The organism is Enterobacter sp. 940_PEND (assembly GCF_001059415.1).
GTDB classification, from domain to species: Bacteria; Pseudomonadota; Gammaproteobacteria; order Enterobacterales; family Enterobacteriaceae; genus Enterobacter; species Enterobacter cloacae_M.
Map to the genome: position 1 here is coordinate 1 of NZ_JUMS01000132.1, position 56,761 is coordinate 56,761.

The following is a 56,761-nucleotide window of genomic DNA, read 5'->3' on the forward strand; positions in this document are numbered from 1 at the left end:
GAATAACCGCGATCAACAACCTGTTTGACTGCTTCAATTTTAAACTCTTCAGGATAACGCTTACCGCTCATGGGCACCTCTCTTTAAGTCATCTTAAATGACTCTGAGGTGTCTGTTAAACCTGTGGCGATTCACCTCGCGTCCTTCCGTTCAGTATAGCCTCAGTCCCTGACACCACCCGAGAACGGAATGACGTCCCCTTTCTCCCTCCCGGTGTTGCGTTCAAGCTCCCTGACATACTGCTGTAAAAGTATAAGGTTATGTAACAGCTCTACATTTTCAGCCATCATCTTTTTGATTTCTTCCCTCAGCTCATTTCTCTGACGGCGATACTTTTCTTTCAGCTTGATCTGCTGCTCAATGCCCTGCTCATCAACCGGCGCGGTGCCCTGGCACGTTTTTTTCAGACTGCGGATAGCCTCCCTGACCTGCCTGTACTCAGGACAGTTATAATTCAGGGTGCCGTTTGCCAGCCCCGCTCGTTTTTCCACAGCATACTGGCTGATACGCTCCCCTGATAACATCAGTTCCCTCAGGGCCTGCTCTGCTCTTGCCTGTGTTTTTTTAACCCCCGACTGTTCGTTCGTCATGCTCTATTCATCCTTTTCAAAAAAACGGACAGCATCTGCATAAAAATCTCTCTCAAGCATCAGAAAATCCCTGTCAGCCTGAGGAGCATTATTTCGCACGGCAATCTCCAGAAGGTTGTCATAATGAGCCATCCTGCGTTTCCACACGGGAACAGAATCAGCTCCGGCCAGCATGTTCTCACATCCCGGATTGCAGGACGCTGACTGAACAACCGCCTTAAACTCGCAGTCATGGCCATTCATGCAATAAAAACCGTTTCCAAGAGATACCAGTTTTTGCCCGCCTCGTTTAGCCATGCTCATCGCTTTTTTCAGTGTAGGAAACGTCATCTGATGTAAGTGCCCACCTCTCTGGGACATCAGTAACTTCCCGCCTTCGCCATAAAGCAGGCCTTCATGCTGATAAGAAACAGCCCTGGAAGCTGAGAGTTCGGTATCAACCCTCTCAATCTCGGCAGCGAATGCCTGAGGGATCGCCCGGCTAAAATGCGAAGCGTTGAGTGCACCGGACATATACCACTCCGTCATGCCTCTGATTAAGTGCTTAAACTGCCGGATAAGATCATTAGTAGAAATCAGATCAAGACGCCTGAGGTGTACAGCAAGTGAACGGCGAAACTGATGGGTTCGCAATGGCCAGAAAGCCCCCTCCCGAATCTCCATCGCAACGCGTTCATCATCACGTATGTTTGGATTTAAAAGCCTGAACTCATCAATATGGTCACGTCGGATGAACAGATGGTGTCTTTTCACAAATTTCTTTGCCCACTCAGTCTGGCGCTGCGTCCCCATAAAAGAGAGTTTTTGCTCCGAGAACCACGACCTGATATTTAAAGACAATGGAACATTGTCCAGCGTCTTCCCGTCCAGGCCTGTCATGATTTGATTAATTCTGCGTAAATGCTGAAAAGGCTTTTCCACATAGCGACAAACAACCCAGTCTTCGTGACTTCCACCTTCCGGGGCGAACTTATGCAACACCGAACGAAGTCCCAGGATATCACCATCATAAATCAGTGAACCGTGCATCACGCCAAGCACTTCGCTGTGTCTCATCCCCGACATGGCCTGTATCACATTCATGACTTTTAACGTCAGCTCAAAATGCCAGGTGTTCAGCTTTATGTGATCAACGCCAATAAAATCAGATCTCCAGCGCTTATTTTTATGTACCGAGAACCAGCCCTGCATCCCGGGGCCAAGTGTCGCGAAAAGCGCCCGAATTTCCCCGGCAACAATATTGTAGTAATACGCGGCCCGGTAATCCGGTATGCTTTTTGCTGTCCCTCTTTTACGGGCTTCCAGCATCGACGTATAGTAAGGCGAATCATAAAAACCGTTTATGATAGCGCACAGCCGGGAAAACCCGTCAAAATCGAAATCACTGATTTCAGCATCCAGTTCAGTAATCAGCCCTTCCCAGACAGACATCATAAGACTGAAAGGCATACAATATGTCTGGTTTGAATCATCCACACTGTTGTAACTGTCGAAGCTAATATCAGGAAAGTAACCGTATTTTCGAAGACGGGTATGACCTGTCAGCGAGATATCCGCCAGGTCCATAAAGTAATTACGTAATGTTCTTTCAGAACGCTTCCTGCCGTGCTCATCCTCCTCCTTCATCTTTACAATGAAAGCATTCCGGACAAGCGGAAAACGAAGCTGAAACAGACTGCGATACCCCATAGACTCAATAATACGGGCTCCCGCCACAATGTTTGCACATTTCCGGATCAGGGACTGCGTCTTCGCGGTCCTGCCGACAATCCAGAGCAGGCTGGCTGAGATGATTTTGGCTTCAAGACGCAGTTCAGGATCCCGTATGCCTGAAAAATTAACGGTTCTTAACGTTTCACCAATATGGGTTCTGACATAGCGATTGGTCCAGACATCATCCCTGAAATAAATATTCAGCGTCTCCTCATTGATAAAACGCATATCATGTTCATCTGAGCTGGCGATAACCAGGCAGTTATTCAGACGTTCAAAGCTTTTGTTTTCTAGTGCCTCACAGATGATATCCTCAGTCGGAAACTCATCCCCTGAACGAAGCGGCGTTCCGGCAGGAAACTCCGCCATTCGACTACGGCTTACCTCTTTTTTCTTCAAATCTGCCATACCGGAGCCACACCTTCTCGCTGAAGTTTAACGCGCGCTTTTTTCAGGGTCGCCTCATCTACCAGCCCAAGCCGTAAATCAATCTTCAGGAGTAACGTTTCATAACGCTCCACAGCATTGACCGAACCGATGTACAACGGTTTTCCATACTCGATAGCATGCCTGAATGACAGCAGGAGCCATACAGACTCCAGCGTTTCCACAACGCAACTTTTTGAACATTCGACACAATGAGAAAAATCCGCACAAGCCTTTGGTGTCCGGCCAAATCGTTTTTGCTTTTTTATAAAGCGCAATTCAATATCTGTAGGCGGCTCCTGCGATCGACATCCCAGGCCATTCAATAAAAGATCCACACCCTCATCGCTTCCACGCAGATCGATCCCCAGCTCATCAGCAACTTTTACCCGCTCGGATAACGCACGTGTCGCAATCCCCTGATTCATAAGCGTATCAAGTGCAGCACTGAAGTTTTCCTTCGCCCCCTGTGGGTTACCTGCAGCATAATTCCGCCTGTAAGTGCCCCAGTTATGCTGTGCTTTTTCCGCCGTAATCAGACCATTCTTTAATGTTCTGTCCGTATACTGCTCAGACGTTTTGCGCAAGCCAGAAACGGTAATTGATGGAAGCGAGGGATTAAGCTGCCGCATCGTGGCCCACGCCCCCTCAGAGTTAGAAAATTTAGTCAGATGACTGGGATTAAGAGAATAAAGCTTACGGAATTTCACCTGCGGCTCACTCAGAAACAGCGCCTGTACCGGAGGGAAGTTATCTGCGGAAACCAGATAGTTAACGATGTCGTCCCTGAGCCTGATAAAAGACAGAAACCAGTAATAGCCCGCACGTTTGGTCACATACTCCGATTTACCTATCGTCAGACGTATATACTTATTCGCTCTCCCCTTATAAACATAATCAGTGCTGATACCCTTTTCATCCAGATGTATATCATCCCGCGTCAGACCCAGAACCTGAGAGGTGTTTCCCCATGTGTGGTAACAGAACAGAAAAAAAGAAGTAAGAAAGTAATTTTCCAGAACGTCCCTGATGATGATCTCTGCCCTGCTGACCCCGTTCTCTCCCGGATACCGGAAATACGCTTCATAAACAGGTGCCAGCAAAGACGGTGAGAAATGCCGCACCCCTTTTTCCGATTTAGCGATATGCTCCCGGATACATCCCGCAAGGAACTCATTCATGGATGACAACTGCCTCAGGATCTCGGAAAGTTCATTCCTGGTATAGCTATCCCTTCCCTGCTGCTGATACGTTCCTTTCGGTAAGAATTCATATTCATACCGCCTCTGAATCTGCCCGCCCGTAAGCAAAAACCGGTTGACCACGGACAAGTAGTGTCTTGCCATCCTGACTGAAATTTTTCGCCGACGAATATCGTTCATGAGATGTTTAATATACATTTCAACGCCTTCAGCCGTGCCATAGTCATACTGATTGACTGACTGCCATATAAAAAACATATTGAGATAACGGAAAATGGTTAACCTTCCGGCGGGACGGTAAGACAGAAGAAATCGTTTCAGAGAGGCAATAAAATCGCGTTTTTCAGGGCGGGCAAGATGCGAATGTTCACTAAACCATCCGGGGAGCAACACATAATCTGAAAAATGAGCCTGAAGATAAACGTCAAGTAAATAATATCGGTTCAGATCCCGCTGAGTGATGTGTCCGCTGACCGTCTCCCATGACAGCACATTTTCGGCCATCCACGTTATCTGCGTTTCACTCCGGCTCATATATGGCTCCATCGCGACCTGCAGCACCGTCAATCAATGCGTCCATGACCCCGGCGACTGCATCAGAAATCTGGTTTTGCTGAAGAAAGACGATGTATTTCATCGTCGTATTTTCGCTTTTATGGCCCATCCAGTATTTTACTGTACCCAGCGCATTTGCGGCCTGATCGGGATAGCAACTCAGTGCCGAGCGTAAAAAATGGGTCGCAAACGTTGCCCGCAAATCATGGGGTTTATGTCTGAACACATTTCCCGGAGCAGACCGGGCCAGGCGATGGCGAAAACTGTACCAGCGGGAGTAAAAGGCTTTTTCAGACATCCGTTTCCCGTTTGCCATTAAAAATAAAGGCTCGTGCCGCCCTTCCCCACCCTGTCGTGCACGCCATTTTTGGATCTTCTTTTCATACTCCTCATCCGCCAGATAATCCAGAACCTGCTCGTACAATCGTCTGGTGATGAAGAGTTCTCGCGTCATCCCAAACTTCGTATGAACTCCGCATCTCGGACCAATATGAAGCCCCCTGATGGTCAACTCAGATACAGGGACACTGGCAAGGTACTCTTCAGTAAAGAGTGACGACGGCAGGGTCAGCATTTCATCCAGCCGTAACCCACAATTTTTCATCAGCACAATCATTAAACTGAACAACCCGGACTCAGATTTCAGTGCCTCATCCAGGATATGAACCTCTGCATCATTCAGTGGGTTGATTGTCCTTTTTGTTGTGCTGGTTATCCTGATGGCAAGATCCGAACTTATCACCTTGCGTCGCCCGTCAACGACTTTTTCGACCAACGTAAAAAATGAGCTGGCAGCCAGCTCACCACACTTGCCCAGAAATACGTAAAACCGTCGGATAACGCTGATGTACACCGCCGCGGTGGATGAGGCGATGCGCCCCTGCCTTACGGCCCCCAGAAGATACTCCCTGAAGCCATATGTAGGGCTTTGGTATTTCAACGTTCCCGGGGTGAAAGGGTCAAGTCCGTTATCCTCCAGCCACCTTATCCAGCGTAAAAATGCCCGGGCTAAAGGCTTTAAATCCCTGGCCTGCAGGATAGCTTTATCCATAAGATAAAAGTGTACATATCGGCTCAGTTTTCGATTCTGGATGCCGCTAATATAAGGTATTTCAGCATACAGAAATCCGGGTTCAAATTTCAGTTTCGGCTCTGTTGCATCCAGTTTGCTGACACGCCCATAACGCGCATGAATGTTAGTGATTATCCTCACAGTCTGTCGCCCTGAAACGCCACCTCATGCCTACACTATAAATCCGGAAGAAGAAAAAACAAACAACCAGGTTGCCGGGAGTGAATATGCAAATCAGGAGGAAAGTAAAAGATGTAACGACACCATCACGATGCAATACATTGACCTCAACACGTTACCCGGACCATACGTGATAAACATCACAAATCCTTTGAGTGAAGAACTTAAGATGTGATTTTCATTTCCCGGCACAAACCGTGCCCTTAAAAAACAGGCAACGGATACATCTTAATGCCAGAAGTAAACCTTAATTGATTGAATACAGCCTGAGTCCATTGCAAAAATAACACACAGGGTAAATTCGCATATACAGAACCCAACGAAAAGCAAAAGAAACCTGTAACACATTTCGTTTACCTGTCACTTTCAATTGTAAAAGCCAGCAGAAAAAGCGCATATAACTATATTTATCCCTGCGGGGACTTTTGTTTGTGCTATATATTTTTTACAGAGAACCGCAACGCGTCCAAACACAAGAATATATTTACCTCTGGAAAATGGTCTGACTCCCTTTCACGTGGTTGTAGTGACCTGTTCTGTGATTCATGTAATGTCTTTTCTGGATGAGGAAAATATGTCATCACTGATATTTTATACAGACGAAGCACAAGCACTGATTGTAACAGATACCCTTGCCGTCACCGATAATGGGGAGCCGTTATCTTTTGTTTCCAAAGCAGGTTACATCCCCCAGCTAAGAACCATCATAGCAGGTACGGGGGCAGGTGGATTTTCTAACACCTGGTTGCTTGAAGCATCAACCAGAATGGTCGTATCAGGTATACAAAATCTCAATTATCATACATCGGCCTGTCTAAGGAGGCTGTGGAAACAATACAAGCATGACCATGCAATTCCCTCTTCTTCAACGGTGACAACCAGTGTTTATCAGTTCGCAATTTGCGAGGAAACAGGAAATATCGTTTCGTTCGCCTATCGCTCAGTCCATGATTTCGAATCAGAGCAATTACAATACGGAACAGGAGTAAAACCTGAGTGCCAAATCCTGGATGGGGATTTGTTGCAGACAATTCCTGTAATGATGAATGAACAAAGGGCTATACAGGCGACATACTCACACCCGGAACGGATCCATATTGGCGGTGAGATGATTGCGCATTATCTGACATCATCTATGTATCAATGCTTTAAGATTGGGGAATTTGAGGATTTCAGAACTCAGGGAGAGTATATATTGAGCAGGATTTAGGCAAAACGCGGTTCAGATAAAGTGCTTTTAACAGGCTTGCTGAACATTAAAAGGATATCTCTCAATTACGATGAATAGCTTGAATTCTAAAAATAGAAAAGTAGAGTTTAACTCTAAATACATAAAAACAAGAGTAAACGAACAGCCGCCGAAGCAGCCGCGCATGATGTTGATCGAGAAGCGGATCATCTCATACGCCGGGATACGGGCGTTGCCGTACGCCGGGTGCGGAACGCGTTTGTACGGCAGCGCAAAGACGCTGTCCATCTCTTCGGTGGAGAGCGGGATCGCCGGCGGGTTGATCCAGATAAAGCGCTCGCCGTGCTTCTGCATCAGCGCGCGGGCGCAGCCAGGGTTGGTTTCATGGTGCAGAATACGGGACGCGTGCGCGTAGAGCACCTTGTCGGCTTTCACCTTCTCGTAGGACGGCAGCAGCACGTAGGTCTTTTCCCACGGTTTCGGGCGCGGCGGCTGCACAACGATAGCCTTCGCTTCCGCTTTTTTCGGCTCAACCGGCTTGTTATCGGCACACGGCAGATCTTCGCCGTACGGGTGCGGGATCGGGTCGATTTTGCCCGGCATATCAATGATGCGGGAATCCACCCCGCTCCAGCCCGGCAGCGCCTCTTTCACCATAATGGCGGTATTGCGCACGTCGCGGATGCTGCTAACCGGCTCACCCTGCGACAGACGGTGCGCCACTTCCACCAGCGGACGCTCGCCGTTACCGTAAATCAGCATATCGGCTTTGGAATCCACCAGCACCGAGCGGCGTACGGTATCTGACCAGTAGTCGTAGTGGGCGGTGCGGCGCAGGCTCGCCTCGATGCCGCCCAGGATCACCGGCACGTCTTTCCAGGCTTCTTTACAGCGCTGGGTATAGACCAGGGTTGCGCGGTCGGGGCGTTTGCCCGCCACGTTATCCGGCGTGTAGGCATCGTCATGGCGCAGCTTACGGTCGGCGGTGTAGCGGTTGATCATCGAATCCATGTTGCCTGCGGTCACGCCGAAGAACAGGTTCGGTTTACCCAGACGCATAAAGTCGTCTTTGCTGTTCCAGTCAGGCTGGGAGATGATCCCCACGCGGAAGCCCTGCGCCTCAAGCATACGGCCACAGATGGCCATACCGAAGCTCGGATGGTCAACGTAGGCATCGCCCGTGACCAGAATGATGTCGCAGCTGTCCCAGCCCAGTTGGTCCATCTCTTCCCGGGACATCGGCAGGAATGGCGCCGGTCCAAAGCAGGCCGCCCAGTACTGGGGCCAGGAGAAGAGGTCACGATCCGGCTGGATCAGGGAAATTGCGCTCATAATGCTTCCGAAGAAAAAATAGACAAAAGGAGCGGGATTATACGCTGTTCATCCGCCAGATTTGAAGAAAAGGATGCATGAAGCAGGCAGATATTCGGGGAAGTCGTTAAAATACGGCGCCCTGATAATTTTGAATCATAATATTCACTATATTTTCCGGTGATTTGCCCCGGAACGTGTTATTGCGCGGAGCTCTGTCGTGAAGCCCAACGATTCGTTACATGTATCCCAGCTGCGGGTTGTCCTTCACCTCTGCGGTTTTCTGGTTCTGCTGTACAGCCTTTCCATGCTGCCGCCGATGGTTATCGCCCTGCTGAATAAAGAGCGGACCTACTTTGCCTTTCTGACCACCTTTTTAACCTTTTTTACTCTCGGAGGGTTAACCTGGCGGGCAACCCGTCACGCCGGCATACAGCTGCGCACCCGCGACGGGTTTGTGATTATCGTGCTGTTCTGGCTGCTGTTCTCATTCATTAGCGCCATGCCGCTCTGGATGGATGACGGGCTACGGCTCTCCTTTGCCGACGCGCTCTTTGAAGGGGTTTCCGGGATCACCACCACCGGGGCAACGGTGATCGGGGACGTCAGCGCCCTGCCTAAGTCGTACCTTTATTACCGCGCACAGCTGAATTTCATTGGCGGGTTAGGCGTCATCGTGCTGGCCGTCGCGGTCCTGCCGCTGCTGGGCATTGGTGGCATGAAGCTCTATCAGTCAGAGATGCCGGGGCCGTTCAAGGAGGAGCGTCTGACTCCCCGCCTTGCCGATACCGCGCGCACGCTGTGGGTGACCTACTTCGCGCTGGGCGTGGCCTGCACCCTGGCCTACTGGCTGGCGGGAATGTCATTTTTTGACGCCCTCTGTCACGGGCTGTCGACCGTGTCGCTGGGCGGGTTCTCCACCCGCAGCGAGAGCATTGGGTTTTATGACAGCCACGCGATTGAGCTGGTCGCCGGGGCGTTTTCACTGCTCTCCGCGTTCAACTTCACCCTCTGGTACGTCGCCATTGTCAGACGCACCCTGAAACCGATTCGCCGCAGCCCGGAGGTTAAATTCTTTCTGAGCGCCGCCGCGGTGATTATTGTCATCACCGCCTGGCAGGTCTGGCATGCCGGGATGTACAACGCCACGGATAGCCTGGTGCACGCCTTCTTCCTTGCCAGTTCGATGATGACCGATAACGGCCTTTCGACCGCCGACTATGCCCAATGGCCCGCACACACCATTTTCCTGCTGTTGAGCGCCAGCTTTTTTGGCGGCTGCGTAGGCTCGACCTGCGGCGGAATCAAAGCCCTGCGTTTTCTCATTATGTTCAAGCAGAGTATTCAGGAGATGAACCAGCTGGCGCATCCGAGAGCGCTGCTGAGCATTAAGGTGGGCAAAAGCGTGGTGAATGAACGCGTCCTGCGCTCGGTATGGAGCTTCTTTTTTCTCTACGTCATGATCACGGGCTTTTTTGTCTGGTCGCTCAATCTGATGGGCTACGACCTGTTCACCGCATTCGCAACGGTCGCCGCCTGCATCAACAACATGGGGCTGGGGTTTGGGGAGACGGCGTCGACGTTTGGCACGTTAACAGAGGGGGCAAAACTACTGATGTGCGCGGCGATGATCTTAGGGCGTCTGGAAATTTACCCGGTGCTGATTCTGTTCTCGCGCTTTTTCTGGCGGGCATAAACCATTCCCGGCGAACCGGGAATGTCAGGATTATGGCGCAGGGTTGATCAGCATCTGCCCCACGGAGCCCCTGTCCATCATCTCCAGCGTCTGGCTGTGGAACAGGAACGGGAAGTGCGGCCACGAAGGCTGACCATAGTAGACAAGCAGCTCAACCTGGCCGTCCACCCAGACGGTATCTTTCCAGCCGCGGTCTTCCGGGAACGGCATCGCACCGTTGACGTTGCGGATCAGGAATGCCACCCCTTCAATATGGAACGACTGCGGCATATCTGAACGGACCGTCCAGCGCTCCCAGGTGCCCTGCTGCGCGGTAATGTCGATGCGGTTGACGTCCCACAGCGCGCCGTTGATGCCCGGGTCATCGCCCAGGCTGATATCACGGCTGCGCACCGGCGAGCCGCTCATGATCTCCTGCGGCAGCAGGCGCATTGGCAGGCTATCAGTCACCAGCGGCAGCAGACCGGTCGGGCGCAGGGTCAGCACCAGGGTCGAGACAAGAATGCTCGACGGTTCAAAGAACCCGCGAATGCGGTCCACAATGCTGGCCGCTTCACCGCAGGTGACAGACACTTCATCCCCGTTGGTCATATCAATGAGAACTTCACGACGTTCTCCCGGCGAGAGCGCCAGCTGTTTGACGGACACCGGGGCCGGTAAAAAGCCCTGGTCGCCGGAAATCACGTGCAGCGGACGGCCATCGCTCATTTGCAGCTGATAGCGGCGCGAGTTGGACGCGTTGAGCAGGCGCAGGCGCACCCAGCCGCGCGAGACCTCGACATACGGGCTTTGCGCGCCGTTGACCAACAGCGTATCGCCGACGAAGCCACCGCTGCCCGGCTCGCTATATTCCGGCGTACCGAAATTATCCAGACGCTTGTCCTGGATGATAATCGGGAAGTCATCCACGCCGTAGTGGTTCGGGATCGGCAGGGATTTGCTGACCTCATCTTCCACCAGCCACATTCCTGCCAGGCCGTTATAAACCTGCTGCGCCGTACGGTTAGGCGTGTTGGCATGATACCACAGGGTGGCCGCGCTCTGGCGAATCGGCAGAACCGGCGCCCAGTCGGCGCTGGGTGACATCATTCGCGCCGCGCCGCCAATCAACGGGCCGGGCACCTGTAGGCCGCTGATGGTCATGGCAACATTTTCAGGGGTACGGTTACTGTAGATGAGCTTTACGTCATCGCCATTCCACACGCGTATGGTCGGCCCAAGGTAACGTCCGTTAATGCCCCAGACCGGCGCGCGCGTCCCCTGGGTGAAGGACCAGTGGCTGCGCTGCAGCGTCAGGAAAAGCGGCTGACCGCGACGAGATTCAATTAATGGCGGAATAGGCAGCGGCTGTTGCTGCCCGGCGGCGCTGGCTGTCAGCGGCATCGCACCCGCACAAAGGGCGATCCCGGAAGCCTGAATAAACTGACGCCGACTGAGTGACATATAAGCTCCATCTGAAACGACTAACAACGCGGGAATTCGTTTTCCCTTCAACGCCGGATTAAATCTTACCGGCGGCTTCTCTCTCTGCGACTTCTTTGTCGAGCTGCGCAATATGCTGAGCCATCAGCTCACGACAGTGCGCTGCCAGCTCGCGCACCTGGTCTTTACCGTATTTGCTGGTATCGACGGGTGGAAGCATTTCGACAATCACCAGCCCGTTATTCAGGCGGTTAAGATTAATCTTATTCGAAGTATTGGAAACGCACACAGGAATAATTGGAACACCTGCCGCAATTGCGGCATGAAACGCCCCGGTTTTAAACGGCAGCAGGCCGCGGCCGCGGCTGCGCGTTCCTTCCGGGAACATCCAGATTGAGATTTTGCGCTTTTTAAAATGATTCACCACTTCCGCAATGGTGCTGTGCGCTTTCGCGCGGTTGTTACGGTCGATCAGCAGGTTCCCGGTCAGCCAGTACAGCTGGCCAAAAAACGGGATCCACAGCAGGCTTTTTTTTCCCACCGTCACGGTCGGTGGAAGCACGATATTTGCGGCGGTCACCATATCGTAATTGTTCTGATGGTTGGCGATATAGATGGCGTTACCGAAATTCTCCGCCCCTTCAGGCAGACGTTTTTCAACCTTCAGACCAAACAGCGGCGCAAGACGACCGAACATATGGCCAAAGGTGGCGACATGCTTCGGATTACGCGGGCTGAACAGGCAATAAATAGAGCCGAAAATACAGACCAGAATGCAGTAGATAACGGTAAGAATAAGACGAACAATATATAGCATAGCGACCTCTGAAGCCCCAACAGCTGACAATTATACTTCACCTGTGGCCAGGTAAGGACTTTATTACGAGCGCGTATTGTTAATCGCAACGCACGAATTAACAACGATTTTACGGGAAATTTTATTGAAACTCCCCCTCCGGGCAGAGGGGGATATCACGACATTACTCTTCGCTGTCACCCGCGGTGCTGCGTGCAGGAGAGTCAATCTCCACGCGGTCGATGCGCTGCAGGCCGCGCATCAGCGAGCCGCGGCGACCGCGCTCACCCACCACTTTCTGCAGCTCTTCCGGACGCAGCTTGATCTTACGCTTGCCGACGTGAATGGTCAGCGTGCTCTGCGGCGGCAGTAGGAAGAGGTGCGCCAGGCCATCTTCGCCTTTCGCGGCTTCCGCCGACGGGATGTTGATGATCTTGTTGCCCTTGCCTTTCGACAGCTCCGGCAGATCGCTGACCGGGAACATCAGCATACGTCCGGCGGTGGTGATCGCCAGCAGCATGTCGCTTTCGTTCTCGATCACCAGCGGCGCCATCACGTGGGCGTTGTCCGGCAGGCTAATCAGCGCCTTACCGGCACGGTTACGGGAGACCAGATCGTTGAAGGTACAGATAAAGCCGTAGCCCGCATCGGACGCCATGAGCAGCTTCTGGTCATCGGCTTCCATCAGCATATGGTCAACCGTCGCACCCGGCGGCAGCGTCAGCTTGCCGGTGAGCGGCTCGCCCTGCCCGCGCGCGGAAGGCAGCGTAATCGGGTCGATGGCGTAGCTGCGGCCGGTGGAGTCGATAAACGCCACCGGCTGGTTGCTCTTGCCTTTCACCGCCGCTTTGAAGCTGTCGCCCGCTTTGTAGCTCAGCCCCGGCGCGTCGATATCGTGGCCTTTGGCGCTACGCACCCAGCCGCTCTGCGACAGCACAATGGTGACCGGCTCGGACGGCTGCATGTCATGCTCGTTCATCGCCTTCGCTTCTTCGCGCTCGTGCAGCGGAGAACGACGGTCGTCGCCGAAGGCGTCTGCATCGGCCTGCAGCTCTTTCTTCAGCAGGGTGTTCATCTTGCGCTCGGACGCGAGGATCGCCTGCAGCTGATCGCGCTCTTTTTCCAGCTCGTTCTGCTCGCCGCGGATCTTCATCTCTTCCAGTTTGGCGAGATGGCGCAGCTTCAGTTCAAGGATCGCTTCGGCCTGGGTTTCGCTGATGCCAAAGCGCGACATCAGCGCCGGCTTCGGCTCGTCCTCGGTACGGATGATCTCAATCACTTCATCGATATTGAGGAACGCCACCAGCAAACCTTCGAGGATATGCAGGCGCTTAAGCACTTTCTCCAGACGATGGTTCAGACGACGACGGACAGTATCGCGGCGGAAGGTCAGCCATTCGGTGAGGATCTCCAGCAGGTTTTTCACCGCCGGGCGTCCGTCGAGGCCAATCATGTTCAGGTTGATGCGGTAGCTTTTTTCCAGATCGGTGGTGGCGAACAGGTGGTTCATCACCTGCTCCATGTCCACGCGGTTGGAGCGCGGCACGATCACCAGACGGGTCGGGTTCTCATGATCCGATTCGTCGCGCAGGTCGTCCACCATCGGCAGCTTTTTATTGCGCATCTGGGAGGCGATCTGCTCCAGCACTTTAGCTCCGGAAACCTGATGCGGCAGCGCGGTGATCACCACGGCGCCGTCCTCTTTATTCCACACCGCGCGCATGCGCACGGAGCCGCGACCGTTCTGGTAGATTTTGCGGATTTCCGCGCGTGAGGTGATGATCTCAGCTTCGGTCGGGAAATCTGGCCCCTGCACGATATCTAGCAGCTCGTCGAGCGTCGCTTTCGGCTGCTCGATGAGGGTAATAGCGGCTTTCGCCACTTCACGCAGGTTGTGCGGCGGAATGTCCGTCGCCATACCGACCGCAATACCGGTGGTACCGTTCAGCAGGATGTTCGGCAGACGCGCGGGCAGCATCTTCGGCTCCTGCATCGTACCGTCGAAGTTTGGCACCCAGTCAACGGTTCCCTGACCCAGCTCGCCCAGCAGCACTTCGGCATATTTAGAGAGACGGGATTCGGTATAACGCATCGCCGCGAAGGATTTCGGATCGTCCGGCGCACCCCAGTTCCCCTGCCCGTCCACCAGCGGGTAGCGGTAAGAGAACGGCTGCGCCATCAGCACCATCGCTTCATAACAGGCGCTGTCGCCGTGCGGATGGTATTTACCCAGTACGTCACCGACGGTACGGGCGGATTTCTTGAACTTGGCGGTGGCGTTCAGCCCCAGTTCGGACATCGCATAGACGATGCGGCGCTGAACGGGCTTCAGGCCATCCCCGATAAACGGCAACGCCCTGTCCATGATGACGTACATGGAGTAGTTCAGGTAGGCGTTTTCCGTGAATTCATGTAGCGCGAGGCGCTCTGCCATATCGCTCATTACGTGTGATTCCTCAACTCAGAAACCGAAGGGTTTCAGGCAATATTGCCGCAGATACTACCTCATCTGATGAATTGAGTCACAAAGAAAAAGGGCCGCACAGGCGGCCCTTTTCGGGTTATTTGTTCAGCTTAATCACCTGCTTCACGTCAATTTCAAACTCGTTCCAGTCTTTATCGACTTTACCCTGCAGTTCAACTTTATCCTGCGGAGTGACGGTCACGCCGTTCCAGCGCTTGTGGTCAATCTCAACTACGACCGTGCCGGACTCATCGCGGAAGGTGTAGCGGTCATCGGACAGGCGCTCGGTAATGTTCCCGCGCAGCTTCACCCAGGCATCGTCCTTCAGGTCTTTCACTTTTGCCGCGGTGGTGAGGTTAGCGTTGTTATCGACAAAACCGCCCTGCTGAGTTTGCGTCTGGGTCTGTGTGGCCGATGGGCCAGTAAAACCGCCCTGAGCAGCAAAGACCGGCGCGGTGGTCATCATCATGATGGCAGCAATTGCAGCGAATTTTTTCATTTTCATCTCTCCCTTTAATGTCGTTTCGCAATCCATTTAACAGGGTAATCCTTAACAACTTCTTAAGGGAAAAATTTATTTATTATTGCTGTACAGCAGGCGCTTACAGAGGGTTTACTGACGGCATCAAGGAGGGAACATGCGTATTTTACTGGTAGAAGACGACAGGTTAATCGGCGACGGTATCAAGGCGGGGCTAAGCAAAATGGGCTTTAGCGTGGACTGGTTTACCGACGGTAAAACCGGCCAGGCCGCGCTCTCCTCTGCGCCCTATGATGCCGTGGTGCTGGATCTGACGCTGCCGGAAATTGACGGTCTGGACATTCTGCGCGCATGGCGCGAAAGCGGGCGCAGCGAGCCGGTATTAATTCTGACGGCGCGGGATGCGCTTAACCAGCGCGTCGAGGGGCTGCGTCTTGGGGCGGATGATTATCTCTGTAAGCCGTTCGCGCTGATCGAAGTGGGTGCCCGCCTCGAAGCGCTGGTCCGCCGCAGCCACGGCCAGGCGCGTAGCGAGCTGCGTCACGGGAAGGTCACGCTCGATCCGACCCGTCTCATCGCCACGCTGGACGGTGAGCCGTTGACGCTCAAGCCGAAAGAGTTCGCGCTGCTGGAGCTGTTAATGCGTAACTCCGGTCGGGTGCTGCCGCGAAAGCTGATCGAGGAAAAACTCTATACCTGGGACGACGACGTCTCCAGCAACGCCATCGAGGTTCACGTCCATCATTTGCGCCGCAAGCTTGGGAGCGAGTTTATCCGCACCGTGCACGGCATCGGCTACACCCTGGGTAACGCATGAAACTGACGCAACGCCTTAGCCTTAAGCTGCGCCTGACGCTTCTCTTCCTGCTGCTCTCTCTGACGGCCTGGTTTGCTGCCAGCCTGGTCGCCTGGCAGCAGACGACCCACAAGCTCGACAAGCTGTTCGATACCCAGCAGATGCTGTTTGCTAAACGGCTGCTGACGATGGATCTGGACGAGATCCGCGCCCCCGAACGCATGCGCGAGATCCCGAAAAAAGTGAAGCACGGTCGTCTGGACGACGACGCGCTGGCTTTCGCCATTTACGCCGTCGACGGCAAAATGCTCCTCAACGACGGTGAAAACGGACGCGATATTCCGTACCACTATCGCCGCGACGGGTTCGATAACGGGCAGCTACAGGGCGACAACGACGAGTGGCGTTTTTTATGGCTGACTTCACCTGACGGAAAATACCGCGTGGTGGTCGGCCAGGAGTGGGAGTACCGCGAGGAGATGGCGCTGGACGTGGTCAGCTCGCAGCTGACCCCCTGGCTGGTGGCGCTGCCCGTGATGTTGCTGCTGCTGATCGTCCTCCTGAGTCGGGAGCTGAAGCCGCTGAAAAAGCTGGCGCAGACCCTGCGCTCCCGCTCGCCGGATGCCACCGATAAACTGCCGACGGAGGGCCTTCCTACGGAAGTGCGCCCCCTGCTCGACGCGCTGAATCATCTCTTCGCGCGCACCCAGGAGATGATGACCCGCGAGCGCCGCTTTACGTCCGATGCCGCCCACGAGCTACGCAGCCCGCTGGCGGCACTGAAGGTGCAAACTGACGTGGCGCAGCTGTATCAGGACGATCCCGAGGCGCAGTCCAAAGCCCTTTCGCAGCTACATGCGGGTATCGACCGCGCTTCCCGGCTGGTGGATCAACTCCTCACGCTGTCGCGCCTGGACTCGCTGGATAACCTTGACGATGTCGAACCGATTCCCCTGGCCGACTTGCTGCAGTCAGCCGTGCTGGATATCTGGCATCCGGCGCAGCAGGCGGGCATTGATCTTCGCCTGAACATCCATGCACCAGAGGTTACACGCACGGGCCAGCAGCTCCTCATGAGCCTGCTGGTGCGCAACCTGCTGGATAACGCGATTCGCTACAGTCCGCGCGGCAGCGTGGTGGACGTGACGCTGGACGCGCGTGGCTTTACCGTGCGCGACAACGGCCCAGGCATTTCACCTGACGCGCTGGCGCGTGTCGGCGAGCGCTTTTATCGTCCGCCGGGTCAGGATGCCACGGGCAGCGGGCTGGGGTTATCCATTGTAAAACGCATCGCCACCCTGCACGGGATGCGCGTTTCGCTGAGCAATGCGCCTGAAGGCGGTTTTGAAGTGAAGGTCAGCTGGTAGGGATTATTGCGTTTAACGCAAAAGACTTTGCACATTTTGCTCATTTTACCGCACCGTCCTCGCGCGTAGAATACTGGCCATACTCTCATCATCGAGGACAAATAATGAGCAACATCCTGATTATCAACGGTGCAAAAGAATTTGCGCATTCTAAAGGCCAGCTGAATGACACCCTGACCGAGGTCGCGGACGGTTTCCTGCGCGACGCCGGGCATGATGTTAAGGTCGTGCGCGCGGACAGCAATTATGATGTGAAGGCCGAAGTGCAGAACTTCCTGTGGGCTGACGTGGTGATCTGGCAGATGCCAGGCTGGTGGATGGGCGCGCCGTGGACCGTAAAAAAATACATGGACGACGTGTTCACCGAAGGTCACGGTTCACTGTATGCCAGCGATGGCCGCACCCGCTCTGACGCCTCCAAAAAATACGGCTCGGGCGGCCTGATTCAGGGCAAAAAATATATGCTCTCGCTGACCTGGAACGCCCCGCTGGAAGCCTTCACCGATAAAGATCAGTTCTTCGAAGGCGTGGGCGTCGACGGCGCGTACCTGCCGTTCCACAAGGCTAACCAGTTCCTGGGCATGGATCCGCTGCCGACCTTTATCGTCAACGACGTGATTAAAATGCCTGACGTCCCGAGCTATATCGCAGAATATCGCAAGCATCTCGCGAAAATTTTTGCTTAACTGGTAGCCTGGAATTAAAGGAGTAGTAAACATGCTTACCGTAATCGCAGAAATCCGTACTCGTCCAGGTCAACATCACCGTCAGGCGGTGCTGGATCAGTTCGTGAAAATTATCCCGACCGTACTGAAAGAAGAAGGCTGCCACGGCTACGCGCCGATGGTGGATGCCGCCACTGACGCCAGCTTCCAGGCGACCGCGCCAGACTCAATCATCATGGTTGAGCAGTGGGAAACCGTCGCGCACCTTGAAGCGCACCTGCAGACCCCTCACATGAAAGCGTGGAGCGATGCGGTGAAGGGTGACGTGCTGGAGACCCACATCCGCATTCTGGAGCAAGGGGTTTAAGTTCCCCCCCACCCCGCCCTCTCCCACAGGGAGAGGGAGAACAGAACCAGGCCCGGTGAGCGTCAGCGCTACCGGGTTTTTTATCAGCTTAAAACTCAACTGCTATGCTTATTCTGACTTCATGATTAACAGGAGGATGGAATGGGTCTTTTTAACTTCGTGAAAGAAGCAGGCGAAAAGCTATGGGATAACCTGACCGATCATAAAGGCCAGAGTGACAAAATCACCGAGCATCTCAAAAAACTCAATATTCCCGGTTCAGATAAGGTTCAGGTTAACGTTACCGACGGCAAAGCCAGCGTGACGGGTGACGGGCTGACCCAGGAGCAGAAAGAAAAAATCCAGGTCGCCGTCGGGAACATCGCGGGCGTCAGCGAGGTGGAGAACAACATCACCGCGACCGATGCCAAAGATGAAGCCACCTACTATACGGTGAAATCAGGCGATACCCTGAGCGCTATCTCCAAAACCGTCTACGGCGATGCCAACAAGTACAATAAGATTTTTGAGGCTAACCGCCCGATGCTCTCCAGCCCGGATAAAATCTATCCTGGCCAGACGCTGCGTATTCCTAAGGCGTGATCCGCGAGCCGGGGAAATCAGCTGCTTTTCTTCCCCGGTTTTAACCCACGATGTAACTCGTTGATGCGCTTCATCGACTTGATGGTGCGCTGTGGCTCGGTGGAGGCCACGGATAAAATAATCATCTCCAGACACAGCAGCACCGTGCCGTGGAGCGGAATTTTGCCTTTTTCGCCGCCGCGCGGAACGTGAATCACCACGCTGGCCTCCTTGCTGAAGCGTGAGTCGAGGGCGTTGGTCAGCAGGATGGTTGGAATGCCCAGACGCTTCGCTTCACGCAGCGTGGTTTGCCCCTCCCGGTGCGCGGATTTCTGCGCCATCATCACCAGCACGTCGCCGCGCTGAAGCGCAATCAGCTGCTCGGCAAGCCCTATTCCGGTACGGTTAAGCGGCGTGGCGGGTAACCCCATTCGGCTGAACAGCCTGGCGGTGTACTCGGCCAGAATGCCGGAGGCGCCAATGCCAAATATGGCGACCTGCCTCGCCTGCGCCAGCAGAGAGACGGCCTGGGCCATCGCGTAGCGGTTGTGGGGCTCGGATAACACTTCGCAGGTGTGCTGATGCCCCTCCAGCACGAAATCAATGCTCGCGTTGACGTCGCTGGCGAGCGTATTCACCGTGGTGGACATCTTTTCGCTGGAGGTGACCACCGGACCAAACCACTGCTCCAGCGTTTGCTTGAGATCGCGCAGCCCGGCGAAACCCAGCGCCTGAATGGCGCGGACCACCGTGGCATCTGAGGTTTTCAACAGCGTCGCGATCTCCATTGCGGTCTGTTCCATCACCGCTTCTCGGTTGTCATGAATATAGCGTGCAACCTGCAGCAGACGCGGCGTCAGCTGATGCGCACGCGCGCGAAAGCGGTCGCCATAGACATCCACGCGCCCTTTCTCTTTGCGGATCACCGTGACGCCTCCGGCAGCGGACGCCCGGCAATCTGCGACTGCACCTGCGCGGCCATCAGCCCTAACGAGGCGTACGAATTCGAGATGGCCTCTTCACGCGAGATCAGTACGTAATGCCCGGTTCGGCAGGCATTCAGGAACTGACACCAGCCCGGCATGACCGCATCCATCGCCGCCAGCTCGTCCTGCGGTTTACCGCCCGTATCCCCGCGCCAGGTAGCGAAGACGAAATCGGCATCCAGCTCCGGCAGGCGCTCGGCGCTGACGTCGATGCGCCCTCCTTCCGGGATGCTCTCAATCAGCGGCGGGAAGATGAACCCGGCGTCGCGCAGCACGCGGCCCAGCGAGTGGTAGCTGTGCATGGCGTTAATCTTTCCCTGATTCGCCTGAATCACGGACACGGTCACCTTGCGGGTATCAATAGTCGCCTTCAGCGCCTTAATCTGCTCCTGATAGCGCCGCTCCAGAACCTTAAGCCGCGCCTGCGTTCCCGTCAGCTGAGCCAGCTTGCGGTAGATCTCCGGCGCGCCGCCGTCGAGATGATCGATGCTCACCGTCGGGGCAATTTTCGCCAGCTGTTCCACCGGGGTGTTGCGGGTCGGCTCGGTAACGATCAGGTCAGGCTTTGCGGCGGCGATGGCTTCAATGTCGATATCGGCCGTACCGATAAATTTAATGTCGGAATTATCGAAGTCGACGCCGGTCAACATGCCGCTGGAGCGCAGAAAGTGGCTGCCGTCCGGCCGCGTGCGGCCATGGCTTGCCACCGGCGGCACGCCAAGCTCAATCAGCGGAATGGTGATATCCAGATCGTGTAAAGAGACAATCCGTTTCGGATGAACCGGCACCACCACTTTTCGGTTCAGATCGTCAGTAAACGTCTGCGTCGGCTCCGCCGCCCCCACCGCGAACCCCACCAGCAACAGCATCGAAAACAGTACGCGCATCATAGTCTCCTAAAATCTGTCCCGACGCTGCCAGAGCAGCAGCAGGAAAAACGGTCCGCCAATCAATGAAATCACAATTCCCGCCGGCAGCTGCAGCGGGAGAAACGCCAGACGTCCGACGTTATCCGCCAGCAGCACCAGCAGCGAGCCCAGCACGGCGCTTCCAGTCAGGAGCGCGGTTTGCCCACCGCGCAGCAGCAGACGCGCCATATGCGGGGCAATCAGCCCCACGAAACCAATACCGCCCACGCACGAGACGCAGGCCGCCGTCAGCACCACCGGGGCGAGAACCCGCAGCAGCGCCAGCCGGATTATGCGCACGCCAAGGCCCGCTGCGGCCTGATTGCCGAGCAACGCCACGTCCGCAGCCCGTGCGGTAAAAAGCAGCAGCGCAAACGCGGGGGCAGCCCAGAGCGCGGCTAACCCCACCAGCGTCCAGTTTGCCGCATGCAGGCTTCCCGCCAGCCACAGCATCGCCGTCTGCACGTCCCGCACGTCGGCGGTGGTGATAAAGACGCCCATTGCGGCGGCAAACGCCCACGACACGCCGATGCCGATCAGGATGAACCGCGGGCGCGAGATATCGCGCGCCAGGGCGATAACCAGCAGCGCGGTAAGCAGTCCACCAGCCATGCCGACCAGAGGACGCCAGGCCAGGCCCAGCGCCGGGAACTGAAAAATCAGCAGCAGTACCGCCGCGCTACAGCCCTCCTTCACGCCGATAAGCCCGGGATCGGCCAGACCATTGCGGGTGATGGACTGCATTGCCGCCCCTGCCATGCCGAGCATCGCGCCGCACAGCACCGCCATCAGCAGGCGAGGCAGGCGGATATCCATCACGATGTAGCGCGTCTCCGCCGTCAGACTCTCAGGAGAAAACAGCGCGCGCCCGATGGCGGAGGTGGGAACAGGAAGAGATCCGTGCGTCAGGCCAAAGCCCAGCAGGCTTAACGCCACCAGCGCTAAAAGCGTCAGGCACGCCAGCGCCCGTGGGCGAACCAGCGCCGATACACGGCCAATACGGATCGCGCGGAATCCGGCCCGGTTCATTTGAACATCCTCGACGCCATAAAGATGAATACGGGTGCGCCGACCAGGGCCGTCATGATGCCGGTTGCCAGCTCCCAGGGCGTAAACAGCGTGCGGGCGGCGATATCCGCCAGCAGCAGAACCAGCGCGCCGCACAGGGCTGACAGCGGCACCATCACGCGTAAATCGACCGACACCAGACGGCGAATGAGCTGCGGCACGACCAGGCCGATAAAGCCAATCGGCCCGGCAATTGAGACGGCCGCGCCGCAGAGCAGCGCGATGGCCAGCAGGGCGAGCAGGCGGGTTTTCAGCAGCGACACGCCAAGCCCCTGCGCCATTCGGTCTCCCAGCGCAAGCATGTTGAGCGAGGGCGACAGACCGATGGCGAGAACAAAACCGGCTGCTGCGGCCCAAAGGGCGCTCCGGAGCGTCTGCACGTTGATCCCGGCCAGGTCCCCTGCCAGCCAGGTGCGCATGGCGAGCAGCGTCTGTTCATCGAGAATTAACACCGCGGCGGTAATCGACGAGGCAAACGCCGACATCGCCACGCCGCACAGCGTGACCTTCATCGGCGTAAGCCCGGTGCGACCGGACGAGGAGAACATCAGAACCAGCAAAAACAGCGCGGCGGCACCGGCGGCGGCAACGAGCGGGCGACCAAACGGCAGCGACAGCCCAAGCGCGCTGGTAATCACTACCGCCAGCGCGGCCCCGGCGTTGAGCCCCAGAATATGCGGCTCGCCGAGCGGGTTGCGGATCACGGACTGCAGCAGCACGCCCGCCACGCCGAGCGCGGCGCCCGTCACCATCGCGGCGCAGAGGCGCAGCAGTCTTAATTTGATAATGACGTTATGGTCGAAATTGCGCGGATCGAAATGGAAGAATGCCTCCACCACCGTCTGCGGGGCGATGAAGCGTGCGCCGATGCCCAGGTGCAGAATAGCGCCCAGCGCCAGCAGCAGTGCGGAGATCGGGAAGGCCAGAGAGGAGCGTATCATGGCTGAACGGTGCTCTGGCGAAACGGCATAAAGAACGGCTTACCGGTCAACGTGTTTATGGACATATGCACGTCGACATCAAACACCGCTTTGATCAGCTCCGGCGTGCAGGCATCGCCCTCATGCAATACGCCTTCAACTTTCCCCTGGCGTAAAAAGACCAGCGAATCGCCGTAATTTACGGCGAAGTTGAGATCGTGCAGCACCACCACGACGGTACGTCCGTGCTGGCGGGTCAGGGTGTGCAGCAGTTCCAGGATCTCCACCTGATAGCGAAGATCGAGAAACGTCGTGGGCTCGTCAAGCAGGATATACGGCGTTTGCTGCGCCAGCGCCATGGCGATCCAGCAGCGCTGACGCTGGCCGCCGGATAAGCTTTCCACCGGCATATGGGCAAACTCCGCCGTTCCGGTCAGACGCAGGGCCTCTTCCACCGCCAGTTCGTCCTCGTCGCTCCACTGGCGCATAAAGTTCTGCCAGGGAAAACGCCCGCGCGAGACCAGCTCAAAGACGGTTAACCCTTCCGGCAGCAGCGGAGACTGCGGCAGGATACCCAGCTCGCGGGCGACGGCTTTGGTCGGCTGCTCGTGGATCGCCTTGCCGTCGAGAACTGCCGCGCCGCCAAGCGGCTGAAGCAAACGCGCAATGGTGCTCAGCAGCGTGGATTTTCCGCAGCCGTTCGCCCCTACCAGCACCGTCATTTTCTGCTGTGGGATCGCAAGGGAGATATCATCAACGATGATTTTTTTCTGATAGCCCGCAGAGAGGTTCTCCAGAACCAGTCCCGGTTTTTTTGTGTTGTGAGCCACGTGAATGCCAACGTAATAAAAAAGCGCAACAAATATAAATAAAAATCATTCTCTTTTGAGAGTTTGACGCTGCGCCATGTAGTAGTCAAGAGAAGAAACACCCTGATAAAACCAGGGATAAGTCTAAGGAGGAATGAACAAGAAAGGACTTTCAAAAGCATTTAATTCAATAAGTTAATAATTATCCCGCTGCGCTTATACGCCCGGATAAACGTTGTAGCCGATTTTTGCTTTTTTCCATTTACTACTACATTCGCGCATGATTGAATGATTCTCAATTACATGTCCGATGCCCGCCGTGGCTAACGGACAGACCGTAAAGGGCAATGACTCACACATTTTTCCGCGAAACGTCATTCGCGGGATATTTCGGGATAACAGATGTAATGGCTACGTTCACACCTTCACTCTCTGGGGTAAAAGGGCGCGCGCTCTTTTCACTGCTGTTCATGGCGCCGCTGGTGCAGGCAGCAGATAACACCGCGACTAAAGACGGCGAAACGCTTACCGTCACCGCCGATCCAAATACGACGGCGGAGGCCACGAATGGCTATCAGCCGTTGAATACCTCCACCGCGACGTTAACCAACATGCCGATGCTGGACATCCCGCAGGTGGTCAATACCGTCAGCGACAAAGTGCTGGAGGATCAGCATGCCACCACGCTGGATGAAGCGCTCTATAACGTCAGCAACGTGGTGCAGACCAACACCCTGGGCGGTACGCAGGATGCCTTCGTGCGCCGCGGATTTGGCGCGAACCGCGACGGCTCGATCATGACCAACGGCCTGCGCACCGTGCTGCCGCGCAGCTTTAATGCCGCAACCGAGCGCGTGGAGGTGCTGAAAGGCCCGGCCTCGACCCTATACGGTATTCTCGACCCCGGCGGCCTAATCAACGTCGTCACCAAACGCCCGGAGAAGACCTTCGGCGGCTCACTTTCCGCTACCTCGTCCAGCTTTGGCGGCGGCACCGGACAGGTTGATGTTACCGGCCCGATTGACGGCACGCGTCTGGCGTATCGCCTGACGGGCGAATATCAGGACGAGGATTACTGGCGTAATTTCGGCAACGAACGCAGCACCTTTATCGCCCCGTCGCTGACCTGGTTCGGCGACGATGCCACTGTGACCGTGCTCTATTCGCATCGCGACTATAAAACGCCGTTCGATCGCGGAACGATCTTCGATCTCAACACTAAAAAAGCCGTCGACGTCGATCGTAAAACCCGCTTCGACGAACCGTTTAACGTGACCGACGGCCAGTCCGATCTCGCTCAGCTCAACGCGGAGTATCGCCTCAACAGCCAGTGGACCGCGAAGTTCGACTACAGCTACAGCCAGGATAAATACAGCGATAACCAGGCCCGCGTGATGGCCTACGATTCAAAAACCGGCAACCTGACCCGCCGCGTGGATGCGACCCAGGGCTCGACCCAGCGTATGCACACGACGCGCGCGGATCTACAGGGAAACGTGGACATCGCGGGCTTTTACAATGAGATCCTGACCGGCGTGTCGTATGAGAATTACGATCTGCTGCGTACGGACATGATCCGCTGTAAGAACGTTAAGGATTTCAATATTTACAACCCGAGCTACGGCAGCCTCGGCAAGTGCACCACCGTCTCGGCATCCGACAGCGATCAAACCATCAAGCAGGAGAGCTACTCCGCCTACGCGCAGGACGCGCTGTACCTGACCGATAAGTGGATCGCCGTCGCCGGAATGCGCTATCAGTATTACACCCAGTATGCGGGGAAAGGCCGTCCGTTTAACGTGAACACCGACAGCCGCGACGACCAGTGGACGCCGAAGCTGGGTCTTGTTTATAAGCTCACCCCAGCGGTCTCGCTGTTTGCCAACTATTCCCAGACGTTTATGCCGCAGTCGTCCATTGCGAGCTACATCGGCGACCTGCCGCCGGAAACGTCTAACGCGTATGAAATCGGCGCTAAGTTTGACCTGTTCGACGGCATTACCGCCAATATCGCGCTGTTTGATATCCACAAGCGCAACGTGCTGTACACCGAAAGCATTGGTGATGAAACCGTCGCCAAAACCGCGGGCCGCGTGCGCTCCCAGGGCGTGGAGGTGGATCTTGCCGGCTCGCTGACCGAGAACACCAACATTATCGCCAGCTACGGCTATACCGACGCGAAGGTGCTGGAAGACCCGGACTATGCGGGCAAACCGCTGCCAAACGTGCCGCGCCATACCGGCTCCCTGTTCCTGACCTACGATATTCACAATGCGTTTGCCGGGAATACCCTGACGCTGGGCGGCGGCGGGCACGGCGTAAGCCGTCGTTCCGCAACCAACGGTGCGGATTATTATCTGCCGGGCTATTTCGTGGCGGATGCGTTTGCAGCATACAAAATGAAGCTACAGTATCCGGTGACGCTGCAGGTGAACGTGAAAAATCTGTTTGATAAGACCTACTACACGTCGTCCATTGCGACCAACAACCTGGGCAACCAGATTGGCGATCCGCGCGAAGTGCAGTTGACGGTGAAGATGGAGTTTTGACGTAAAAAAGCCCGGTGGCGCTAACGCTTACCGGGCCTACGATCCATTCCCTCTCCCTGTGGGAGAGGGTTAGGGTGAGGGCATCAGGCCTCAATATCCGCCATATCGCCTTTCTCCTGCAGCCAGTTGCGTCGGTCTTCCGAACGTTTCTTGGCAAGGAGCATATCCATCATGGCGTTGGTTTGCTGTTCGTCTTCGTCGCTGATCGTCAGCTGCACCAGACGGCGCGTGTTCGGATCCAGCGTCGTTTCGCGAAGCTGCATCGGGTTCATCTCGCCCAGCCCTTTAAAGCGCTGCACGTTCGGTTTGCCCTTCTTGCGCTTCAGCTGTTCCAGCACGCCCGCTTTCTCTTCTTCCGTCAGCGCGTAGTAAACCTCTTTGCCAAGGTCGATACGGTACAGCGGCGGCAGCGCCACGTGGACGTGACCGTTTTTCACCAGCGTTTTGAAATGCTTCACGAACAGCGCGCACAGCAGCGTGGCGATGTGCAGACCATCGGAGTCCGCATCCGCGAGGATACAGATCTTGCCGTAGCGCAGCTGGCTCAGATCGTCGCTGTCCGGATCGATGCCGATCGCTACCGAGATATCGTGCACTTCCTGCGAGGCCAGCACTTCATCAGATGAGACCTCCCAGGTATTCAGGATCTTACCCTTGAGCGGCATGATCGCCTGATATTCACGATCGCGCGCCTGCTTGGCCGATCCGCCCGCCGAGTCCCCTTCCACGAGGAACAGCTCGGTACGGTTGATATCCTGCGCGGTACAGTCCGCAAGCTTGCCCGGCAGCGCAGGGCCGCTGGTCAGCTTTTTACGCACCACTTTCTTCGCGGCACGCAGACGACGCTGGGCGCTGGAAATCGCCATTTCGGCCAGCATCTCTGCCGCCTGCACGTTCTGGTTCAGCCACAGGGTAAACGCATCTTTCACCACGCCGGAGACGAATGCCGCGCACTGACGTGACGACAGGCGCTCTTTGGTCTGGCCGGCAAACTGCGGATCCTGCATCTTCACGGAGAGCACGTAGGCGCAGCGATCCCAGATATCTTCCGCCGACAGCTTCACGCCGCGTGGCAGAATATTGCGGTATTCGCAGAACTCACGCATCGCGTCCAGCAACCCCTGACGCAGGCCGTTGACGTGGGTACCGCCGAGCATGGTCGGGATCAGGTTAACGTAGCTTTCCGTCAGCAGCTCGCCGCCTTCCGGCAGCCACAGCAGCGCCCAGTCCACGGCTTCGGTATCGCCGCTAAAGTTACCGACAAACGGTTTTTCCGGCAGCGTTGGCAGGCCGTTTACCGCTTCGCACAGGTAGTCGTTCAGACCGTCGGCGTAGCACCAGGTTTGTGCGGTATTGTTAACGTGATCGGTAAAGGTGATTTCCACGCCCGGACACAGCACCGCTTTGGCTTTCAGCAGGTGCGTCAGGCGAGAAACGGAAAAGCGCGGGCTGTCGAAGAAGCTTTCGTCAGGCCAGAAGTGGACGCTGGTGCCGGTATTGCGTTTGCCGCACGTGCCGACAACCTGCAGATCCTGCACCTTATCGCCATTTTCAAACGCGATGTTATAGACCTGACCGTCGCGACGAACGTTCACTTCCACGCGTTTGGACAAGGCGTTCACGACGGAAATGCCCACGCCGTGCAGACCACCGGAGAACTGGTAGTTCTTGTTGGAGAACTTACCGCCCGCGTGCAGACGACAGAGGATCAGCTCAACGGCAGGCACGCCCTCTTCCGGGTGGATATCCACCGGCATGCCGCGCCCGTCGTCGATGACTTCCAGCGACTGATCGGCGTGCAGGATAACGTCGACGCGTTTGGCATGGCCCGCCAGCGCTTCGTCCACACTGTTATCAATAACTTCCTGGCCCAGATGGTTTGGGCGCGTCGTATCGGTGTACATCCCCGGGCGGCGGCGAACCGGCTCAAGCCCGGTGAGGACCTCAATGGCATCAGCGTTATAGGTTTGCGTCATGATTTAAACTAGCAATTCGCATTGATTGTCAGTGGCTGTGCAGTCCAAGAAAATCGACAATCTGGGTGAAATGATTCTCAAAGCCCGTGAAAGCATGGTTTCCGCCCTCTTCTATAGTCTGGCGGCAGGAGGCGTAATACGCCACTGCCTGGCGGTAATCCAGCACTTCATCACCCGTCTGTTGCAGCAGCCAGATGAGATCCGGCGCCTCAAGCGGGTCGACCTGCATAACTTTGAGATCGTAAATATGGCGTGACTCTAGCACATATTGCTGGCCGGTGTAGGGGTTCTCGTTTTCGCCAAGAAAGTCCCTCAGCAGCTCAAATGGCCGAACCGCCGGATTAACCACAACGGCGGGCAGCATGAAGCATTGTGAGAGCCAGGTAGCGTAGTACCCGCCCAGGGATGAACCGACCACACCGAAGGTTTCGCCGCCGTGCGCAAGCACAATAGATTCCAGCATCTCCGCGGCCTCTGCCGGGTAAGGCGGCAGCTGCGGGATAATCATCTCAACGTCGGGGTGATGCTCGCTCAGCCACTGGCGAAACTGTGTCGCTTTTGCGGAGCGCGGCGAGCTGTTGAATCCGTGCAGATAAAGGAGCGTAGACATCAATAGCCTTCTGAAGCGGTATCCGGGCGGAATTTTGCACCGGTCAAACGGCAGACTTCCGTGGTCAGCGAGCCGTCGGCATGCAGTTCCAGCCAGCGCCAGCCTGGCGCGATGGTATCCAGCGTAAAGTTGGCGCAGTGCGGCTTAAACTGAACGCAGGTCGATGGCGTCGCCAGCATGCGGCGTCCGTTCCAGTCGAGATCCTGTTCCTGGTGAATATGCCCACACAGCAGATTTTTCACCCGCGGGAACTTCGCCAGCACGCGATCCAGCGCTGCGGAGTTGCGCAGGCTGTGCTGATCGAGCCAGCTGCAGCCCGCCGGCAGAGGATGATGATGCAGCAACAGCAGCGTGTGGCGTTCAGGTTCAGCAGCCAGTTTGGTCTCAAGCCAGTCGAGCTGAAACTCGCTTAACTCACCGTGCGGGACGCCAAACACCTGGCTGTCCAGCAGCAGGATCTGCCACTGTTCACCCGCAAAAACACATTTCGCCGGCGAAATGCCCGCATCCTGAAGAGAACTGTACATAGCGGGCTGGAAGTCATGGTTTCCTGGCAGCCAGACGCAAGGCACGCTAAAGCTCGCGATGCCTTCAGCAAAATGCTGGTAGGCCGCGGAGGACTGATCCTGCGCCAGATCGCCCGTTGCGACAATCAGATCGCATGCACGGTTTTCAGCGTGAATGGCGCTAAGCACCGCCTGATAACTCTCCCAGGTGTTAACCCCCAGTAGCGTCTCATGCTTTTCGGCAAAAAGGTGGGTATCGGTGATTTGTAATATCCTGACTGGCGCCCCACCAGCAACAGTCAGGTTCAACAGGCTTTCCAAATGGTGTCCTTAGGTAGGTTTATGACGCTAACAAACCGGAATCGCCATTGCTCCATGTGCTAAACAATATCTTAGCCAGTCGGCTAAAAACTGGTTAATTTGATGCTTTTCGTCGCGTTGATGCAACTTTTTATTCGGGTAATCATACCGCGCCTTGAAGCGAAAGATCTGCTGGCTTGAACACACTTCAGCGACCATCGCGTCGTGATAGAGACGCACCGTCATCGACGGCAGGCTCCAGTAGCTAATGCTGGGTGCCGTTTGCTCAATCTCCACCAGCGTAGTGTAGCGCGTTGATTCTGTTATCGTTAACCGATACTGCGCGTTGCTCACCTGATAGCTTACCGTTTCGCCGGGTGCGTCGTTTCGCGGCAGCAGGCGGCGCAGCTGTGCGAAATTGGTTTCGCACAGGCGCATCATTTCTGGGAAGTCAGGCGTATAGCGCTTCATTTTTTCCACTCGTTTCGTAATGTCTGATAATGCAGCTGTAGCCATTGCAGGGCGATGACAGACGCTGCGTTGTCGATTTTCCCCTCTTCTACCCACTGATAAGCCTGTTCCCGGCTCACCACATGAACCCGAATATCTTCGTTTTCATCTGCCAGACCGTGGATCCCTTCCGCCGTCGTGGCGTCCACTTCGCCCACCATAATGGACAAGCGCTCGCTGGTACCGCCCGGGCTTGCCAGATAGCTCAGCACCGGCTTGGTGCGACCCACCACCAGTCCGGCCTCTTCCAGCGCCTCGCGCCGGGCGACGTCTTCAACCGTTTCGCCTTCTTCGATCATCCCGGCCACCATCTCCAGCAGCCACGGGCTCTCACTGACGTCATAAGCGGCGATGCGGATCTGCTCCACCAGCACAACTTCGTCACGCACTGGGTCAAAGGGTAGCAAGACTGCCGCATGCCCGCGCTCAAAAATTTCGCGTCTGATTTCGCCGCTCATTTCCCCGTTAAACAGGCGATGCCTGAAACGGTAAAGATCCATTGAAAAAAAACCGCTATAAAGCGTTTCTCGTGCAATAATTTCTACATCGTTTTTGGCGAATGTCACGGGCAACTTTTCTGGTTTTTGCATGAGTCGAGTCCTGGTAGCAATGGTGATGAAATTGTGAATTTCAAGGCTGTTTGGCTGCCGTTTGTAAGGCTATATGGTAGATTGGTGCAAATTACCGCCAGATGGCACGTTACGCCAACCTTTTGGTATGGAAGATTCTGTTAGAATCGGCAATTATTTTTTAATTAGATCAGCGCTAATACTGCTTCACAACAAGGAATGCAAATGAAGAAATTGCTCCCCATCCTTATCGGCCTGAGCCTGACGGGCTTCAGTGCAATGAGCCAGGCGGAAAACCTGTTACAGGTCTACCAGCAGGCACGTCTGGGCAACCCTGATTTACGTAAATCAGCGGCCGATCGTGATGCTGCGTTTGAAAAGATTAACGAAGCGCGTAGCCCCTTGCTGCCACAGTTAGGTTTAGGTGCAGATTATACCTACAGCAACGGTTTCCGCGACGCTAACGGCGTAAACTCCAATGCTACCAGCGCCTCACTGCAATTGACACAGACGCTGTTTGATATGTCCAAATGGCGCGCCCTGACCCTGCAGGAAAAGAGTGCGGGTATTCAGGATGTGACCTATCAGACCGACCAGCAGACGCTGATCCTGAACACTGCCACGGCGTACTTCAACGTGCTGAGCGCGATTGACGCACTCTCCTACACCGAAGCGCAGAAACAGGCGATTTACCGCCAGTTAGATCAAACCACCCAGCGTTTCAACGTGGGCCTGGTGGCGATCACCGACGTGCAGAACGCCCGTTCACAGTACGATACCGTGCTGGCTAACGAAGTGACCGCGCGTAACAACCTCGACAACGCGCTGGAATCCCTGCGTCAGGTCACCGGGAATTACTATCCTGAGCTGGCGTCGCTGAACGTGGACAGCTTCAAAACGGATAAACCGCAGGCCGTTAACGCCCTGCTGAAAGAGGCGGAAAACCGCAACCTGAGTTTGCTGCAGGCGCGTCTGAGCCAGGACCTGGCCCGCGAGCAAATTCGTCAGGCGCAGGACGGCCATCTGCCAACCCTGAGCCTGAGCGCGTCTACCGGTGTCTCTGATACGACCTACAGCGGCTCTAAAACCAATACGTCCCAGTATGACGACAGCAATATGGGTCAGAACAAAGTAGGTCTGAGCTTCTCCCTGCCGCTGTACCAGGGCGGCCAGGTCAACTCTCAGGTGAAACAGGCACAGTACAACTTTGTTGGTGCGAGCGAGCAGCTGGAAAGCGCCCACCGCAACGTGGTGCAGACCGTACGTTCCTCCTTTAACAACGTGAACGCCTCGATCAGCAGCATCAACGCCTATAAACAGGCCGTTGTGTCTGCACAGAGCTCTCTGGATGCGATGGAAGCGGGCTACTCGGTCGGTACACGTACTATCGTGGACGTGCTCGACGCGACCACCACGCTGTACAACGCGAAACAGCAGCTCTCAAGCGCGCGTTACCAGTACCTGATTAACCAGCTGAACATCAAACAGGCTTTGGGTACGCTGAACGAGCAAGATCTGCAGATGCTGAACAGCGCGCTGGGCAAACCGGTCTCCACCTCTCCGGACAGCGTTGCACCGGAGAACCCGGAGCAGGTTGCCGCGGTTGATAACTTCAACGCTAACAGCAACACCCCAGCGGCACAGCCGGCCGCTGCGCGTACCTCTACATCCGCCAGCAAAGGCAATAATCCGTTCCGTAACTAAGAGTGTCATCAGATCCATTGCGGCCTGATGCCCTCGCCCCGCCCTCTCCCACAGGGAGAGGGCGCATCTGAATCACATCCGAACGTAAGCCAACGTAAAGATTCCCCTGATTCCGCCCCTCTTCGCTTCATTTTCAACCACTCATCCTCTATCCTGAGCGTTATTACCACTGGGTCCTGGAAGACAAAGATGAAACGGACAAAATCTATAAATCACGCTTCGTTCCGTAAGAGCTGGAACGCGCGTCACCTCACCCCTGTTGCGCTGGCGGTCACGGCTGTCTTTATGCTGGCAGGCTGTGAGAAAAATGACGAAACGGTTTCGCTGTATCAAAACGCGGACGACTGCTCTGCCGCCACTGGTAAAGCGGCCGAATGTAAAACGGCCTACACCAGCGCGCTGAAAGAAGCGGAACGTACCGCGCCGAAATATGCCTCACGCGAAGACTGCGTGGCGGAGTTTGGTGAAGGTCAGTGCCAGCAGGCACCGGCTCAGGCCGGCACCGCACCTGAAAATCAGGCTCAGGCGCAGTCCAGCGGCAGCTTCTGGATGCCGCTGATGGCAGGCTACATGATGGGTCGCCTGATGGGCGGCGGTGCGGGCTATCAGCAGCAGCCGCTGTTTAGCTCGAAAAACCCGGCCAGCCCGGCTTACGGTCAATATACCGATGCCAGCGGCAAAGGCTACGGCGCAGCGACCCCCGGCCGCACCGTGACCGTACCGAAAACGGCGATGGCGCCGAAGCCTGCGACGACCAGCACCATCACCCGCGGCGGGTTTGGTGAATCTGTGGCGAAGCAGACCAGCATGCAGCGTAGTGCGACAGGCACCTCCTCTACTCGCTCAATGGGCGGCTGATCATGGAACGAGTCAGTATCACCGAGCGCCCGGACTGGCGCGAAAAAGCCACAGAGTACGGTTTTAACTTCCACACCATGTACGGCGAGCCGTACTGGTGTGAAGACGCCTATTACAAGCTCACGCTGGCCCAGGTGGAAAAACTGGAAGAGGTGACGGCCGAGCTGCACCAGATGTGCCTGAAGGTCGTGGAAAAGGTCATCGACAGCGACGAGCTGATGGCAAAGTTCCGCATTCCGAAGCACACCTGGGGCTTTGTGCGCCAGTCGTGGAAAACGAATCAACCTTCGCTTTACTCTCGCCTGGATCTGGCGTGGGACGGCAAAGGCGAGCCTAAGCTGCTGGAAAACAACGCCGATACGCCAACCTCTCTGTATGAAGCGGCGTTCTTCCAGTGGATCTGGCTGGAAGACCAGGCCAATGCCGGAAACCTGCCGGAAGGCAGCGACCAGTTTAACAGTCTGCAGGAAAAGCTGATTGAGCGTTTTGCCGAGCTGCGCGAACAGCATGGCTTTAACCTGCTCCATCTCGCCTGCTGCCGCGACACGGAAGAAGACCGTGGCACGGTTCAGTATCTGCAGGACTGCGCCGCCGAAGCGGAAGTGGCGACCGAGTTTCTCTATATCGAGGATATCGGCCTGGGTGAAAAGGGTCAGTTTACGGATATGCAGGACCAGGTGATCAGCAACCTGTTCAAGCTATACCCGTGGGAATACATGCTGCGCGAGATGTTTTCCACCAAGCTGGAAGATGCTGGCGTGCGCTGGCTGGAGCCGGCCTGGAAGAGCATCATCTCTAACAAAGCCCTGCTGCCGATGCTCTGGGAGATGTTCCCGAACCACCCGAACCTGCTGCCAGCCTATTTTGCGGAAGATGATTACCCGCAAATGGAGAAATACGTCGTTAAGCCGATCTTCTCCCGCGAAGGCGCAAACGTCTCGATTATCGAAAACGGCAAGACGCTGGAAGCGGTTGAAGGGCCATACGGCGAAGAAGGGATGATCGTCCAGGAGTTCTGGCAACTGCCGAAATTTGGCGACAGCTATACCCTGATTGGCAGCTGGCTCATTAACGATCTGCCGGCCGGGATTGGCATTCGCGAAGATCGCGCGCTGATCACGCAGGATCTGTCACGCTTTTATCCGCACATTTTTGTCGAATAGGCCGCGGCCTGATGCCCTCACCCCGCCCCTCTCCCACAGGGAGAGGGGGCAAACACTAAAAACGGCAACCTGAGGTTGCCGTTTTGCTTTTATTATCCCACCTGCACCGACAGCATACTCAAACTCCCCATCTCGATACCGTCGACCGGGATCGTCACCGGTTCCTGACCATCCCACGCGCCAAGAACGTACAGCAGCGGCAGGAAGTGTTCCGGCGTCGGGTTAGAGAGCGAACCGCCTTCGTGATCCAGATAGTTCACCAGCGGATGCTCCTCAGCCGGGCCTTGCCAGGTCAGGTTCGCTTTGACGTAGTCGTTAAAAGAGGTTGCCCACGGGTACGGCGTGTTCTCACCGTGCCAGCGTGCGGTACGCAGGTTATGCACCACGTTGCCGCTCGCCACCAGCATGATGCCTTCATCACGCAGGGTTGCCAGCTTACGCCCCATCTCCAGATGCCAGGCCGCCGGTTTAGTACTGTCGATGCTCAACTGCACCATCGGGATATCCGCGTCAGGATACATTTTAATCAGCACGCCCCAGGAGCCATGGTCAAAGCCCCAGGCTTCTTTATCCAGCGTCACAGGGACAGGTGCCAGCAACTCTACCAGCTTTTGCGCCAGCGCAGGCGAGCCGGGGGCCGGATAATGCGTGTCGTACAGCGCCTGCGGGAAGCCGCCAAAATCATGAATGGTTTTTGGCGCTTCCATGGCGGTCACGCCTGTCCCACGGGTAAACCAGTGCGCAGACACCACCACGATCGCTTTCGGACGCGGCAACGTCTCGCCCAGATGACGCCAGGCGCGGGTATAGACGTTGTCTTCCAGAACGTTCATTGGGCTACCGTGGCCTAAAAACAGGGCTGGCATACGGGAAGAAGTCATGGTGATATCCTTACAGAAGGTGTCAATTTAATGGTGCTACATTACGCGCAATCCGGCAAAGATGAACGCAGATAAGCGTGAAGATCATCATCAGGAAATTTGAATGTAAGGAATGTGTAAAGCCGGGTTTTAACCCTCGCTTTGCCAGAAATGAATCATTTATATTAATGAGAATCATTATCAAAAGGAGCAATGCATGTCAGTCCCCTTGATCCTGACCATACTGGCGGGCGCCGCGACCTTCATCGGTGCGCTCCTCGGCGTGCTCGGCCAAAAGCCCTCTAACCGCGTACTGGCCTTCTCACTGGGCTTTGCTGCCGGGATCATGCTGCTCATCTCCCTGATGGAGATGCTGCCTGCCGCGCTGGGCACAGAAGGCATGTCTCCGCTGCTTGGCTACGGCATGTTTGTCTTTGGCCTGCTGGGATACTTTGCCCTCGATCGGATACTGCCGCACGCGCATCCGCAGGATTTAATGCAGAAAAACGTGACGCCTATGCCGCGCAATATCAAGCGTACCGCCGTGCTGTTAACGCTTGGCATCAGCCTGCACAACTTCCCGGAAGGGGTCGCTACCTACGTGACGGCCAGCAGTAATCTGGAGATGGGCTTTGGCATCGCGCTGGCGGTCGCCTTACACAATATTCCTGAAGGACTGGCCGTCGCCGGACCCGTGTATGCCGCAACGGGATCGAAACGCACAGCGGTGTTCTGGGCGGGCATTTCCGGGATGGCCGAAATCCTTGGCGGCGTACTGGCCTGGCTGATCCTTGGTAGCCTGGTCTCTCCGGTAGTAATGGCGGCGATTATGGCCGCGGTAGCCGGGATCATGGTTGCGCTTTCGGTGGATGAACTGATGCCGCTGGCGAAGGAGATCGATCCTAACAACAACCCCAGCTATGGCGTGCTGTGCGGAATGTCGGTGATGGGATTAAGTCTGGTTCTGCTGCAGACCGCAGGAATCGGGTAAAAAAACGCCGGGACTTCCCGGCGTTTTTATTTTCAGCTGGCTTTGCGCTCGTGCGCCTGACGATACTCAACCAGATCTTCAATCGTGACCACCGGCATGTTGTGCAGGCGGGCAAAAGTGATGCACTCCGGCGCGCGCGCCATGGTGCCATCATCGTTGGTCAGTTCGCACAGCACGCCAGCAGGTTTGAAGCCAGCCAGCGTCACCAGGTCGATCGTCGCTTCGGTGTGACCACCGCGGGTCAACACGCCGCCCGCCTGTGCACGCAGTGGGAAGACGTGGCCAGGACGGTGCAGATCGGATGGTTTGGCACCATCAGCAATCGCTGCACGTACGGTGGTCAGACGGTCAGCCGCAGACACACCGGTGGTCACGCCATGCGCCGCTTCAATGGTCACGGTAAAACCGGTACCAAAGGCGCTGGTGTTGTTTTCGACCATCATCGGCAGATCGAGCTGCTTACGACGATCTTCATTAATACACAGGCATACGATGCCGCTGCCGTGACGGATGGTCAGCGCCATCTGTTCAACGGTCATGTTTTCGGCGGCGAAAATCATGTCGCCTTCGTTTTCACGGTTTTCATCATCAAGCACCATCACACCGCGGCCTTCGCGCAGTGCATCCAGTGCATGTTCAACACGTTGAGTTGAAGTGCCAAAAGAGGAAAGTAGCGTCTGATTCATGGTAAAAAAACCTCATTAAAATTATGGTTACCAGAATCAGGGCAGTCTTAGGAGCGCCGTATAAGCGGCAAAAAGATAACGTGAGCGGGCCCATGCCCGACTTGATCGTTACTCTCTCCCATCCGGACTCTAACCGTCGGCCCCGGAATTACACCGGATCTGCTGACCTTTGAGTTTTCACCCAAAGCGCTCGCGGGCTTTCAGCGTCACGCTGATTTACCGCCGGTGGGGAATTTCGCCCCGCCCTGAGAATAAGCGAGATAACTATAACGCTATTGATTATCCTGGGCAATGCATAAGCATCAAACAATTTTGTTTACCCCGGGCATGACGCGCTACAATGGACACTAACACTTTTCCATCAAGGGAAACGCCAATGATTGACCCGAAAAAAATTGAGCAGATCGCGCGTCAGGTTCACGAGTCTATGCCAAAAGGCATTCGTGAATTTGGTGATGACGTAGAAAAGAAAATCCGCCAGACGCTGCAGGCGCAGTTGGTTCGCCTTGATTTAGTCAGCCGCGAAGAGTTTGACGTGCAGACCCAGGTCCTGCTGCGCACCCGCGAGAAGCTGGCGCTGCTGGAACAGCGTCTGACCGAGCTGGAAAACCGTAATACGCCGGAAGAAGTGAAGCCGGCACCGGCTATTCCACCAGTGGATGACCAGGAGTAAGTGCTGGTTGTATCGCCCGGTGGCGCTTCGCTTACCGGGCATACATATACGCGTAGGTCGGGTAAGGCGCAGCCGCCACCCGACATAAAAAAACGGGCCAGCTGGCCCGTTTTTTTACTGACTGTCCTTCTGGATCTTCTTGATGATGTTGGTGGTTGAGCACCCGTCCTCAAAGTTGAGCACCATCACCTCGCCGCCGTTCGCCCAGACCTCTTCGCTACCCGCGATTTGCTCCGGCTTGTAATCCCCACCTTTAACCAGCAGGTCCGGCAGAATGCCGGCAATCAGGCGCTGCGGGGTATCTTCTTCAAACGACACCACCCAGTCCACGGCTTCCAGCGCGCCGAGTACAATCATGCGCTGCTCGAGCGGGTTCACCGGACGCGTTTCGCCCTTCAGGCGTTTCGTCGATGCATCGCTGTTAACCGCCACAATCAGGCGATCGCCCAGCTTGCGCGCGTTCGCCAGATACGAAACGTGGCCCGCGTGCAGAATGTCGAACACGCCGTTGGTCATCACCACTTTTTCACCACGCTTGCGCGCGGCGGCGACGGCCACCTTCAGCTCGTCTTCGGTCATGACGCCAAAACCGGTATCCGCACGACCGCGCACCGCGTTTTCCAGCTCGATTGGCGAAACGGTTGAGGTACCGAGTTTACCGACGACCACGCCCGCCGCGGCGTTAGCGAAGTAGCACGCCTCTTCCAGCGAGTTTCCTGCTGCCAGCGTCGCCGCCAGCACGCCGATCACCGTATCACCGGCACCGGTCACGTCGTACACTTCCTGCGCCTGGGTTGGCATATGCAGCGGCGCTTTGCCCGGCTGCAGCAGCGTCATCCCCTGCTCGGAGCGGGTGACCAGCAGCGCGGACAGCTCGAAATCGGCAATGATCTTCATGCCGCGCTCAACCAGCTCTTCCTCGGTTTTGCACTTGCCCGCCACAGCTTCAAACTCGGAGAGGTTTGGCGTTAGCAGGGTTGCGCCGCGATAGCGCTCAAAATCGGTCCCTTTCGGGTCGATCAGCACCGGCACGCTGGCTTTACGCGCCAGCTGAATCATCGTTTGCACGCTCGCCAGCGCGCCTTTAGCGTAGTCGGACAGTACCAGCGCGCCGATATTGCCCAGCGCCTGGTTGATACGCTCGTGCAGCGGCTCGGGATCAACGCCTTCGAACCCTTCTTCAAAGTCGAGGCGGATCAGCTGCTGGTTGCGCGACAGCACGCGCAGCTTGGTGATGGTCGGGTGGGTCGGAACAGAGACGAAGTCGCACTTCACGTTCACGTCCGCCAGCGACTTGCTCAGCGCGCGCGCCGCATCGTCGATGCCGGTCAGGCCCACCAGACGCGACTGCGCGCCCAGAGAGGCAATGTTCATCGCCACGTTTGCCGCGCCGCCGGGACGCTCTTCAATGGTGTCAACCTTAACCACCGGTACCGGTGCTTCCGGAGAGATGCGGCTGGTAGGCCCATACCAGTAGCGATCCAGCATCACATCCCCAACAACCATTACCCCAGCACGTCCAAACTCTGGCAGTGTTACTTTCATTCCTGACTCCAGAAAGATTCACAATTTGCGCGCGATAATATCACACTTGGTTTGTTACGCACGGTTCCACCAGCCACTTCTGCCAGCTGGCGGTTACCTGAGCACGTTCATGAGCAAAACAGTCCAGCGCCACATGCCCCGGCTGCTCCTGCAGCGCCAGGTGATGAAGCTCATCGCGAAGCGTCGTGTAGGCGCGGGTTAAAGCCTGCGCCTCCTGCTCGTCCATGATGTCATTTTGCGCCAGCAGCTCCAGAATGCGCACGTTATCGGACCAGCGCGTCAGCTTCGGCTTGTCGTGGGCGTGCAGCAGCACCAGATACTGGGTAATGAACTCAATATCGGTAATCCCGCCCTCGTCGGCTTTAATATCAAAGCGATCGCGGTGTTTATTGCCGAGGTGCGCGCGCATTTTCTCACGCATTTCCCGCACTTCTGTTTGTAATGTGGCGCCCTCTCGCACCGTCGTCATAACGTCCTTACGGATGACGTCAAACTGCGTTTTGAGCTGCGGATCGCCATACACCACGCGAGCGCGCACCAGCGCCTGATGCTCCCACGTCCAGGCTTCATTCTTCTGGTAATCTGCGAAGGATTCCGTTGAGGTCACCAGCATGCCCGCCGCGCCGGACGGACGCAGACGGGCATCCACTTCATACAAAATGCCCGACGAGGTGCGGGTGCTGAACAGGTGCATGATGCGCTGCGCCAGGCGCAGGTAGAACTGACGCCCGTCAATTTCACGCTCGCCGTCGGTCATTACGTCAACCGGGCAGTCGTGCAGGAAGATTAAATCCAGATCGGAGCTATAGCCCAGCTCCCAGCCGCCAAGCTTGCCGTACCCCACGACCGCGAATCCGCGTCCTTCACGTTCGGCCAGGTGTTTCGGCTGGCCGTAGCGCGCCACCATCTGCACCCACGCCTGATGGACCACCGCGTCGATGATCGCCTCTGCCAGCCAGGTTAAGTGATCGCTCACTTTCATCACCGGCAGCGTTCCGGCGATGTCCGCCGCCGCCACGCGCAGCATCTGCGCCTGCTTAAACTGGCGCAGCGCCTCCAGCTGTTGCTCTTCGTCCTCTTCCGGCACGCGCAGCAGATACTGACGCAGCTCGTCCCGGTAGGCATCCGTCGCCGTTGGCTGATACAGCGTGTTCGGATCGAGCAGCTCATCCAGCAGCAGCGGGTAACGCGCCAGCTTGTTGGCCACCATCGGCGACGCGGCGCACAGCGTAATCAGGTGCTTCAGCGCCCCCGGAAACTCGCTCAGGAGCTCCAGATAGGTGGTACGCGTGATAATCCCGCTCAGCAGCGGCATCATGCGCGACAGCGGCACCGGCGCGTCCGCCCGCGAGCAGACCTCGCTCAGCAGGTGCGGCATCAGGTGATCCAGCACCTGACGGCCGCGCGGGCCGATGGCGCGTTTGTTTAGCTCAAGACGGAAATCAGCGATCAGCGCCACCACGCGGTGACGCGCGTCGTCGGTTAAGTGCGTCAGCACCGGCGTGGTGTCATCTTCCTGGAGCGCGTCCTGCCACAGCTCGCGCCAGTGCTCGGAAAGCGCATCGTCCGGTGATTCACTTTCGTCATCACCGATCAGCTCGTTGAAGATGCGGCGCACGCCTGCCATATGGGCATCCAGCCGTTCGGTTAACGCGGCCCAGTCGTCCACGCGCATGCCCCAGGCCAGGCGCGCCCGGTTAAGGTCATCGCCCGGCAGGGTCTGGGTCTGTTCGTCATTGATGCTTTGCAGTAGGTTTTCCAGACGGCGCAGAAACAGATAGGCCTCGCGCAGGGTTTGCGCATCGCCGTCCGGCAGCAGGTGCAGCTGCTCGATGGCGCTCAGGGTCGGCAGCAGCGAGCGGGACTGCAGGGACGGCTCACGGCCGCCGCGAATAAGCTGGAAGACCTGGACGATAAATTCAATTTCGCGGATGCCGCCCGCGCCGAGCTTGATGTTGTCCTTCAGCCCGCGCCGGCGCACCTCACGGGCGATCATCCCTTTCATGTTACGCAGGGACTGGATCACGCTGAAGTCGATATAGCGACGGAATACGAACGGGCGCAGCATGGCGCGCAGCTCGTTGGCGTAAGCGTCGTCGCTGTCGCCCATGATCCGCGCTTTAACCATCGCATAGCGCTCCCAGTCGCGCCCCTGCTCCTGGTAGTAATCCTCCAGCGCGGCAAAGCTCAGCACCAGCGGTCCGCTGTCGCCAAACGGGCGCAGGCGCATATCCACGCGGTAAACAAAACCGTCCTGCGTCGGCTGATCCAGCGCCTTAATCAGACGCTGGCCGAGGCGGGTAAAGAACTGGGCGTTGTCGAGCTCGCGACGGCCGCCGCGCGTGGAGCCGTTCTCGGGCCAGGCAAAAATCAGGTCGATGTCGGAGGAGAAGTTCAGCTCGCAGCCGCCCAGCTTGCCCATCCCCAGAATCAACAGCGGCTGAGGGACCCCTTCCTCGCTGCACGGCGTGCCCCACTCTTTACAGCAGGCGGCGTAGAGCCAGTCGCGCGCGGCGACAATCAGCGTTTGCGCCAGCTCGCTTAGCTGCTGCAGCGTGCTCTCTTCGCTCACCAACTCCAGCGCCTGAGCCCAGGCAATGCGCACCATCACCCGACGGCGGAACTGACGCAGGACGCGCATCAATGTCGCTTCATCCGCAACGTCTTCGAGCGCGGTTTGCAGCCAGCCGGCATACTGCCGCCACTCATCCGCCTGCGGCGGTGCGTTCTCAAGCTCCGCCAGCCAGTCCGGGTTGGCGGTGATACTTTCCTGCACAAAATCACTGAAGGCGAGCACGCTCTTCGCCTGCTCGCTTAACGATGACGCCGGTAATGACTCAGGCAGACGTTCGCAAACGGTCTGCCACTGCTGCTGTAACGGTGAAGAAAGCGGCATTATAGGGGTTCCTTGCCAGAGTTAACGTTTTCCGCTGTGCAGCCAGAACGGCTCCTGCGAAATGGCCTCGTTACGGAAATGCTCAATCTCAATATGCTGGCGGGTCTCAATGGCATGCTTCAGCCCCTGCCAGTTTTCCAGCCAGGCCTGGGTTTTAACGCCGTCATAAGCGCCGGAAAGCAGCAGCATGCTGTCGATGTTGCGCGACAGACGAGGAAGCTGATCGCCATACCGATCGCCGAGCGGATACGCAAAGGTGCTCTTCAGCTCGGCGGCATGACGGGAAAGATGAATATCCGCGAAACGCTTAAAGTTTTCCGCGATTTTGGTCTCCGCTTTCGCATCCAGGAAGGCGCGCCAGCCGCGCGTCACCAGAAACTCGGTCAGCGCCAGTTTTGCCGTCGCGGCTTGCGGGCTGTAGATTGCCGTTTGCGCCGATACGTCGGAGAGCATCAGCGTTTCGGTTTGCGTCAGCAGGTCACGTAAGTGAGCGCTCGCTTTGCGAGGAACAATACCGCCGAACAGCGTCAGGGTATGGCGCACCAGGGCAATCGCCGCCAGCACGTGGGATTTTGCGTTTTTCACATTTCGCACCCACAGCTCTTCATGGTATTGCCACTGAGAAAGCGCCAGCTCCAGCGCGGCTTCCAGCCCCTGTTCAACGCTAGCTTTTGGCGCAACGTGCAAAATGGTCGTCTCTTTCAGCACGCGGGGCGCATTTCCGGCGGCCAGATGGTAACCCCGCGCGGCTTTACTCAGGCTTCCCTGACGCAGTCCGGACTGGTTCACCAGCCTGCGCGCCAGCTTCAGCACGTCATTTGCGTCCCCTTCCAGCAGCTCAAGCTCGAGTTCGCAAATCGGCTCCTGGAACTCACCCGCCTTCACGTCCCCCAGATCGAGGGCGATTTCGATGCGGCTTTTGCCTTCCGCCACCAGCCATTTCTCGCGCCAGAAATCGGTGCTGAACAGCGGCTGCACCTGTTCCGCCAGCGTGGAAGGCAGCTCGCCATCCGGCCAGACTTCCGCCGGGAAACGTTCCAGCTCAAGTTCCGGCTTGCTGATGTCGATATTGTATTCCGGGCGCTGATGCAAACCGCCGACCACGCGGCCGGCAATTTTCATCGTCATCTCGTAGCGCCCGCTCGCGCCGCGGATGCGCAGCCCCATATCATGGCGGCGCAGCCAGCTGTCTGGCGTTTCATAATAGATATTAAGCAGTTGTACCGGTGCATGGTGTTCGCCAGAAAGCGTATGCAGATGCTGGCGGAGTGCGTCAACGCTGTCTTTTTCGACGATAAACTTTAATTCGATTTCTTGTGCCATAACCTTGTACTTTTGCGGGCGTCACAGACGCGTCAATGAGGGCGAACTTCCTCGCCATTTGTTTGTCAGTACATAGTATTTTGCGCCAAATTGCCATGCAATGAGCAATTTGTCGGGCGTAAATGTATAGAGTCGTGACACAGATGATTCTGATTGCTGACGAATGCTTTGCGTAGAGACACTGTTGCCACTACTATCGTTCCACTATTTATGAAAATAACGACTAATGATGCTTAAATTACGCCTGATTGGACTTACTTTACTCGCTTTTAGCGCCGCAACCGCAGTGCACGCTGAAGAGAAGCGTTACGTTTCTGACGAACTGAACACCTGGGTACGCAGTGGCCCCGGAGATAATTATCGCCTCGTGGGCACGGTGAATGCCGGCGAGGAAGTCACCCTGTTACAGACCAACGCGGACACCAACTATGGTCAGGTTCGCGACAGTACCGGCCGTACGTCCTGGATCCCGCTGAAAGAGCTGAGCACCGTGCCAAGCCTGCGCACGCGCGTTCCCGATCTGGAAAACCAGGTGAAGACCCTGACCGATAAGCTGAACAACATCGACGGCACCTGGAACCAGCGCACCGCTGAAATGCAGCAGAAAGTGGCGCAAAGCGACGGTGTGATTAACGGTCTGAAAGAAGAGAACCAGAAACTGAAAAACGAGCTGATTGTCGCGCAGAAGAAGGTGAATGCCGCCAATCTGCAGCTCGACGACAAACAGCGCACCATCATCATGCAGTGGTTTATGTATGGCGGCGGCGTGCTGGGCGTGGGTCTGGTGCTGGGTCTGGTGCTGCCGCATCTGATCCCAAGCCGCAAGCGTAAAGACCGCTGGATGAACTAATTCGTCTTCTCTGCCAGACTTACGTATTATTCTGGAAAAGAGAAAACGGGAGAGTTGGGCGTGAAGAGTTATCTGGTCGGTGGTGCGGTACGTGATGCGTTGTTAGGTCTGCCGGTCAAAGATAAAGACTGGGTGGTGGTTGGCGCCACCCCTGAAGAGATGCTCGACGCGGGCTACCAGCAGGTAGGCCGCGATTTTCCCGTGTTCCTGCACCCGAAAAGCCGTGAAGAGTATGCCCTGGCGCGTACCGAGCGGAAATCGGGCTCGGGCTATACGGGCTTCACCTGCTATGCCGCGCCGGACGTCACGCTGGAGCAAGATCTCCTGCGCCGCGATCTCACCATCAACGCGCTGGCGCAGGACGAAGACGGGCAGATCGTAGACGCCTATGGCGGTCAGGACGATCTGCGCAACCGCCTTTTGCGTCACGTCTCCCCGGCGTTTTCAGAAGATCCGCTCCGCGTGCTCCGCGTGGCGCGCTTTGCCGCGCGTTACGCCCATCTCAGTTTCCGTATTGCCGATGAAACAATGGCGCTGATGACCGCCATGACCGAGGCGGGCGAGCTTGAACACCTGACGCCAGAGCGCGTCTGGAAAGAGACGGAAAATGCCCTCACCACGCGCAACCCGCAGGTCTTTTTCCAGGTCCTGCGCGACTGCGGCGCGCTGAAGGTGCTGTTCCCGGAAATAGACGCGCTGTTCGGCGTGCCTGCTCCGGCGAAATGGCACCCGGAAATTGATACCGGCGTACACACGCTGATGACGTTGAGCATGGCCGCCATGCTCAGCCCTGACGTGGACGTGCGCTTTTCCACCCTGTGCCACGATCTCGGCAAAGGCCTAACGCCAAAAGAATTCTGGCCTCGCCACCACGGGCACGGCCCGGCAGGGGTGAAGCTGGTCGAGGGGCTGTGCCAGCGTCTGCGCGTGCCGAACGAGATCCGCGATCTGGCGAAACTGGTGGCCGAGTTCCACGATCTGATCCACACCTTCCCTATCCTGAAACCGGCCACCATCGTTAAGCTTTTCGATAACATCGACGCCTGGCGCAAACCCCAGCGCGTAGAGCAAATCGCGCTCACCAGCGAAGCTGACGTGCGCGGTCGTACCGGGTTTGAAGCGTGCGATTACCCGCAGGGACGGTTACTGCGTAAAGCCTGGGACGTAGCGAAAGCGGTGCCCACGAAGGACGTTGTCGAAGCGGGATTCAAAGGACCGGAAATTCGCGAAGAGCTCACGAAACGGCGAATTCAGGCGGTGTCGGACTGGAAGGAAAAGCATTGCCCTCAGCCGAAAGACTGAGGGCCATCGGTCAGAAGAAGACCACGTACACCGCAGCCGCCACGATAAAGCGATAGATCGCGAACGGAATAAACGAGATACGCTTAATCAGCTGCAGGAAGGTTTTAATGGCAATCAGCGCCACGATAAAGGCGGTGATGAAGCCAACGGCGAACATCGGAATGTCGCCAGCCGTCAGGAAGTGATAGCTCTTATAGACGTCGAGTACGGTGGCGCCCATCATCATCGGCACCGCCAGCAGGAACGAGAACTCTGACGCGGCGTAACGGCTTACGCCCATCAGCATCCCGCCGGAGATGGTAGCGCCTGAACGCGAGAAGCCCGGCCACAGCGCCAGACACTGGAAGCAACCAATGATAAACGCCTGACGATACGTCATGTCGTCCAGGCCTTCCGCGCGCGGCGTTTTTGGCTTCAACACTTCCGCGGCGATCAGCAGTAAGCCCCCCACCACCAGCGCGTACATTACGTTAATCGGGTTAAACAGAGATTTGATGACGTCGTGGAACACCAGGCCCAGCACCACCGCAGGGATCATCCCGAGCAGAATATGGATCAGTGACAGACGACCTTTACCGGCCCCCTCGTGCTGAGGCGGACGACCAAAATGGATGCCGATCAGGCCAAACAGGCGACGCCAGAACATCACGACCACCGCCAGAATAGACCCCAGCTGGATCACCACTTCAAACGTTTTTGCGGTATCGCCTTCAAAGCCCAGCAGATGGCCAACGATAATCATATGGCCCGTACTGGAGACCGGCAAAAACTCCGTCAATCCTTCGACCACACCCAGTATTGCCGCCACCAGCAGCGAGTGCATATCGCTCATCTATAAACCCCTAAAAAGATATAAAAAAAACGGTGCCCCATACGGACAACCGATAAGATACAGTCTTGAGACCGGTATAACCTAAAATGGTTTAGCTATTATGACGTTAAATCTTTCCTTTCAGATTTGTGCCACGCTCAATAATGACGCCAACATTGGCGGCGCGCGCCACCGCTCCCGGCTTGCTCAGCTTGATGCGCACCCACGGTGAGTTGAATTTTTTCAACAGCAATTCTGCGACTTCTTCCGCCACCCGTTCGACCAGCGCAAAACGTTGCCCTTCAACGTGGGCGATGACCGTTTCACTGATATCGGCATAGCTCAGACAGTCGTTCACGTCATCGCTTTTTGCCGATTTGCGGTTATCCCACCCCATTTCGATATCGAACACCAGTTTCTGCTCGATGGTCTGTTCCCAGTCGTAAACACCAATTGTGGTGATTACCGAAAGTTGCTCTATAAATACAATATCCATCACGACCTGCCTGCTTTTTGGCTAAACCGGATACCACTTCCGGCGAATTATGCGTATTATCCACAGATGCTGAGAATACAGATACATTTTCAAAACGGAACAGCGTTATGAGTGCAATCGCGCCTGGAATGATCCTCCTCGCCTATCTTTGCGGCTCAATCTCCAGCGCCATTCTGGTCTGCCGCATTGCCGGGTTACCTGACCCGCGTGAAAATGGTTCCGGGAATCCGGGGGCGACCAACGTACTACGAATTGGCGGCAAGGGAGCAGCCGTAGCGGTTTTGATTTTTGATGTTCTGAAAGGGATGCTGCCCGTCTGGGGCGCCTATGCGCTGGGCGTCACGCCGTTCTGGCTGGGGCTCATTGCTATTGCTGCCTGCGTCGGTCACATCTGGCCCGTATTCTTCGGCTTCAAAGGCGGAAAAGGCGTTGCGACCGCCTTTGGTGCCATTGCACCTATCGGCTGGGATCTCACCGGCGTAATGGCCGGGACGTGGCTGCTCACCATTCTTCTGAGCGGCTATTCGTCGCTGGGCGCAATCGTCAGCGCGCTGATCGCCCCGTTCTACGTCTGGTGGTTCAAACCCCAGTTCACCTTCCCGGTGTCGATGCTCTCCTGTCTTATCCTGCTGCGTCATCACGACAATATCCAGCGCCTGTGGCGTCGTCAGGAGACCAAAATCTGGACGAAGCTCAAGAGGAAGAAAAAAGACGCTCCGAAGGGTTAGTTATGCCTTATAGCCAAATGTGATTTTGGTCACCTTCTGCCTGTGGTAACTGTTAGGGACACAACACAACCACATAAGAAGAAAATGGCTGAAATCACAGAATCTACTCCCCTTTCAACGGCAGGTATTCCCCCTGATGGCGACATCCAGTGGGTCCGCAGCGCTTCGGATGTATCACGCCTCGTTAATGACGGTTCTCAGGGCCGGACAAACGCCCGTATCGTGGTCGGTATCGCTTTGGGCGGCATTTTCCTCGATGCCTACGATCTGGGCGCGCTGGCGTTTGGCATTAAAGACATCACCCGCGAATTTAGCCTGACGCCCGCCGGTACCGGCATGGTGGCCTCGGCCATTACCTTTGGTGCCATTGTCGGGGCGCTGCTGGGCGGCTATCTCACGGATAAAATCGGGCGCTACCGCGTTTTTATGGCTGATATGGTGTTCTTCGTGGTGGCAGCGATCGCCTGTGCGCTGGCCCCGAACGAATATGTGCTCGCGGGCGCCCGCTTTGTGATGGGGCTGGGGGTCGGGATCGACCTTCCCGTGGCGATGGCGTTTTTAAGCGAGTTCGCCAGGCTAAAAGGGCCCGGAAATAAGGCCTCCAGCGTCGCGATGTGGTGCCCCACCTGGTATGCCGCCATCAGTATTTCCTACCTGCTGGTGCTTTTCTTCTACGCCGTGCTGCCGGAGAGCCACAGCGACTGGCTGTGGCGTTTGATTCTCGGCTTTGGCGCGGTGCCCGCGCTGGTGATTATCGCCATCCGCAGCCGCTATATGAGCGAATCTCCGGTCTGGGCGGCGAATCAGGGCAACCTGAAAGAGGCGGCGTCAATTTTACGCCAGTCGTATAACATCAATGCCCACGTGCCGCAGGACGCGCTCGGCCAGCCCGCACCCGTCGTGAATAAAGCGAAATGGTCAAATTATCTGAACCTGTTCCGCGGCATCTACTTGCGTCGCACGACGCTCGCCACGCTGCTTTCCGTGGTCTCGTCGTTTGCCTATAACGCCGTGGCGTTTGGCCTGCCGGTGATCATCTCCAGCTTCTTCGTCCAGTCGATGCTCACCACCATTCTCATTTCTCTGGCGCTTAACCTGCTGTTTGCCTTCGTCGGCGGACTGCTGGCGGTACGCTACGTGCCGCGCTTCGGCGCCTGGCGGATGTCGCTGGCGGGTTATGCCTGCCAGCTTGTGGCGCTACTGGGTCTGGCGCTGATTGGCAGACCAGACGGTGCCTCTGAAGGGGTGCTCGCCGTGGCGATGCTGGCGCTATTCCTGTTCGGTCAGGGCTTCGGCCCGGGCGCGCATACCATGACGTTTGCCTCGCTGAGCTACCCAACCTCGCTGCGCGGCGTGGGCGTGGGCCTCAACCAGACGCTGATGCGCAGCAGTTCCACGCTGTCGCTGTTTCTGTTCCCGCTGCTGGTCGCCTCGCTGGATACCGCCGTGTTCTGGGTGATTGCGCTGGCGCCGTTTATCGGCCTGGCGTCGCTGCTGGCAATCCGCTGGGAGCCGTCGGGGTATGATGTGGATGCAGAGGACTATCGGTAACGACACATTACTTCGGTGGGTTCAACCCACCGAAGGGTTATTACAAATCGTCGAGAAGCGTTCGGGAGAGTTTTTTTAGCGTCTCAAGCTCATCGTCATTCATCCGCATGCTGCAACGAATCTGATCCGGCAATGCCATCACCCGTTTCTTAAGGTCTTTGGCCTTGTCGGTCAGTACAACATTTTTCATCCTTTCATCACCCACAACCGCGATACGGTTGAGGAATCCTTTTGCCTCAAGCTTTTGTACAATCGGGGTCAATGTGCCCGAATCAAAAAACGTCTTATCGCTGAGATCGCGAAGTGGGATGTTGTCTTTCTCATAAAGCGCCATCAAAACAACGAATTGCGGATAGGTCAGATCCATCTCTTGCAGTAAGGGGCGATACTGGCGAACAAACGCGTTGGTGACCGAGTACAGCGAGAAGCAAAGTAAATCGTCTAGCGTTTTGTTTTCTTTCATTTTTCTATCAACTCCAAATCGGTTGCCTAAAAAAATTATAAATAATGTTTGACTAAAAGTATCTTGCGCGCAAGTATTAGACCAACAACTAAGTAGCGCACTATTTAGTTATCTCATCCAATCAAATACGCTTAAAGGGGCACTACCATGAAAACACTAACCGCCATCCTGGTTTCTTCCGTCTTCGCGTCAGCCGCGGCATCCGCTCAAACCACCAATACCCCAACCCCGACCGCAGGCGTACAGGCATTTCTTAATATTTTGAATTCCGGCAAGGGTAAGCCAATGGAACAGATGACCCCGCAGGAGGCCCGCCAGGTACTGATTGACGCGCAGCAAGGCGCAAAACTGCCGCCCGCTCAGGTTTCTGAAAAAACGATCCAGGTAAATGGCCAGGCGATCAAACTGAAAATAGTGAAACCTGAAAAAGCCAGCGGCACGCTCCCCGCCTTTATGTTCTTTCACGGCGGCGGTTGGGTGCTGGGTGACTTCGCTACCCACGAACGTTTAATCCGCGACCTCGTTCGCGCTTCGGGTGCCGCTGCGGTTTACGTCGATTACACCCCGTCACCTGAGGCCCATTTCCCGGTAGCAATTAATCAGGCCTATGAAGCGACAAAATGGGTCGCCGGGCACGGTCAGGAAATTGGCGTGGACGGTAGCCGTCTGGGTCTGGTGGGTAACAGCGTCGGCGGCAACATGGTGGCTTCGGTGGCGCTGCAGGCCAAACAGTTCAATGGGCCAAAGATTCGCTACAACGTTATGCTCTGGCCAGTTACCGATGCGAATTTTGATACTGCCTCGTATAGCCAGTTCGAAAATGGCTATTTCCTGTCGAAAAACATGATGAAATGGTTCTGGGATAACTACACCACCAGCGCTGCCGATCGCAACAATATCCTTGCCTCTCCGCTTCGCGCCAGCACCGCGCAGTTGAAAGGCTTCCCCGAGACGCTGATCCAGACAGCGGAGCTGGACGTTCTGCGGGATGAAGGTGAAGCATTCGGGCGTAAACTGGATGCGGCTGGCGTCCCGGTGACCGTCACGCGCTATAACGGCATGATCCACGACTACGGCCTGCTTAACCCGCTGAGCCAGGAGCCAACGGTGAAAGTTGCGCTTGAGCAGGCAGGTGCAGCGTTGCATGAGCACCTGAAATAGTCTCGTCATTGCTTATACAGAGCACGGCCCCGGCCGTGCTTTTGTATTTCTCCTGCCTGGCCATCCATAAGCGACTCATATGACAGGCTTCATTTCCGCCAGGGCATACTGAAACGTATCCCGATGGTGTGGAAATGGATGCAGCATGTTAGCAGCTCAGGTCACTGATAATACGTATAAAGGCTGGCAGGCGTCGCTTGCCCTGCAGTTTTGTCACACCCCTGAGAAAACCCTCCTGTACTCCGCCCACCACGTCGGGCCGCTCACCGTTCAACGTCCGTTTTACCCCGAAGGCGAAACCTGCCACCTTTACCTGCTGCACCCGCCAGGCGGGATTGTGGGCGGCGATACGCTGAACATTTCCGTTCGGCTGGACGCCAAAAGCCACGCGCTCATCACCATGCCCGGGGCCAGCAAGTTCTATCGCAGCAGCGGCCCGCAGGCCCGTCTGAACCAGCATTTTTACCTCGATGAAGATTCCACGCTGGAGTGGCTGCCGCAGGACACCATTATCTTCCCCGGCGCGAATGCCGCGCTGCGCTCCGTCTTCCATCTGAAGGCCTCCAGCACGCTGCTGGCTTGGGAGCTGTACTGCCTGGGGCGTCCGGTGATCGGTGAGACATTCAGCCACGGCACGCTGGAGAGCCGCCTGGAGGTGTGGGTAGATGACGAGCCGCGACTGATTGAGCGTCAGCATCTTAGCGACGGCGATCTCACGCCCGTCGCCGGACGTCCGTGGCTCGGCACGCTGCTGTTCTATCCGGCCAAAGAAGAACATCTCGACGCGGTGCGCGAACGGCTCGCACCGCTGGAAAATTACGCAGGTGCAACGCTCACTGACGATCTGCTGTCGGTGCGTTTTCTCTCCGACGACAACCTGATTTGCCAGCGGGTTATGCGCGACATCTGGCAGTCGCTTCGCCCGCTTCTCACCACCAAAACCGCCTGTTCGCCGCGCATCTGGCAGACATAAGAGAAACGTTATGGAACTGACCCCCAGAGAAAAAGACAAGCTGTTGCTGTTTACCGCCGCGCTGGTTGCCGAACGCCGCCTTGCGCGCGGGGTAAAGCTCAACTACCCGGAATCAATCGCGCTGATCAGCGCCTTTATTATGGAAGGCGCGCGCGATGGCGAAACCGTCGCCTCGCTGATGGAGGCGGGCCGCCACGTCCTGACGCGCGATCAGGTGATGGAGGGCGTGCCGGAGATGATCCCGGATATTCAGGTCGAAGCCACCTTCCCGGACGGTTCGAAGCTCGTCACCGTCCACAACCCGATCGTCTAAGGAGCGCGTTATGATCCCAGGTGAATACCAGATCCAGCCCGGAACGATTGCCCTCAACGTCGGGCGTGAAACCCAACGCGTGGTTGTCGAAAATCACGGCGACAGGCCGATCCAGGTCGGATCGCACTATCACTTTTACGAGGTCAACCCGGCGCTGAAGTTCGATCGGGAAGCCACCAAAGGCTTCCGACTGAACATCCCGGCGGGCACCGCCGTGCGCTTCGAGCCCGGCCAGAAGCGGGAAGTGACACTGGTTCAGGTCACGGGGGCGCAGCGCATTTTCGGCTTTCGCGGCGAGGTGATGGGCGAGGTGAACCATGGCTGAGATTTCGCGCCGGGCGTATGCCGATATGTTCGGCCCCACCACCGGAGATAAAGTGCGGCTGGCCGACAGCGAGCTGTGGATCGAAGTGGAAGACGATCTCACGGTCTACGGCGAAGAGGTCAAGTTCGGCGGCGGAAAGGTGATCCGCGACGGTATGGGTCAGGGGCAGATGACCGCAGACGGCTGCGTGGATCTGGTTCTTACCAACGCGCTGATCGTCGATCACTGGGGGATCGTAAAAGCCGATATCGGCGTCAAGAACGGACGGATCTTCGCCGTCGGCAAAGCCGGGAACCCGGACATTCAGCCCGGCGTGACGATCCCGATTGGCGCGGCAACGGAAGTGATTGCCGCCGAGGGGAAGATCGTCACCGCCGGCGGGATCGACACCCACATCCACTGGATCTGCCCGCAGCAGGCGGAAGAGGCGCTGGTCTCCGGCGTCACCACCATGATCGGCGGCGGCACCGGACCGGCGGCGGGCACCAACGCCACCACCTGCACGCCGGGACCGTGGTATATCGCCCGCATGCTGCAGGCTGCCGATACGCTGCCGGTGAATATTGGCCTGCTCGGCAAAGGTAACGGCTCCAGCCCGGACGCCCTGCGCGAACAAATCGCCGCGGGCGCCATCGGGCTGAAGATCCACGAAGACTGGGGCGCGACGCCCGCCGCCATCAATTGCTCGCTGGAGGTGGCTGACGAGATGGATATTCAGGTGGCGCTGCACAGCGACACGCTGAACGAGTCCGGGTTTGTCGAAGACACGCTGGCGGCCATTGCCGGGCGCACCATCCACACCTTCCACACCGAAGGCGCGGGCGGCGGCCACGCACCGGATATTATCACCGCCTGCGCGCACCCGAATATTCTGCCCTCCTCCACCAACCCGACGCTGCCCTATACGGTCAATACCATCGACGAGCATCTCGACATGCTGATGGTCTGCCATCACCTCGATCCGGATATCGCCGAGGACGTGGCGTTTGCCGAATCCCGCATTCGTCGTGAAACCATCGCCGCGGAAGACGTGCTGCACGACATCGGCGCGTTCTCGCTTACGTCGTCAGATTCACAGGCCATGGGCCGCGTCGGGGAAGTGATTATCCGCACCTGGCAGGTGGCGCACCGCATGAAGGTCCAGCGCGGCGCGCTGCCGGAAGAGACCGGCGAGAACGACAACTTCCGCGTGAAGCGCTACGTCGCCAAATACACCATTAACCCGGCGCTCACCCACGGCATCGCCCATGAAGTCGGTTCGATTGAGGCGGGCAAGCTGGCGGATCTGGTGGTCTGGTCCCCGGCGTTCTTCGGCGTCAAACCCGCCACCATCGTCAAGGGCGGGATGATCGCCTGCGCGCCAATGGGCGATATAAACGCCTCGATCCCTACGCCGCAGCCGGTGCATTACCGCCCGATGTTTGGCGCGCTGGGCGCCGCGCGCCACGCTACCCGACTGACGTTTATCTCGCAGGCCGCCAGTGCGAACGGCATCCCGCAGCAGCTCAACCTGCAGAGCGCTACCGCGGTGGTGAAAGGCTGCCGGACGGTGAAAAAAGCGGACATGATCCACAACGGCCTGCAGCCGAATATCACCGTCGACTCGCAAACCTACGAGGTGCGTGTCGACGGTGAACTGATAACCAGCGAACCGGCTGACGTTCTGCCGATGGCGCAACGCTATTTCCTGTTTTGAGGAGTGATGATGATCTATTTAACCCAACGCCTGGACCATGCGCATCCGATTACCGCCAGCGTCACGCTGCCGATTGACGTGCGGGTGAAAAGCCGCGCCCGCGTAGCGCTGAACGACGGCCGCGAAGCCGGGCTGATGCTGCCGCGCGGCCTGCTGCTGCGCGGGGGCGACCTGCTGACGACCGACGACGGCAGCGAGGTCATCGAAGTGATCGCCGCCCCGGAGTCGGTTTCCGTGGTGCGCTGCGCCGATCCGTTCCTGCTCGCCCGCGCCTGCTACCACCTGGGCAACCGCCACGTGCCGCTACAGGTCATGCCCGGCGAGCTGCGCTATCACCATGACCACGTTCTCGACGACATGCTGCGCCAGTTCGGGCTGGACGTGACCTACGCCAGCCTGCCGTTTGAACCGGAAGCGGGCGCGTACGCCAGCGATGCCCACAGCCACAGCCATTCTCACGCTCATTCACATTAAGGATTCATCATGCGCAAGTATTTACCGCTGTTACTGCTGGCTTTTTCCGTTCCCGCCCTCGCGCATCCCGGTCACGGTACCGACAGCTTCCAGGCCGGATTTCTCCACCCGCTGACGGGGCTCGATCACCTGCTGATGCTGGCGGGCGCAGGCGTGCTCTCGGCCCTGAGCGGTCGCAAACTCCTGCTGCCGTTTGCCACCCTCGGGATGATGCTTGTCGGCGCCATTGCGGGCAGCCTGCTCGGCGGCTTCAGCGGCATGGAGATGCTGATTATCGCCTCGCTGGCGGTATCCGGCGTGATGATGTTTAAAACCGAAAAACGTCTGCTGCTGGCGGTACCTGCCCTGGCGATGTTCCACGGCTGGGCGCACGGCGTGGAGATGTCCGGCCACAGCTTCTGGCTCTTCACCAGCGGCTTTATGCTCGCCAGCGCCACGGTGCTGTGCGCCAGCTTTGCCGCGGGGCTGCTGCTGCGCCGTCACGACGGCCTGCGTAAAACCTTCGGCGGCGGGCTGATCGTCTCTGCCCTGCTGGCGCTGATGAGCTGATGGAGCACGCCCGCCAGAGGCTGCGCCTGATGCAGCTATCCAGCAGCAGCCTGCCGGTCGGGTCGTTTACCTGGTCGCAGGGGCTGGAGTGGGCCGTTGAGGCAGGCTGGGTCACCAACGCCGACGCGTTCAAACGCTGGCAAATCCAGCAGATGGAGCAGAGCTTTTTCTGCGTCGACCTGCCGCTGTTTATTCGGCTATTCCGGGCCTGCGAGCAGCAGGATCTGACGATGGCCAAACGCTGGACGGCATACCTTCTCGCCTGCCGGGAAACGCGCGAGCTGCGCGAAGAGGAGCGCAACCGCGGGGCGGCGTTTACGCGCCTGATTAAAAGCTGGGAGCCAGACTGTCCGCCCGAATGGCTGCCGCTGTTTATGCAGAGCCAGCTCTGCGGCATGGCCTGGCTCGGCGTGCGCTGGGGCATTAGCGCGCGCGAGCTGGCGCTGAGCCTCGGCTACAGCTGGATGGAGAGCGCGGTCATGGCGGGCGTCAAGCTGGTGCCGTTTGGGCAACAGGCCGCGCAGCAGCTGATTATCGAACTGGGCGACCATTACGCCGCCGGGCTTGAACAGGCATTTTTGCGTAGCGACGACGCGCTGGGGGCAGCAACGCCGCTGTCCGCCATCGCCTCCGCGCGCCACGAAACTCAATATTCACGACTATTCCGTTCCTGAGGAGTCAACATGGCTGATTACAAACATCCCCTGCGCGTGGGCGTGGGCGGCCCGGTAGGGTCGGGCAAAACCGCGCTGCTGGAAGCGCTCTGCAAGGCGATGCGCGACACGTATCATCTTGCGGTGGTGACCAACGATATCTACACCAAAGAGGATCAGCGCATCCTGACCGAGGCAGGCGCGCTGGAGCCGGAGCGCATCGTGGGCGTAGAGACGGGAGGCTGCCCGCATACCGCCATTCGTGAAGATGCCTCGATGAACCTGGCGGCGGTGGAAGCGTTAAGCGAGAAGTTCGGCAATCTGGATCTGATCTTCGTTGAAAGCGGCGGAGACAACCTGAGCGCGACGTTCAGCCCGGAGCTGGCGGATCTGACCATTTACGTGATCGACGTGGCCGAAGGGGAAAAAATCCCGCGTAAAGGCGGGCCGGGGATCACCAAATCCGATTTTCTGGTGATCAATAAAACCGACCTCGCGCCGTACGTCGGCGCCTCGCTGGAGGTGATGGAGCGCGACACTAACCGCATGCGCGGCGAGCGTCCATGGACCTTTACCAACCTGAAGGCGGGTGACGGGTTAGCGACGATTATTGCGTTTCTGGAAGAGAAAGGGATGCTGCGGGTGTAGTCAAACGATCCCCTCTCCCTGTGGGGAGAGGGTTAGGGTGAGGGATTACGCCTCCGGCAGTTCCGCCAGCGGCCAGCGCGGGCGCACGGACACGCTGAGGTCGGACGTTGCGCCCGCGTTCAGGCGCACCATTCCCGCGTAAGCGATCATCGCGCCGTTGTCGGTGCAGAATTCCGGACGGGCATAGAACACTTCCCCGCGACGCTTTTGCATCATCCCGGCGAGCTTCGCGCGCAGCGTGCGGTTAGCGCTCACGCCACCCGCCATCACCAGACGCTTAAAGCCGGTCTGATCCAGCGCGCGCTTGCACTTGATCATCAGCGTGTCCACCACCGCATCTTCGAACGCGCGAGCGATATCGGCGCGGGTCTGCTCGCTGTCATCGTTATTGCGAATCGTATTCGCCGCGAAGGTTTTCAGCCCGGAGAAGCTGAAATCCAGCCCCGGACGGTCGGTCATCGGACGCGGGAAGACAAAGCGCCCTTCCGTTCCCTGCGACGCCATT

At 57.0% G+C, this 56,761-nt stretch carries 53 protein-coding genes, 1 pseudogene and 1 riboswitch (1 of these 55 cut by a window edge); of the genes and pseudogenes, 26 read left to right on the top strand and 28 right to left on the bottom strand.

Features of this window, described 5'->3' with window-relative positions; genetic code table 11:
- Positions 1-161: 161 nt before the first annotated feature.
- Genes ADJ24_RS19175 through ADJ24_RS19190 form a run of 4 tightly spaced genes read right to left on the bottom strand, consistent with a single transcriptional unit; the run spans position 162 to position 5,699 of the window.
- Positions 162-590: a hypothetical protein gene (locus ADJ24_RS19175; RefSeq protein WP_017384060.1), complete on the bottom strand. Its 429-nt coding sequence runs from the start codon at positions 588-590 to the stop codon at positions 162-164.
- Positions 591-593: 3 nt separating this feature from the next.
- On the bottom strand, positions 594-2,711 hold the full coding sequence (locus tag ADJ24_RS19180; RefSeq protein ID WP_017384059.1) for a hypothetical protein: 2,118 nt from the start codon (positions 2,709-2,711) through the stop codon (positions 594-596).
- Positions 2,699-4,465 (bottom strand): hypothetical protein, encoded by a 1,767-nt coding sequence (locus ADJ24_RS19185; protein ID WP_007897920.1) that lies wholly within the window; start codon positions 4,463-4,465, stop codon positions 2,699-2,701. Before ADJ24_RS19185 ends, ADJ24_RS19180 begins: the two co-directional genes overlap by 13 nt.
- Positions 4,452-5,699, bottom strand: coding sequence for a tyrosine-type recombinase/integrase (locus ADJ24_RS19190; protein ID WP_007897923.1), 1,248 nt, complete (start codon positions 5,697-5,699; stop codon positions 4,452-4,454). Before ADJ24_RS19190 ends, ADJ24_RS19185 begins: the two co-directional genes overlap by 14 nt.
- Positions 5,700-6,312: 613 nt before the next feature.
- Here ADJ24_RS19190 and ADJ24_RS19195 point away from each other — a divergent pair.
- Entirely contained in the window at positions 6,313-6,948 is a 636-nt protein-coding gene (locus ADJ24_RS19195; protein WP_023279901.1) for a hypothetical protein, read from the top strand.
- A gap of 135 nt (positions 6,949-7,083) precedes the next feature.
- On the opposite strand, the pseudogene ADJ24_RS19200 reads toward ADJ24_RS19195, so the two are convergent.
- A pseudogene (locus ADJ24_RS19200) lies at positions 7,084-8,259 on the bottom strand (YgiQ family radical SAM protein); the annotation flags it as partial.
- 199 nt (positions 8,260-8,458) lie between these two features.
- Between ADJ24_RS19200 and ADJ24_RS19205 the strand changes: the two are divergent.
- Complete coding sequence (locus ADJ24_RS19205) at positions 8,459-9,934, top strand: TrkH family potassium uptake protein (protein ID WP_023309185.1); 1,476 nt, start codon at positions 8,459-8,461, stop codon at positions 9,932-9,934.
- Between the two features lie 30 nt (positions 9,935-9,964).
- Here ADJ24_RS19205 and ftsP read toward each other — a convergent pair whose 3' ends face one another.
- The 4 genes from ftsP to ADJ24_RS19225 all read right to left on the bottom strand — a co-directional run bounded on the left by ftsP (position 9,965) and on the right by ADJ24_RS19225 (position 15,115).
- On the bottom strand, positions 9,965-11,377 hold the full coding sequence (ftsP, locus tag ADJ24_RS19210; protein ID WP_023309186.1) for a cell division protein FtsP: 1,413 nt from the start codon (positions 11,375-11,377) through the stop codon (positions 9,965-9,967).
- Positions 11,378-11,435: 58 nt separating this feature from the next.
- On the bottom strand, positions 11,436-12,173 hold the full coding sequence (plsC, locus tag ADJ24_RS19215) for a 1-acylglycerol-3-phosphate O-acyltransferase (RefSeq protein ID WP_023309187.1): 738 nt from the start codon (positions 12,171-12,173) through the stop codon (positions 11,436-11,438).
- Positions 12,174-12,336: 163 nt separating this feature from the next.
- Positions 12,337-14,595 carry a DNA topoisomerase IV subunit A gene (gene parC / locus ADJ24_RS19220; protein WP_023309188.1) on the bottom strand — a complete coding sequence of 753 codons (2,259 nt, stop codon included), beginning with the start codon at positions 14,593-14,595 and terminating at the stop codon, positions 12,337-12,339.
- A 118-nt stretch (positions 14,596-14,713) separates the two neighbouring features.
- Positions 14,714-15,115, bottom strand: a complete 402-nt coding sequence (locus ADJ24_RS19225) for a YgiW/YdeI family stress tolerance OB fold protein (protein ID WP_023309189.1) — start codon at positions 15,113-15,115, stop codon at positions 14,714-14,716.
- Positions 15,116-15,254: 139 nt separating this feature from the next.
- On the opposite strand from ADJ24_RS19225, the gene qseB reads away from it, so the two are divergent.
- The 5 genes from qseB (at position 15,255) to lysM (ending at position 18,874) form a co-directional block, all read left to right on the top strand.
- Positions 15,255-15,914, top strand: coding sequence for a quorum sensing response regulator transcription factor QseB (gene qseB, locus ADJ24_RS19230; RefSeq protein ID WP_023309190.1), 660 nt, complete (start codon positions 15,255-15,257; stop codon positions 15,912-15,914).
- Positions 15,911-17,260 carry a quorum sensing histidine kinase QseC gene (gene qseC, locus ADJ24_RS19235; RefSeq protein WP_023309191.1) on the top strand — a complete coding sequence of 450 codons (1,350 nt, stop codon included), beginning with the start codon at positions 15,911-15,913 and terminating at the stop codon, positions 17,258-17,260. The genes qseB and qseC overlap by 4 nt, the downstream gene beginning before the upstream one ends.
- A gap of 104 nt (positions 17,261-17,364) precedes the next feature.
- Positions 17,365-17,946: an NAD(P)H-dependent oxidoreductase gene (locus ADJ24_RS19240; RefSeq protein ID WP_023309192.1), complete on the top strand. Its 582-nt coding sequence runs from the start codon at positions 17,365-17,367 to the stop codon at positions 17,944-17,946.
- A gap of 31 nt (positions 17,947-17,977) precedes the next feature.
- Positions 17,978-18,292 (top strand): putative quinol monooxygenase, encoded by a 315-nt coding sequence (locus ADJ24_RS19245; RefSeq protein WP_023309193.1) that lies wholly within the window; start codon positions 17,978-17,980, stop codon positions 18,290-18,292.
- Between the two features lie 141 nt (positions 18,293-18,433).
- Positions 18,434-18,874 carry a peptidoglycan-binding protein LysM gene (lysM, locus tag ADJ24_RS19250; protein WP_023309194.1) on the top strand — a complete coding sequence of 147 codons (441 nt, stop codon included), beginning with the start codon at positions 18,434-18,436 and terminating at the stop codon, positions 18,872-18,874.
- Positions 18,875-18,891: 17 nt separating this feature from the next.
- Here the strand turns inward: lysM and ADJ24_RS19255 are convergent, their stop codons facing one another.
- From ADJ24_RS19255 to ADJ24_RS19275, 5 genes are read right to left on the bottom strand one after another with little or no spacing between them, the layout of a single operon-like run.
- On the bottom strand, positions 18,892-19,779 hold the full coding sequence (locus tag ADJ24_RS19255) for a MurR/RpiR family transcriptional regulator (RefSeq protein ID WP_023309195.1): 888 nt from the start codon (positions 19,777-19,779) through the stop codon (positions 18,892-18,894).
- Positions 19,776-20,726 (bottom strand): iron-siderophore ABC transporter substrate-binding protein, encoded by a 951-nt coding sequence (locus tag ADJ24_RS19260; RefSeq protein ID WP_023309196.1) that lies wholly within the window; start codon positions 20,724-20,726, stop codon positions 19,776-19,778. The genes ADJ24_RS19255 and ADJ24_RS19260 overlap by 4 nt, the downstream gene beginning before the upstream one ends.
- A 9-nt stretch (positions 20,727-20,735) precedes the next feature.
- The gene (locus ADJ24_RS19265) at positions 20,736-21,776 is read right to left on the bottom strand and encodes a FecCD family ABC transporter permease (RefSeq protein ID WP_023309197.1); all 1,041 of its coding nucleotides are present in this window, start codon (positions 21,774-21,776) and stop codon (positions 20,736-20,738) included.
- Entirely contained in the window at positions 21,773-22,756 is a 984-nt protein-coding gene (locus ADJ24_RS19270) for a FecCD family ABC transporter permease (RefSeq protein WP_023309198.1), read from the bottom strand. Before ADJ24_RS19270 ends, ADJ24_RS19265 begins: the two co-directional genes overlap by 4 nt.
- On the bottom strand, positions 22,753-23,565 hold the full coding sequence (locus tag ADJ24_RS19275; RefSeq protein WP_023309199.1) for an ABC transporter ATP-binding protein: 813 nt from the start codon (positions 23,563-23,565) through the stop codon (positions 22,753-22,755). Before ADJ24_RS19275 ends, ADJ24_RS19270 begins: the two co-directional genes overlap by 4 nt.
- Before the next feature lie 386 nt (positions 23,566-23,951).
- Between ADJ24_RS19275 and ADJ24_RS19280 the strand changes: the two genes are divergently transcribed.
- A complete protein-coding gene (locus ADJ24_RS19280; protein WP_023309200.1) occupies positions 23,952-26,093 on the top strand; it encodes a TonB-dependent siderophore receptor in 2,142 nt (713 codons plus the stop codon).
- Positions 26,094-26,176: 83 nt separating this feature from the next.
- Here the strand turns inward: ADJ24_RS19280 and parE are convergent, their stop codons facing one another.
- The 5 genes from parE to nudF are packed head-to-tail and all read right to left on the bottom strand — an operon-like array spanning position 26,177 to position 30,585.
- Positions 26,177-28,069, bottom strand: coding sequence for a DNA topoisomerase IV subunit B (gene parE / locus ADJ24_RS19285; protein WP_023309201.1), 1,893 nt, complete (start codon positions 28,067-28,069; stop codon positions 26,177-26,179).
- A gap of 28 nt (positions 28,070-28,097) precedes the next feature.
- On the bottom strand, positions 28,098-28,679 hold the full coding sequence (gene yqiA / locus ADJ24_RS19290; RefSeq protein ID WP_008502976.1) for an esterase YqiA: 582 nt from the start codon (positions 28,677-28,679) through the stop codon (positions 28,098-28,100).
- Positions 28,679-29,506 carry a 3',5'-cyclic-AMP phosphodiesterase gene (gene cpdA, locus ADJ24_RS19295; protein ID WP_023309202.1) on the bottom strand — a complete coding sequence of 276 codons (828 nt, stop codon included), beginning with the start codon at positions 29,504-29,506 and terminating at the stop codon, positions 28,679-28,681. The genes yqiA and cpdA overlap by 1 nt, the downstream gene beginning before the upstream one ends.
- Positions 29,507-29,533: 27 nt before the next feature.
- Positions 29,534-29,956, bottom strand: a complete 423-nt coding sequence (locus ADJ24_RS19300) for a DUF1249 family protein (RefSeq protein WP_003862516.1) — start codon at positions 29,954-29,956, stop codon at positions 29,534-29,536.
- Positions 29,953-30,585: an ADP-ribose diphosphatase gene (gene nudF / locus ADJ24_RS19305; protein ID WP_008502974.1), complete on the bottom strand. Its 633-nt coding sequence runs from the start codon at positions 30,583-30,585 to the stop codon at positions 29,953-29,955. The genes ADJ24_RS19300 and nudF overlap by 4 nt, the downstream gene beginning before the upstream one ends.
- Positions 30,586-30,789: 204 nt before the next feature.
- Between nudF and tolC the strand changes: the two genes are divergently transcribed.
- The 3 genes from tolC to ADJ24_RS19320 all read left to right on the top strand — a co-directional run bounded on the left by tolC (position 30,790) and on the right by ADJ24_RS19320 (position 34,289).
- Complete coding sequence (tolC, locus tag ADJ24_RS19310; protein ID WP_023309203.1) at positions 30,790-32,268, top strand: outer membrane channel protein TolC; 1,479 nt, start codon at positions 30,790-30,792, stop codon at positions 32,266-32,268.
- Positions 32,269-32,457: 189 nt separating this feature from the next.
- On the top strand, positions 32,458-33,126 hold the full coding sequence (locus tag ADJ24_RS19315) for a DUF1190 family protein (RefSeq protein ID WP_023309204.1): 669 nt from the start codon (positions 32,458-32,460) through the stop codon (positions 33,124-33,126).
- A gap of 2 nt (positions 33,127-33,128) precedes the next feature.
- Positions 33,129-34,289, top strand: a complete 1,161-nt coding sequence (locus tag ADJ24_RS19320; protein ID WP_023309205.1) for a glutathionylspermidine synthase family protein — start codon at positions 33,129-33,131, stop codon at positions 34,287-34,289.
- Between the two features lie 92 nt (positions 34,290-34,381).
- On the opposite strand, the gene ygiD is transcribed toward ADJ24_RS19320, so the two are convergent.
- A complete protein-coding gene (ygiD, locus tag ADJ24_RS19325) occupies positions 34,382-35,170 on the bottom strand; it encodes a 4,5-DOPA dioxygenase extradiol (protein ID WP_023309206.1) in 789 nt (262 codons plus the stop codon).
- A gap of 196 nt (positions 35,171-35,366) precedes the next feature.
- On the opposite strand from ygiD, the gene zupT reads away from it, so the two are divergent.
- Entirely contained in the window at positions 35,367-36,140 is a 774-nt protein-coding gene (gene zupT / locus ADJ24_RS19330) for a zinc transporter ZupT (RefSeq protein WP_023309207.1), read from the top strand.
- 32 nt (positions 36,141-36,172) lie between these two features.
- Here zupT and ribB read toward each other — a convergent pair whose 3' ends face one another.
- Positions 36,173-36,826 (bottom strand): 3,4-dihydroxy-2-butanone-4-phosphate synthase, encoded by a 654-nt coding sequence (ribB, locus tag ADJ24_RS19335; RefSeq protein ID WP_023309208.1) that lies wholly within the window; start codon positions 36,824-36,826, stop codon positions 36,173-36,175.
- Positions 36,827-36,932: 106 nt separating this feature from the next.
- A riboswitch (FMN riboswitch) is annotated at positions 36,933-37,083 on the bottom strand.
- Between the two features lie 119 nt (positions 37,084-37,202).
- Here ribB and ubiK point away from each other — a divergent pair.
- On the top strand, positions 37,203-37,499 hold the full coding sequence (gene ubiK / locus ADJ24_RS19340; protein ID WP_020689465.1) for a ubiquinone biosynthesis accessory factor UbiK: 297 nt from the start codon (positions 37,203-37,205) through the stop codon (positions 37,497-37,499).
- 114 nt (positions 37,500-37,613) lie between these two features.
- Here ubiK and hldE read toward each other — a convergent pair whose 3' ends face one another.
- From hldE to ADJ24_RS19355, 3 genes are read right to left on the bottom strand one after another with little or no spacing between them, the layout of a single operon-like run.
- Entirely contained in the window at positions 37,614-39,044 is a 1,431-nt protein-coding gene (hldE, locus tag ADJ24_RS19345; protein ID WP_023309209.1) for a bifunctional D-glycero-beta-D-manno-heptose-7-phosphate kinase/D-glycero-beta-D-manno-heptose 1-phosphate adenylyltransferase HldE, read from the bottom strand.
- A gap of 40 nt (positions 39,045-39,084) precedes the next feature.
- Entirely contained in the window at positions 39,085-41,940 is a 2,856-nt protein-coding gene (glnE, locus tag ADJ24_RS19350; RefSeq protein WP_023309210.1) for a bifunctional [glutamate--ammonia ligase]-adenylyl-L-tyrosine phosphorylase/[glutamate--ammonia-ligase] adenylyltransferase, read from the bottom strand.
- A 21-nt stretch (positions 41,941-41,961) separates the two neighbouring features.
- A complete protein-coding gene (locus ADJ24_RS19355; RefSeq protein WP_023309211.1) occupies positions 41,962-43,263 on the bottom strand; it encodes an inorganic triphosphatase in 1,302 nt (433 codons plus the stop codon).
- 229 nt (positions 43,264-43,492) lie between these two features.
- Between ADJ24_RS19355 and ADJ24_RS19360 the strand changes: the two genes are divergently transcribed.
- Both ADJ24_RS19360 and ADJ24_RS19365 read left to right on the top strand, forming a co-directional pair.
- Entirely contained in the window at positions 43,493-44,113 is a 621-nt protein-coding gene (locus tag ADJ24_RS19360; protein WP_024906484.1) for a TIGR04211 family SH3 domain-containing protein, read from the top strand.
- A gap of 60 nt (positions 44,114-44,173) precedes the next feature.
- On the top strand, positions 44,174-45,415 hold the full coding sequence (locus ADJ24_RS19365) for a multifunctional CCA addition/repair protein (protein WP_023309213.1): 1,242 nt from the start codon (positions 44,174-44,176) through the stop codon (positions 45,413-45,415).
- Between the two features lie 10 nt (positions 45,416-45,425).
- On the opposite strand, the gene bacA is transcribed toward ADJ24_RS19365, so the two are convergent.
- Both bacA and folB read right to left on the bottom strand, forming a co-directional pair.
- Complete coding sequence (gene bacA, locus ADJ24_RS19370; protein ID WP_023309214.1) at positions 45,426-46,247, bottom strand: undecaprenyl-diphosphate phosphatase; 822 nt, start codon at positions 46,245-46,247, stop codon at positions 45,426-45,428.
- Between the two features lie 106 nt (positions 46,248-46,353).
- Entirely contained in the window at positions 46,354-46,722 is a 369-nt protein-coding gene (gene folB, locus ADJ24_RS19375) for a bifunctional dihydroneopterin aldolase/7,8-dihydroneopterin epimerase (RefSeq protein ID WP_023309215.1), read from the bottom strand.
- 107 nt (positions 46,723-46,829) lie between these two features.
- Between folB and plsY the strand changes: the two genes are divergently transcribed.
- Together plsY and ADJ24_RS19385 are read left to right on the top strand one after the other, a co-directional pair.
- Positions 46,830-47,450, top strand: a complete 621-nt coding sequence (gene plsY, locus ADJ24_RS19380) for a glycerol-3-phosphate 1-O-acyltransferase PlsY (protein ID WP_023309216.1) — start codon at positions 46,830-46,832, stop codon at positions 47,448-47,450.
- A gap of 84 nt (positions 47,451-47,534) precedes the next feature.
- Entirely contained in the window at positions 47,535-49,001 is a 1,467-nt protein-coding gene (locus ADJ24_RS19385; RefSeq protein ID WP_023309217.1) for an MFS transporter, read from the top strand.
- Positions 49,002-49,041: 40 nt separating this feature from the next.
- On the opposite strand, the gene ADJ24_RS19390 is transcribed toward ADJ24_RS19385, so the two are convergent.
- A complete protein-coding gene (locus ADJ24_RS19390; protein ID WP_023309218.1) occupies positions 49,042-49,464 on the bottom strand; it encodes a MarR family winged helix-turn-helix transcriptional regulator in 423 nt (140 codons plus the stop codon).
- Positions 49,465-49,611: 147 nt separating this feature from the next.
- On the opposite strand from ADJ24_RS19390, the gene ADJ24_RS19395 reads away from it, so the two are divergent.
- The 9 genes from ADJ24_RS19395 to ureG all read left to right on the top strand — a co-directional run bounded on the left by ADJ24_RS19395 (position 49,612) and on the right by ureG (position 56,256).
- Complete coding sequence (locus ADJ24_RS19395; protein ID WP_023309219.1) at positions 49,612-50,625, top strand: alpha/beta hydrolase; 1,014 nt, start codon at positions 49,612-49,614, stop codon at positions 50,623-50,625.
- A 145-nt stretch (positions 50,626-50,770) separates the two neighbouring features.
- The gene (locus ADJ24_RS19400) at positions 50,771-51,598 is read left to right on the top strand and encodes an urease accessory protein UreD (protein WP_023309220.1); all 828 of its coding nucleotides are present in this window, start codon (positions 50,771-50,773) and stop codon (positions 51,596-51,598) included.
- Positions 51,599-51,608: 10 nt separating this feature from the next.
- A complete protein-coding gene (locus ADJ24_RS19405; RefSeq protein ID WP_023309221.1) occupies positions 51,609-51,911 on the top strand; it encodes an urease subunit gamma in 303 nt (100 codons plus the stop codon).
- Between the two features lie 10 nt (positions 51,912-51,921).
- Positions 51,922-52,236 (top strand): urease subunit beta, encoded by a 315-nt coding sequence (locus tag ADJ24_RS19410; protein WP_023309222.1) that lies wholly within the window; start codon positions 51,922-51,924, stop codon positions 52,234-52,236.
- Positions 52,229-53,932, top strand: coding sequence for an urease subunit alpha (gene ureC / locus ADJ24_RS19415; RefSeq protein ID WP_023309223.1), 1,704 nt, complete (start codon positions 52,229-52,231; stop codon positions 53,930-53,932). Before ADJ24_RS19410 ends, ureC begins: the two co-directional genes overlap by 8 nt.
- A 9-nt stretch (positions 53,933-53,941) precedes the next feature.
- On the top strand, positions 53,942-54,406 hold the full coding sequence (ureE, locus tag ADJ24_RS19420) for an urease accessory protein UreE (RefSeq protein ID WP_023309224.1): 465 nt from the start codon (positions 53,942-53,944) through the stop codon (positions 54,404-54,406).
- 9 nt (positions 54,407-54,415) lie between these two features.
- A complete protein-coding gene (locus tag ADJ24_RS19425) occupies positions 54,416-54,955 on the top strand; it encodes a HupE/UreJ family protein (protein ID WP_023309225.1) in 540 nt (179 codons plus the stop codon).
- Positions 54,955-55,629 (top strand): urease accessory protein UreF, encoded by a 675-nt coding sequence (locus ADJ24_RS19430; RefSeq protein WP_023309226.1) that lies wholly within the window; start codon positions 54,955-54,957, stop codon positions 55,627-55,629. The genes ADJ24_RS19425 and ADJ24_RS19430 overlap by 1 nt, the downstream gene beginning before the upstream one ends.
- A gap of 9 nt (positions 55,630-55,638) precedes the next feature.
- Complete coding sequence (gene ureG / locus ADJ24_RS19435; protein ID WP_014071813.1) at positions 55,639-56,256, top strand: urease accessory protein UreG; 618 nt, start codon at positions 55,639-55,641, stop codon at positions 56,254-56,256.
- Positions 56,257-56,301: 45 nt separating this feature from the next.
- On the opposite strand, the gene tsaD is transcribed toward ureG, so the two are convergent.
- Positions 56,302-56,761: the 3' end of a tRNA (adenosine(37)-N6)-threonylcarbamoyltransferase complex transferase subunit TsaD gene (gene tsaD, locus ADJ24_RS19440; protein ID WP_023309227.1), read on the bottom strand. The gene runs 554 nt beyond the window's last position; 460 of the gene's 1,014 nt are visible here — the last part of the coding sequence; its start codon lies off the right edge, out of view; its stop codon occupies positions 56,302-56,304.

Bases quoted from the DNA above. Each gene is read 5' to 3' on its own strand.
- ygiD (WP_023309206.1), bottom strand. From the start codon at position 35,170: ATGACTTCTTCCCGTATGCCAGCCCTGTTTTTAGGCCACGGTAGCCCA.
- ribB (WP_023309208.1), bottom strand. From the start codon at position 36,826: ATGAATCAGACGCTACTTTCCTCTTTTGGCACTTCAACTCAACGTGTT.
- tolC (WP_023309203.1), top strand. From the start codon at position 30,790: ATGAAGAAATTGCTCCCCATCCTTATCGGCCTGAGCCTGACGGGCTTC.
- ADJ24_RS19405 (WP_023309221.1), top strand. From the start codon at position 51,609: ATGGAACTGACCCCCAGAGAAAAAGACAAGCTGTTGCTGTTTACCGCC.
- ADJ24_RS19430 (WP_023309226.1), top strand. From the start codon at position 54,955: ATGGAGCACGCCCGCCAGAGGCTGCGCCTGATGCAGCTATCCAGCAGC.
- ADJ24_RS19395 (WP_023309219.1), top strand. From the start codon at position 49,612: ATGAAAACACTAACCGCCATCCTGGTTTCTTCCGTCTTCGCGTCAGCC.
- zupT (WP_023309207.1), top strand. From the start codon at position 35,367: ATGTCAGTCCCCTTGATCCTGACCATACTGGCGGGCGCCGCGACCTTC.
- ADJ24_RS19390 (WP_023309218.1), bottom strand. From the start codon at position 49,464: ATGAAAGAAAACAAAACGCTAGACGATTTACTTTGCTTCTCGCTGTAC.
- ADJ24_RS19265 (WP_023309197.1), bottom strand. From the start codon at position 21,776: ATGAACCGGGCCGGATTCCGCGCGATCCGTATTGGCCGTGTATCGGCG.
- plsY (WP_023309216.1), top strand. From the start codon at position 46,830: ATGAGTGCAATCGCGCCTGGAATGATCCTCCTCGCCTATCTTTGCGGC.
- ureE (WP_023309224.1), top strand. From the start codon at position 53,942: ATGATCTATTTAACCCAACGCCTGGACCATGCGCATCCGATTACCGCC.
- ADJ24_RS19260 (WP_023309196.1), bottom strand. From the start codon at position 20,726: ATGCGCGTACTGTTTTCGATGCTGTTGCTGGTGGGGTTCGCGGTGGGG.
- ADJ24_RS19225 (WP_023309189.1), bottom strand. From the start codon at position 15,115: ATGAAAAAATTCGCTGCAATTGCTGCCATCATGATGATGACCACCGCG.
- parC (WP_023309188.1), bottom strand. From the start codon at position 14,595: ATGAGCGATATGGCAGAGCGCCTCGCGCTACATGAATTCACGGAAAAC.
- yqiA (WP_008502976.1), bottom strand. From the start codon at position 28,679: ATGTCTACGCTCCTTTATCTGCACGGATTCAACAGCTCGCCGCGCTCC.
- ADJ24_RS19185 (WP_007897920.1), bottom strand. From the start codon at position 4,465: ATGAGCCGGAGTGAAACGCAGATAACGTGGATGGCCGAAAATGTGCTG.
- ADJ24_RS19300 (WP_003862516.1), bottom strand. From the start codon at position 29,956: ATGAAGCGCTATACGCCTGACTTCCCAGAAATGATGCGCCTGTGCGAA.
- ADJ24_RS19360 (WP_024906484.1), top strand. From the start codon at position 43,493: ATGCTTAAATTACGCCTGATTGGACTTACTTTACTCGCTTTTAGCGCC.
- ADJ24_RS19385 (WP_023309217.1), top strand. From the start codon at position 47,535: ATGGCTGAAATCACAGAATCTACTCCCCTTTCAACGGCAGGTATTCCC.
- folB (WP_023309215.1), bottom strand. From the start codon at position 46,722: ATGGATATTGTATTTATAGAGCAACTTTCGGTAATCACCACAATTGGT.
- ureG (WP_014071813.1), top strand. From the start codon at position 55,639: ATGGCTGATTACAAACATCCCCTGCGCGTGGGCGTGGGCGGCCCGGTA.
- ADJ24_RS19245 (WP_023309193.1), top strand. From the start codon at position 17,978: ATGCTTACCGTAATCGCAGAAATCCGTACTCGTCCAGGTCAACATCAC.
- bacA (WP_023309214.1), bottom strand. From the start codon at position 46,247: ATGAGCGATATGCACTCGCTGCTGGTGGCGGCAATACTGGGTGTGGTC.
- qseB (WP_023309190.1), top strand. From the start codon at position 15,255: ATGCGTATTTTACTGGTAGAAGACGACAGGTTAATCGGCGACGGTATC.
- ADJ24_RS19270 (WP_023309198.1), bottom strand. From the start codon at position 22,756: ATGATACGCTCCTCTCTGGCCTTCCCGATCTCCGCACTGCTGCTGGCG.
- hldE (WP_023309209.1), bottom strand. From the start codon at position 39,044: ATGAAAGTAACACTGCCAGAGTTTGGACGTGCTGGGGTAATGGTTGTT.
- ADJ24_RS19280 (WP_023309200.1), top strand. From the start codon at position 23,952: ATGGCTACGTTCACACCTTCACTCTCTGGGGTAAAAGGGCGCGCGCTC.
- ADJ24_RS19400 (WP_023309220.1), top strand. From the start codon at position 50,771: ATGTTAGCAGCTCAGGTCACTGATAATACGTATAAAGGCTGGCAGGCG.
- ADJ24_RS19425 (WP_023309225.1), top strand. From the start codon at position 54,416: ATGCGCAAGTATTTACCGCTGTTACTGCTGGCTTTTTCCGTTCCCGCC.
- ADJ24_RS19355 (WP_023309211.1), bottom strand. From the start codon at position 43,263: ATGGCACAAGAAATCGAATTAAAGTTTATCGTCGAAAAAGACAGCGTT.
- ftsP (WP_023309186.1), bottom strand. From the start codon at position 11,377: ATGTCACTCAGTCGGCGTCAGTTTATTCAGGCTTCCGGGATCGCCCTT.
- ureC (WP_023309223.1), top strand. From the start codon at position 52,229: ATGGCTGAGATTTCGCGCCGGGCGTATGCCGATATGTTCGGCCCCACC.
- ADJ24_RS19410 (WP_023309222.1), top strand. From the start codon at position 51,922: ATGATCCCAGGTGAATACCAGATCCAGCCCGGAACGATTGCCCTCAAC.
- glnE (WP_023309210.1), bottom strand. From the start codon at position 41,940: ATGCCGCTTTCTTCACCGTTACAGCAGCAGTGGCAGACCGTTTGCGAA.
- ubiK (WP_020689465.1), top strand. From the start codon at position 37,203: ATGATTGACCCGAAAAAAATTGAGCAGATCGCGCGTCAGGTTCACGAG.
- nudF (WP_008502974.1), bottom strand. From the start codon at position 30,585: ATGCAAAAACCAGAAAAGTTGCCCGTGACATTCGCCAAAAACGATGTA.
- ADJ24_RS19315 (WP_023309204.1), top strand. From the start codon at position 32,458: ATGAAACGGACAAAATCTATAAATCACGCTTCGTTCCGTAAGAGCTGG.
- plsC (WP_023309187.1), bottom strand. From the start codon at position 12,173: ATGCTATATATTGTTCGTCTTATTCTTACCGTTATCTACTGCATTCTG.
- qseC (WP_023309191.1), top strand. From the start codon at position 15,911: ATGAAACTGACGCAACGCCTTAGCCTTAAGCTGCGCCTGACGCTTCTC.
- lysM (WP_023309194.1), top strand. From the start codon at position 18,434: ATGGGTCTTTTTAACTTCGTGAAAGAAGCAGGCGAAAAGCTATGGGAT.
- ADJ24_RS19240 (WP_023309192.1), top strand. From the start codon at position 17,365: ATGAGCAACATCCTGATTATCAACGGTGCAAAAGAATTTGCGCATTCT.
- parE (WP_023309201.1), bottom strand. From the start codon at position 28,069: ATGACGCAAACCTATAACGCTGATGCCATTGAGGTCCTCACCGGGCTT.
- ADJ24_RS19175 (WP_017384060.1), bottom strand. From the start codon at position 590: ATGACGAACGAACAGTCGGGGGTTAAAAAAACACAGGCAAGAGCAGAG.
- ADJ24_RS19320 (WP_023309205.1), top strand. From the start codon at position 33,129: ATGGAACGAGTCAGTATCACCGAGCGCCCGGACTGGCGCGAAAAAGCC.
- ADJ24_RS19180 (WP_017384059.1), bottom strand. From the start codon at position 2,711: ATGGCAGATTTGAAGAAAAAAGAGGTAAGCCGTAGTCGAATGGCGGAG.
- ADJ24_RS19195 (WP_023279901.1), top strand. From the start codon at position 6,313: ATGTCATCACTGATATTTTATACAGACGAAGCACAAGCACTGATTGTA.